General features: G+C 73.0%; 50 protein-coding genes and 4 tRNA genes (2 of these 54 running past the window's edge). 17 read left to right on the top strand and 37 right to left on the bottom strand.

The annotated features are described in order from the left end of the window. From NRO40_RS17860 to NRO40_RS17815, 10 genes are all read right to left on the bottom strand, one after another. Positions 1–22, bottom strand: partial view of a DNA-directed RNA polymerase subunit beta' gene (locus NRO40_RS17860; protein WP_058942709.1) — the beginning only. The gene continues 3,887 nt to the left of window position 1, outside the view; the window shows 22 of its 3,909 coding nt (coding positions 1–22); it begins with the start codon at positions 20–22; its stop codon lies off the left edge, out of view. 92 nt (positions 23–114) lie between these two features. Beyond that, entirely contained in the window at positions 115–3,600 is a 3,486-nt protein-coding gene (gene rpoB, locus NRO40_RS17855; protein WP_058942708.1) for a DNA-directed RNA polymerase subunit beta, read from the bottom strand. 513 nt (positions 3,601–4,113) lie between these two features. Continuing rightward, on the bottom strand, positions 4,114–4,497 hold the full coding sequence (gene rplL / locus NRO40_RS17850) for a 50S ribosomal protein L7/L12 (RefSeq protein ID WP_058942707.1): 384 nt from the start codon (positions 4,495–4,497) through the stop codon (positions 4,114–4,116). Between the two features lie 115 nt (positions 4,498–4,612). Next, positions 4,613–5,143 (bottom strand): 50S ribosomal protein L10, encoded by a 531-nt coding sequence (gene rplJ, locus NRO40_RS17845; RefSeq protein WP_058942706.1) that lies wholly within the window; start codon positions 5,141–5,143, stop codon positions 4,613–4,615. A gap of 566 nt (positions 5,144–5,709) precedes the next feature. Then, a complete protein-coding gene (locus NRO40_RS17840) occupies positions 5,710–6,687 on the bottom strand; it encodes a LolA-like protein (RefSeq protein WP_058942705.1) in 978 nt (325 codons plus the stop codon). Positions 6,688–6,839: 152 nt separating this feature from the next. Further along, a complete protein-coding gene (gene rplA, locus NRO40_RS17835) occupies positions 6,840–7,562 on the bottom strand; it encodes a 50S ribosomal protein L1 (RefSeq protein WP_058942704.1) in 723 nt (240 codons plus the stop codon). Between the two features lie 79 nt (positions 7,563–7,641). Then, positions 7,642–8,076, bottom strand: a complete 435-nt coding sequence (gene rplK, locus NRO40_RS17830) for a 50S ribosomal protein L11 (RefSeq protein ID WP_023587070.1) — start codon at positions 8,074–8,076, stop codon at positions 7,642–7,644. Positions 8,077–8,256: 180 nt separating this feature from the next. Then, a complete protein-coding gene (gene nusG, locus NRO40_RS17825; protein WP_058942703.1) occupies positions 8,257–9,213 on the bottom strand; it encodes a transcription termination/antitermination protein NusG in 957 nt (318 codons plus the stop codon). Positions 9,214–9,289: 76 nt separating this feature from the next. After that, positions 9,290–9,577 carry a preprotein translocase subunit SecE gene (secE, locus tag NRO40_RS17820; RefSeq protein ID WP_058942702.1) on the bottom strand — a complete coding sequence of 96 codons (288 nt, stop codon included), beginning with the start codon at positions 9,575–9,577 and terminating at the stop codon, positions 9,290–9,292. 102 nt (positions 9,578–9,679) lie between these two features. Next, positions 9,680–9,752 (bottom strand) — tRNA-Trp (locus NRO40_RS17815). Positions 9,753–10,204: 452 nt separating this feature from the next. On the opposite strand from NRO40_RS17815, the gene NRO40_RS17810 reads away from it, so the two are divergent. Then, entirely contained in the window at positions 10,205–11,431 is a 1,227-nt protein-coding gene (locus NRO40_RS17810) for a pyridoxal phosphate-dependent aminotransferase (RefSeq protein WP_058942701.1), read from the top strand. 177 nt (positions 11,432–11,608) lie between these two features. Further along, a complete protein-coding gene (locus NRO40_RS17805; protein ID WP_058942700.1) occupies positions 11,609–12,631 on the top strand; it encodes an adenosine deaminase in 1,023 nt (340 codons plus the stop codon). A 238-nt stretch (positions 12,632–12,869) separates the two neighbouring features. Here the strand turns inward: NRO40_RS17805 and NRO40_RS17800 are convergent, their stop codons facing one another. The 6 genes from NRO40_RS17800 to NRO40_RS17775 all read right to left on the bottom strand — a co-directional run bounded on the left by NRO40_RS17800 (position 12,870) and on the right by NRO40_RS17775 (position 15,984). Continuing rightward, positions 12,870–13,925 (bottom strand): UDP-N-acetylmuramate dehydrogenase, encoded by a 1,056-nt coding sequence (locus tag NRO40_RS17800; protein ID WP_058942699.1) that lies wholly within the window; start codon positions 13,923–13,925, stop codon positions 12,870–12,872. 551 nt (positions 13,926–14,476) lie between these two features. Continuing rightward, positions 14,477–14,905, bottom strand: a complete 429-nt coding sequence (locus NRO40_RS17795) for a MaoC family dehydratase (protein ID WP_058942698.1) — start codon at positions 14,903–14,905, stop codon at positions 14,477–14,479. Between the two features lie 8 nt (positions 14,906–14,913). Further along, positions 14,914–15,366: a MaoC family dehydratase N-terminal domain-containing protein gene (locus tag NRO40_RS17790; RefSeq protein WP_058942697.1), complete on the bottom strand. Its 453-nt coding sequence runs from the start codon at positions 15,364–15,366 to the stop codon at positions 14,914–14,916. A gap of 170 nt (positions 15,367–15,536) precedes the next feature. Next, a complete protein-coding gene (gene rpmG / locus NRO40_RS17785) occupies positions 15,537–15,701 on the bottom strand; it encodes a 50S ribosomal protein L33 (protein ID WP_003948671.1) in 165 nt (54 codons plus the stop codon). Positions 15,702–15,790: 89 nt separating this feature from the next. After that, a tRNA-Met gene (locus tag NRO40_RS17780) sits at positions 15,791–15,863 on the bottom strand. Positions 15,864–15,911: 48 nt separating this feature from the next. Beyond that, positions 15,912–15,984, bottom strand: a tRNA-Thr gene (locus NRO40_RS17775). Between the two features lie 692 nt (positions 15,985–16,676). Between NRO40_RS17775 and NRO40_RS17770 the strand changes: the two genes are divergently transcribed. After that, positions 16,677–17,909 (top strand): amidohydrolase family protein, encoded by a 1,233-nt coding sequence (locus NRO40_RS17770; protein WP_058942696.1) that lies wholly within the window; start codon positions 16,677–16,679, stop codon positions 17,907–17,909. A 34-nt stretch (positions 17,910–17,943) separates the two neighbouring features. Next, positions 17,944–18,600, top strand: a complete 657-nt coding sequence (locus NRO40_RS17765; RefSeq protein WP_058942695.1) for an SDR family oxidoreductase — start codon at positions 17,944–17,946, stop codon at positions 18,598–18,600. A 60-nt stretch (positions 18,601–18,660) separates the two neighbouring features. On the opposite strand, the gene NRO40_RS17760 is transcribed toward NRO40_RS17765, so the two are convergent. Continuing rightward, positions 18,661–18,742: transfer RNA gene (locus NRO40_RS17760), tRNA-Tyr, on the bottom strand. 193 nt (positions 18,743–18,935) lie between these two features. On the opposite strand from NRO40_RS17760, the gene NRO40_RS17755 reads away from it, so the two are divergent. The 3 genes from NRO40_RS17755 to NRO40_RS17745 all read left to right on the top strand — a co-directional run bounded on the left by NRO40_RS17755 (position 18,936) and on the right by NRO40_RS17745 (position 20,779). Then, on the top strand, positions 18,936–19,424 hold the full coding sequence (locus NRO40_RS17755; protein WP_058942694.1) for a YajQ family cyclic di-GMP-binding protein: 489 nt from the start codon (positions 18,936–18,938) through the stop codon (positions 19,422–19,424). Positions 19,425–19,571: 147 nt separating this feature from the next. Beyond that, positions 19,572–20,075 (top strand): methylated-DNA--[protein]-cysteine S-methyltransferase, encoded by a 504-nt coding sequence (locus tag NRO40_RS17750; RefSeq protein ID WP_058942693.1) that lies wholly within the window; start codon positions 19,572–19,574, stop codon positions 20,073–20,075. Beyond that, a complete protein-coding gene (locus NRO40_RS17745; RefSeq protein ID WP_058942692.1) occupies positions 20,072–20,779 on the top strand; it encodes an alpha-ketoglutarate-dependent dioxygenase AlkB family protein in 708 nt (235 codons plus the stop codon). The genes NRO40_RS17750 and NRO40_RS17745 overlap by 4 nt, the downstream gene beginning before the upstream one ends. Positions 20,780–20,799: 20 nt before the next feature. Here the strand turns inward: NRO40_RS17745 and NRO40_RS17740 are convergent, their stop codons facing one another. After that, positions 20,800–21,069: a GlsB/YeaQ/YmgE family stress response membrane protein gene (locus NRO40_RS17740; RefSeq protein WP_058942691.1), complete on the bottom strand. Its 270-nt coding sequence runs from the start codon at positions 21,067–21,069 to the stop codon at positions 20,800–20,802. A 279-nt stretch (positions 21,070–21,348) separates the two neighbouring features. Between NRO40_RS17740 and NRO40_RS17735 the strand changes: the two genes are divergently transcribed. Continuing rightward, positions 21,349–22,629 carry an APC family permease gene (locus NRO40_RS17735; protein WP_058942690.1) on the top strand — a complete coding sequence of 427 codons (1,281 nt, stop codon included), beginning with the start codon at positions 21,349–21,351 and terminating at the stop codon, positions 22,627–22,629. Positions 22,630–22,844: 215 nt separating this feature from the next. Here NRO40_RS17735 and NRO40_RS17730 read toward each other — a convergent pair whose 3' ends face one another. The 12 genes from NRO40_RS17730 to NRO40_RS17675 all read right to left on the bottom strand — a co-directional run bounded on the left by NRO40_RS17730 (position 22,845) and on the right by NRO40_RS17675 (position 34,497). Beyond that, a complete protein-coding gene (locus tag NRO40_RS17730) occupies positions 22,845–23,237 on the bottom strand; it encodes a YccF domain-containing protein (RefSeq protein WP_058942689.1) in 393 nt (130 codons plus the stop codon). Beyond that, positions 23,234–24,097: a zinc metalloprotease HtpX gene (gene htpX, locus NRO40_RS17725; RefSeq protein ID WP_058942688.1), complete on the bottom strand. Its 864-nt coding sequence runs from the start codon at positions 24,095–24,097 to the stop codon at positions 23,234–23,236. Before htpX ends, NRO40_RS17730 begins: the two co-directional genes overlap by 4 nt. Before the next feature lie 373 nt (positions 24,098–24,470). After that, the gene (locus NRO40_RS17720) at positions 24,471–26,015 is read right to left on the bottom strand and encodes an NADH-quinone oxidoreductase subunit N (protein ID WP_058942727.1); all 1,545 of its coding nucleotides are present in this window, start codon (positions 26,013–26,015) and stop codon (positions 24,471–24,473) included. Positions 26,016–26,041: 26 nt separating this feature from the next. Further along, complete coding sequence (locus tag NRO40_RS17715) at positions 26,042–27,595, bottom strand: NADH-quinone oxidoreductase subunit M (protein ID WP_058942687.1); 1,554 nt, start codon at positions 27,593–27,595, stop codon at positions 26,042–26,044. Positions 27,596–27,622: 27 nt separating this feature from the next. Next, positions 27,623–29,614 (bottom strand): NADH-quinone oxidoreductase subunit 5 family protein, encoded by a 1,992-nt coding sequence (locus NRO40_RS17710; protein WP_058942686.1) that lies wholly within the window; start codon positions 29,612–29,614, stop codon positions 27,623–27,625. Beyond that, complete coding sequence (gene nuoK / locus NRO40_RS17705) at positions 29,611–29,976, bottom strand: NADH-quinone oxidoreductase subunit NuoK (RefSeq protein WP_058942685.1); 366 nt, start codon at positions 29,974–29,976, stop codon at positions 29,611–29,613. The genes NRO40_RS17710 and nuoK overlap by 4 nt, the downstream gene beginning before the upstream one ends. Continuing rightward, a complete protein-coding gene (locus NRO40_RS17700) occupies positions 29,976–30,557 on the bottom strand; it encodes an NADH-quinone oxidoreductase subunit J family protein (RefSeq protein ID WP_198549358.1) in 582 nt (193 codons plus the stop codon). Before NRO40_RS17700 ends, nuoK begins: the two co-directional genes overlap by 1 nt. Next, positions 30,554–31,222 (bottom strand): NuoI/complex I 23 kDa subunit family protein, encoded by a 669-nt coding sequence (locus NRO40_RS17695; RefSeq protein ID WP_058942684.1) that lies wholly within the window; start codon positions 31,220–31,222, stop codon positions 30,554–30,556. Before NRO40_RS17695 ends, NRO40_RS17700 begins: the two co-directional genes overlap by 4 nt. Continuing rightward, positions 31,222–32,190: a complex I subunit 1/NuoH family protein gene (locus NRO40_RS17690; protein ID WP_058942683.1), complete on the bottom strand. Its 969-nt coding sequence runs from the start codon at positions 32,188–32,190 to the stop codon at positions 31,222–31,224. Before NRO40_RS17690 ends, NRO40_RS17695 begins: the two co-directional genes overlap by 1 nt. Then, positions 32,187–33,470, bottom strand: a complete 1,284-nt coding sequence (locus NRO40_RS17685; RefSeq protein ID WP_257375444.1) for an NADH-quinone oxidoreductase subunit C — start codon at positions 33,468–33,470, stop codon at positions 32,187–32,189. The genes NRO40_RS17690 and NRO40_RS17685 overlap by 4 nt, the downstream gene beginning before the upstream one ends. Then, positions 33,467–34,114: an NADH-quinone oxidoreductase subunit B gene (locus tag NRO40_RS17680; RefSeq protein WP_058944762.1), complete on the bottom strand. Its 648-nt coding sequence runs from the start codon at positions 34,112–34,114 to the stop codon at positions 33,467–33,469. Before NRO40_RS17680 ends, NRO40_RS17685 begins: the two co-directional genes overlap by 4 nt. Next, positions 34,105–34,497 (bottom strand): NADH-quinone oxidoreductase subunit A, encoded by a 393-nt coding sequence (locus NRO40_RS17675; protein WP_058944763.1) that lies wholly within the window; start codon positions 34,495–34,497, stop codon positions 34,105–34,107. Before NRO40_RS17675 ends, NRO40_RS17680 begins: the two co-directional genes overlap by 10 nt. A 181-nt stretch (positions 34,498–34,678) precedes the next feature. Between NRO40_RS17675 and NRO40_RS17670 the strand changes: the two genes are divergently transcribed. The 7 genes from NRO40_RS17670 (at position 34,679) to NRO40_RS17640 (ending at position 45,209) form a co-directional block, all read left to right on the top strand. Beyond that, positions 34,679–35,851, top strand: coding sequence for a sensor histidine kinase (locus NRO40_RS17670; protein ID WP_058944764.1), 1,173 nt, complete (start codon positions 34,679–34,681; stop codon positions 35,849–35,851). A gap of 451 nt (positions 35,852–36,302) precedes the next feature. Then, positions 36,303–37,754 carry a sensor histidine kinase gene (locus tag NRO40_RS17665; protein ID WP_058944765.1) on the top strand — a complete coding sequence of 484 codons (1,452 nt, stop codon included), beginning with the start codon at positions 36,303–36,305 and terminating at the stop codon, positions 37,752–37,754. A gap of 106 nt (positions 37,755–37,860) precedes the next feature. Next, positions 37,861–38,532, top strand: coding sequence for a response regulator transcription factor (locus NRO40_RS17660; protein ID WP_058944766.1), 672 nt, complete (start codon positions 37,861–37,863; stop codon positions 38,530–38,532). A gap of 298 nt (positions 38,533–38,830) precedes the next feature. Beyond that, a complete protein-coding gene (locus NRO40_RS17655) occupies positions 38,831–40,858 on the top strand; it encodes a 2-oxoacid:acceptor oxidoreductase subunit alpha (RefSeq protein WP_058944767.1) in 2,028 nt (675 codons plus the stop codon). After that, the gene (locus tag NRO40_RS17650) at positions 40,848–41,900 is read left to right on the top strand and encodes a 2-oxoacid:ferredoxin oxidoreductase subunit beta (protein WP_058944768.1); all 1,053 of its coding nucleotides are present in this window, start codon (positions 40,848–40,850) and stop codon (positions 41,898–41,900) included. Before NRO40_RS17655 ends, NRO40_RS17650 begins: the two co-directional genes overlap by 11 nt. A 287-nt stretch (positions 41,901–42,187) precedes the next feature. After that, a complete protein-coding gene (gene rarD / locus NRO40_RS17645) occupies positions 42,188–43,177 on the top strand; it encodes an EamA family transporter RarD (RefSeq protein WP_107115232.1) in 990 nt (329 codons plus the stop codon). 694 nt (positions 43,178–43,871) lie between these two features. Further along, positions 43,872–45,209 carry a M28 family peptidase gene (locus NRO40_RS17640; protein ID WP_058944769.1) on the top strand — a complete coding sequence of 446 codons (1,338 nt, stop codon included), beginning with the start codon at positions 43,872–43,874 and terminating at the stop codon, positions 45,207–45,209. 199 nt (positions 45,210–45,408) lie between these two features. On the opposite strand, the gene NRO40_RS17635 is transcribed toward NRO40_RS17640, so the two are convergent. Both NRO40_RS17635 and NRO40_RS17630 read right to left on the bottom strand, forming a co-directional pair. Then, a complete protein-coding gene (locus NRO40_RS17635) occupies positions 45,409–46,704 on the bottom strand; it encodes a LolA family protein (protein ID WP_058944770.1) in 1,296 nt (431 codons plus the stop codon). A 166-nt stretch (positions 46,705–46,870) separates the two neighbouring features. Further along, positions 46,871–47,881, bottom strand: a complete 1,011-nt coding sequence (locus tag NRO40_RS17630; RefSeq protein WP_058944771.1) for a polyprenyl synthetase family protein — start codon at positions 47,879–47,881, stop codon at positions 46,871–46,873. Between the two features lie 416 nt (positions 47,882–48,297). On the opposite strand from NRO40_RS17630, the gene fahA reads away from it, so the two are divergent. After that, positions 48,298–49,533 carry a fumarylacetoacetase gene (gene fahA / locus NRO40_RS17625; protein ID WP_058944772.1) on the top strand — a complete coding sequence of 412 codons (1,236 nt, stop codon included), beginning with the start codon at positions 48,298–48,300 and terminating at the stop codon, positions 49,531–49,533. Positions 49,534–49,792: 259 nt separating this feature from the next. Here the strand turns inward: fahA and NRO40_RS17620 are convergent, their stop codons facing one another. Then, on the bottom strand, positions 49,793–50,608 hold the full coding sequence (locus tag NRO40_RS17620) for a dioxygenase family protein (RefSeq protein ID WP_058944773.1): 816 nt from the start codon (positions 50,606–50,608) through the stop codon (positions 49,793–49,795). 57 nt (positions 50,609–50,665) lie between these two features. Then, a complete protein-coding gene (locus tag NRO40_RS17615; protein ID WP_058944774.1) occupies positions 50,666–51,733 on the bottom strand; it encodes a helix-turn-helix transcriptional regulator in 1,068 nt (355 codons plus the stop codon). Positions 51,734–51,980: 247 nt separating this feature from the next. Between NRO40_RS17615 and NRO40_RS17610 the strand changes: the two genes are divergently transcribed. Next, positions 51,981–52,511 (top strand): hypothetical protein, encoded by a 531-nt coding sequence (locus tag NRO40_RS17610; protein WP_157901935.1) that lies wholly within the window; start codon positions 51,981–51,983, stop codon positions 52,509–52,511. 127 nt (positions 52,512–52,638) lie between these two features. Here NRO40_RS17610 and nuoN read toward each other — a convergent pair whose 3' ends face one another. The 3 genes in view from nuoN to nuoL are tightly spaced (at most 5 nt apart) and all read right to left on the bottom strand, a layout consistent with a single transcriptional unit that may run on beyond the window. After that, entirely contained in the window at positions 52,639–54,291 is a 1,653-nt protein-coding gene (gene nuoN, locus NRO40_RS17605; protein WP_058944776.1) for an NADH-quinone oxidoreductase subunit NuoN, read from the bottom strand. Further along, positions 54,288–55,868: an NADH-quinone oxidoreductase subunit M gene (locus NRO40_RS17600; protein ID WP_257375443.1), complete on the bottom strand. Its 1,581-nt coding sequence runs from the start codon at positions 55,866–55,868 to the stop codon at positions 54,288–54,290. The genes nuoN and NRO40_RS17600 overlap by 4 nt, the downstream gene beginning before the upstream one ends. 5 nt (positions 55,869–55,873) lie before the next feature. Beyond that, positions 55,874–57,080: the 3' portion of an NADH-quinone oxidoreductase subunit L gene (gene nuoL / locus NRO40_RS17595; RefSeq protein WP_058945131.1), read on the bottom strand. The gene runs 737 nt beyond the window's last position; 1,207 of the gene's 1,944 nt are visible here — the last part of the coding sequence; its start codon lies beyond the right edge, outside the window; it ends in the stop codon at positions 55,874–55,876.

Genomic DNA, 57,080 nt, shown 5'->3' with positions numbered 1-57,080 from the left:
CGAAGAAGTTGACGTCGAGCACTATGCGTCAATCCCTCTCAGGGTTGTGTCAATCAATGGTCTGTACGGGTCGCTGGGAGGCCGGCCGGATGGGAGATCCGGCCGGCCGACCCGTCAGACCTCTTCGACGCTGCTCGGCTCGCGCCGGGACAGGTCGATACCGAGTTCCTCCGCAGCGCGGAAGACGTCCTCGTCGGTGTCGCGCATCTCGATGGACATGCCGTCCGAGGACAGCACCTCCACGTTGAGGCACAGGGACTGCATCTCCTTGATGAGCACCTTGAAGGACTCCGGGATGCCGGGCTCGGGGATGTTCTCGCCCTTGACGATGGCCTCGTAGACCTTCACGCGGCCGGTGACGTCGTCGGACTTGATGGTCAGGAGCTCCTGGAGGGCGTACGCGGCGCCGTAAGCCTCCAGCGCCCACACCTCCATCTCACCGAAGCGCTGGCCACCGAACTGAGCCTTACCACCCAGCGGCTGCTGGGTGATCATCGAGTACGGGCCGGTCGACCGGGCGTGAAGCTTGTCGTCGACCAGGTGGTGGAGCTTGAGGATGTACATGTACCCGACCGAGATCGGGTCCGGGAACGGCTCGCCGGAGCGGCCGTCGAACAGGCGCGCCTTGCCGGTCGGCAGCACCATGCGGTCGCCGTCGCGGTTCGGCAGGGTGTTCTCCAGCAGGCCCGCCAGCTCGTCCTCGCGCGCACCGTCGAAGACCGGGGTCGCGACGTTCGTGCGGGGCTCGACCACGTCGGCGCCGATGAGCTGGAGCCGCTTGGCCCAGTCCTCGGCGAGGCCGGAGACGTCCCAACCCTGACTGGCGAGCCAGCCGAGGTGGATCTCCAGGACCTGTCCCGGGTTCATTCGGGACGGGACGCCCAGCGGGTTGAGGATGATGTCGACCGGGGTGCCGTCCTCCAGGAACGGCATGTCCTCGATCGGCAGGATCTTGGAGATGACGCCCTTGTTGCCGTGGCGGCCGGCGAGCTTGTCACCGTCGGTGATCTTGCGCTTCTGCGCGACGTAGACGCGGACCAGCTGGTTCACGCCCGGGGGCAGCTCGTCGCCCTCCTCGCGGTCGAAGACGCGGACGCCGATGATCTTGCCGACCTCGCCGTGCGGCACCTTCAGCGAGGTGTCGCGGACCTCGCGGGCCTTCTCACCGAAGATCGCGCGGAGCAGGCGCTCCTCCGGCGTCAGCTCGGTCTCGCCCTTGGGCGTGACCTTGCCGACCAGGATGTCGCCGGCGACGACCTCGGCACCGATGCGGATGATGCCGCGCTCGTCGAGGTCGGCGAGGACCTCCTCGGAGACGTTCGGGATGTCCCGGGTGATCTCCTCGGGGCCCAGCTTGGTGTCACGGGCGTCGACCTCGTGCTCCTCGATGTGGATCGAGGAGAGGACGTCGTCCTGGACGAGGCGCTGCGACAGGATGATCGCGTCCTCGTAGTTGTGGCCCTCCCACGGCATGAACGCCACGAGGAGGTTCTTGCCGAGCGCCATCTCGCCGTTCTGGGTGGCCGGACCGTCGGCGAGGACCTGGCCCTCGACGACCCGGTCGCCCTCGGCGACGACGACCTTCTGGTTGACCGAGGTGCCCTGGTTGGAGCGGGCGAACTTGGCCAGGCGGTACGTGATGTACGTGCCGTCGTCGTTGGCGACGGTGATGTAGTCCGCGGAGAGCTCCTGGACCACACCGTCCTTCTCCGCCTTGACGACGTCACCGGCGTCGACGGCGGAGCGGTACTCCATGCCGGTGCCGACCAGCGGGGACTCCGACTGGATCAGCGGAACGGCCTGGCGCATCATGTTCGCGCCCATGAGGGCGCGGTTGGCGTCGTCGTGCTCGAGGAACGGGATCATGGCGGTCGCGACCGACACCATCTGGCGCGGCGAGACGTCCATGTAGTCGACGTCCTGCGGGCTGACGTAGTCGACCTCACCGCCGCGGCGGCGCACGAGGACGCGGTTCTCGGCGAACCGGAGGTCGTCGTTGAGCGTCGCGTTGGCCTGCGCGATGACGAAGCGGTCCTCTTCGTCGGCGGTCAGGTAGTCCACCTCGTCGGTGACCTGGCCGTCGACGACCTTGCGGTACGGCGTCTCGACGAAGCCGAACGCGTTGACCCGGCCGTAGGAGGCGAGCGAGCCGATCAGACCGATGTTCGGGCCTTCGGGCGTCTCGATCGGGCACATGCGGCCGTAGTGCGAGGGGTGCACGTCACGGACCTCGAAGCCGGCCCGCTCACGGGAGAGACCACCCGGGCCGAGCGCGGACAGACGACGCTTGTGCGTCAGCCCGGACAGCGGGTTGTTCTGGTCCATGAACTGCGACAGCTGGCTGGTGCCGAAGAACTCCTTGATGGAGGCGACGACCGGCCGGATGTTGATCAGGGTCTGCGGCGTGATGGCCTCGACGTCCTGGGTCGTCATGCGCTCGCGCACGACGCGCTCCATCCGGGCCAGACCCGTGCGGACCTGGTTCTGGATGAGCTCGCCGACGTTGCGCAGACGACGGTTGCCGAAGTGGTCGATGTCGTCGGTCTCGACGACGATCGTGGTGCCGTTGGCACCGACCGTCTCGGTCTCGCCGGCGTGCAGCTGCACCAGGTACTTGATCGTCGCGATGACGTCGTCGACGGTCAGGACGCCGGCGTCGAGCGGCGCGTCGGCCCCGAGCTTCTTGTTCACCTTGTAGCGTCCGACCTTGGCCAGGTCGTAGCGCTTGGGGTTGAAGTAGAGGTTCTCGAGCAGCGTCTGCGCGGCCTCACGCGTCGGGGGCTCGCCCGGGCGCAGCTTGCGGTAGATGTCGAGCAGCGCGTCGTCCTGGCCCTGGGTGTGGTCCTTCTCCAGGGTGGCGCGCATCGACTCGTACTCGCCGAACTCCTGGAGGATCTGCTCGGTGGTCCAGCCGAGCGCCTTGAGGAGGACGGTCACGGACTGCTTGCGCTTGCGGTCGATGCGGACACCGACCATGTCGCGCTTGTCGATCTCCATCTCCAGCCAGGCACCCCGGGACGGGATGATCTTGGCGGAGAAGATGTCCTTGTCGGACGTCTTGTCGATGGAGGAGTCGAAGTAGACACCCGGCGAGCGGACCAGCTGGGACACCACGACACGCTCGGTGCCGTTGATGACGAAGGTGCCCTTGTTCGTCATGAGCGGGAAGTCGCCCATGAAGACCGTCTGGGACTTGATCTCGCCGGTCTCGTTGTTGGTGAACTCGGCCGTGACGAAGAGCGGCGCGGCGTACGTGAAGTCGCGCTCCTTGCACTCGTCGATGGAGTTCTTCGGAGGCTCGAAGCGGTGGTCGCGGAAGGTCAGCGACATCGACCCGGAGAAGTCCTCGATCGGCGAGATCTCCTCGAAGATCTCCTCCAGACCGGACTTGGTGGGGACGTCCTGTCCGTTCTCGAGAGCCGCCTCGACACGAGCCTTCCACGCGGCGTTGCCGAGCAGCCAGTCAAAGCTCTCGGTCTGCAGCGCGAGGAGGTTCGGAACCTCGAGGGGCTCCTTGATCTTTGCAAAGGAGATGCGCAGCGGGGCGGTGCTTGCGCCGTTGTTCGTATTCGCGGTCGAGGCGTTGCGCGAGGCGGCCAAGAGGGGGTCCTTCCGAGGGCTCGGACTCACTACGCGCGTACCGGTCCCCAGCCGAGCAAGGAGACCCGAAATCCCAGGTCAGGGCATTCGGTCATCTGTGCTCTCGCGGGGTATGCCCCTGGTGACGGGCAGGGAGCAGCTAACAGGCAGCGCAAAGGGTCAGTGTAGCCACTTGGCCCACTGATGTCCAGGGCGAGCAATTCGCGACCCTCGTTGTTCTCATCTCCGCGGCACCTCGCGCCCGTCGGCGCACATCGATACTGCCCGTTCGGTCGTCGATCCATGCCTCGGATCCGGATCGTTGTGACGACGCGTCCTGAGAATTGCGCGCGGCGTGCGGTTCGTCAAGGCCCCCGGCTCCGCGGGGCGCACGGCGAAGATCACCATACTCCTCGGGGTGCCCGTCGCACGACAGGCACCACGGCAACGCCGAAGGGCGACCACCCGGATGGGTGATCGCCCTTCGGAACGCCCTCAGCGGGCGTCAGCGCGAGTCAGGAGACCCGCAGGAGGTCACTTGACCTCGACGGCCGCACCGGCGCCCTTGAGGGCCTCGGCGGCCTTGTCGGCCTGCTCCTTGTTGACCTTCTCGAGGACCGGCTTCGGGGTGCCGTCGACGAGGTCCTTGGCCTCCTTCAGGCCCAGGGAGGTCAGCTCACGCACGACCTTGATGACCTGGATCTTCTTGTCACCGGCGCCGGTGAGGATGACGTCGAACTCGTCCTTCTCCTCAGCGGCCTCGGCCGGGGCGCCCGGGGCGCCGGCGGCGGCAACGGCGACCGGGGCGGCGGCGGTGACGTCGAACTTCTCCTCGAACGCCGACACGAACGCGGCGAGCTCGATGAGGGTCATCTCCTCGAACTGCGCGAGCAGGTCTTCCTGAGACAGCTTCGCCATGATGGCGGTCCTTCCACTAATTCGGCTGGTGCCGGGATGTACATGTGTGGCGGGCGTACGTGGGGCCCGCTGTGACCGTCGCCCTGGTCAGGCGGCGATCAATGTGCGAGCCGAGTTACTCGGCACCGCCCTGCTCGGCCTGCTTGGCGCGAAGCGCGTCCACGGTGCGGACGAGCTTCGACGGGAGCGCCTGGAAGAGCGCGGCAGCCTGGGACTGCTTGCCCTTCATGGCACCCGCCAGCTTGGCGAGCAGAACCTCGCGGGACTCGAGGTCCGCAAGCTTCTTGATCTCATCGGCGGACAGCGCCTTACCGTCAAGGACACCGCCCTTGATGATGAGGTTCGGGTTGTCCTTGGCGAAGTCACGAAGACCCTTCGCCGACGTCACCGGGTCACCGGTGATGAAGGCGACCGCCGTCGGACCATTGAACTGGTCGTCCAGCGACGTGATCCCGGCCTCGTTGGCCGCAATCTTGGTCAGCGTGTTCTTCACCACGGCGTACTGGGCGTTCTCACCGAGCGAACGGCGCAGCTGCTTGAGCTGTGCCACGGTGAGACCGCGGTACTCGGTCAGCACGGCGGCGTTGGAGCTGCGGAACTTGTCCGTCAGCTCGGCAACCGCAGCAGACTTGTCGGGCCTCGCCATGAGCCTCGGCCTCCTTCCGGGTGATTCGGACCGCGATGGCTGAAGGAAGGAGACTGGGCAAAACGAAACGCCCCGGCGCAGGCGCACGGGGCGTGACTCGACCGGACGGCTTGCCCGGGAGTACTACCACTGTCACCTGCGCGGGTCGTCCGTAGCTAGCGGATCCTTCGGCGGCTGTGCCCTGGGGGCACGGCTGCGACCAGCGGTCTTTGGCTTCTGTGGAAGAGTACGGGACCGGGCTGCCGTCAAGCAAATCGGCCGGTCGTCAGCGGAACGGGGTGGGGCCGGGGACGCGGTACGGGGCCGGGGATGGGCCGGAGGGCGGGGCCGGGGTGAGGCGGGGTGCCGGCGGCACGCGGGCCCCACGCGGACCGGCTTGGACCGGCTCGGGTTCCGCTCGTACCGCCGGTCGGGCGGCGGCGAGGCCGTGCGGTGAGGCCGCGGGGGGCCCGTACCGCCGTCAGGCCGTGCTCGGACCGCGGTGAGGGCGCGGGGGCCCGTACCGCTGTCAGGCCGTGCTCGGACCGCGGTGAGCCCGCGGTCCGGCCGCCGGCACGCCGCCGCGCTCAGGCCGTGCCGGCTCCGTCGGTGCCCGTGCCGGCCCCGGCGTCCTGCGGGCCCTCGGTGTCGCGGGCGGCGGCGCCGAGCTTCTCCAGGACCTCCATGAAGTCGAAGGTCTCGCCGGCGGGCGGGGCCTGCACGGCGGCGGCGGTGCCGTAGTCGGAGTAGGCCACGGCGATGTCGAAGGTGCCCTGCGGCGTCTCCATGCCGATGTCCATCTTCACCGGGTAGCCGTCACCGTCGACCCACACGTCGGTGTCGTACGCCTTGAGACCGCCCTCCTTCAGCGAGGCGACCAGCTCGGCGCGCTCCTTCGCGGAGAGCACCGCGAGCGACTTGTTGGAGGCGACCATCTCGTCGACGGTGAGCCGTCCCTTGTAGTGCTGGGTCTCGACGCCGTCGACCTTCTCCGGGCCGACGTGCTTCAGGTTCGGCGAGTCCAGCAGCAGGGCGAGCTGCTTGGCCGGGTCCTGGTTGATGTTCTCCAGGCTGCCGGTCATCTGCCGGCGCACCGCGGCGTCGCCGGACAGGTCCGCCATGGCCTTGAGGTCCATCTTGATCCAGCGCTTGCCGCCCAGCTCCGCGGGGGCCTTCTCACCCATGTCCATGTACATGACCTCGTCGGCCATGATCAGACGGGAGGTGCCGGGGCCGCCCTGTGCCTGGTTCAGCGCGCCGCCCTCGACGGTCATGTCCATCACGCCCGGGTCCCACCCCATGACCCCGGACATCGTCATCTCGCCGCCGCCGGCCATGCCCTCGACGCCGGCCGGCATGGTCATCGTCATGCGGATCTTCGCCGACTTCGCCGCGGCGGTCTTCTCGTACGCCGCCTGGATGACCTGGGCGGGCGAGGACCACCGGAGTCCGTCGCGCGGCGCCTCGGCCGCCTTCTTGTCGCCGCCCTGACAGCCCACGGCCCCCGCGAGCACGACCGCGGCCACCGCCGGGACGCCCAGAAGCCTGCGTACGGAGACGTTCATCCCCACCCCCATGTTCGAATTTCCGACCTGCAGAACGCTAACCCATGGGACTGACAGCCGGTGGGGGTGGGGAAAAGGGACCGGCCCCCGCTCCTCCGAAGAGGGGCGGGGGCCGGTGGGGCTTTCCCCGTGAGCCGTCAGGCTCGACCCGGTCAGACGGCGGCCGGGTCCTCCTCGACGAGGAGGTTGCGGGTGCGGTTGGCGTCCAGCGGGATGCCGGGGCCCATCGTGGTGGAGAGGGTCGCCTTCTTGATGTAGCGGCCCTTCGCGGCGGACGGCTTCAGACGGAGGATCTCCTCCAGCGCGGCCGCGTAGTTCTCGACCAGCTTCGTCTCGTCGAAGGAGACCTTGCCGATGATGAAGTGCAGGTTCGAGTGCTTGTCGACGCGGAACTCGATCTTGCCGCCCTTGATCTCGGTGACGGCCTTGGCGACGTCCATCGTGACGGTGCCGGTCTTCGGGTTCGGCATCAGACCACGCGGGCCGAGAACGCGGCCGAGGCGGCCGACCTTGCCCATGAGGTCCGGGGTGGCGACGACGGCGTCGAAGTCCAGACGGCCCTTCGCGACCTCGTCGATCAGTTCGTCGGAGCCGACGATGTCGGCGCCCGCGGCCTCCGCGGCCGCAGCACGGTCACCGGTCGCGAAGACCAGGACCCGGGCGGTCTTACCGGTGCCGTGCGGAAGGTTCACGGTGCCACGGACCATCTGGTCGGCCTTGCGCGGGTCGACGCCCAGGCGGAAGGCGACCTCGACGGTGCCGTCGAACTTGGTGGCGGCGGTGTCCTTGGCGAGACGGACGGCCTCGAGGGGGGCGTAGTTCCGCTCCCGGTCGACCTTGGCGTCCGCGCCGCGGAGAGCCTTGCTGCGCTTCACTTCTTCTCCTGCTTTCAGGTATGGAGTCGTGGTGCGGGCCGGCGCTGGCCCTTCCACAGAGAGGTCAGACGGGAGCTGTTCAGCCCTCGACCGTGATGCCCATGGAACGGGCGGTGCCGGCGATGATCTTCTCCGCGGCGTCCAGGTCGTTCGCGTTCAGGTCGGGCATCTTGGTCGTGGCGATCTCGCGGACCTGGGCGCTCGTGAGCTTGGCGACCTTGGTCTTGTGCGGCTCGCCGGAGCCCTTCTCCACACCAGCGGCCTTGAGGATCATCCGCGACGCCGGGGGCGTCTTCGTGATGAAGGTGAAGGAGCGGTCCTCGTAGACCGTGATCTCCACCGGGATGACCCAGCCACGCTGCGACTCGGTCGCGGCGTTGTAGGCCTTGCAGAACTCCATGATGTTGACGCCGTGCTGACCCAGCGCGGGGCCGACCGGCGGGGCCGGGTTGGCCGCGCCGGCCTGGATCTGGAGCTTGATGAGCCCCGTGACCTTCTTCTTCTTGGGAGGCATAGCTCTCTCCGGGTCCTAGTGAGAGTGTTCGGCCGCCATCCGATGCCGTTCGATGTCGTCCGACATCATCCGGATGGAGGCATACCGCACAACGATAACGGGTATGACCGCCCGGCCAAAAACCGAGCAGGTCAGAGGGCGCGCACGCCACTCTGACCTGCTCGGGAGGACCGACCTGGGTCAGTTCTTCTGGATCTGGTCGAAGCTCAGCTCGACCGGCGTCTCGCGGCCGAAGATCTCGACGAGACCCTTGACCTTCTTCGAGTCGGCGTTGATCTCGTTGATGGTCGCCTGGAGCGTCGCGAACGGACCGTCGGTGACGGTGACGGAGTCGCCGACCTCGAAGTCGAGCACCTGGACCTCGACCTTGCGGGCCGGAGCCGGCTTGCCCTCGGCCTCGGCGGCCTCGCGGGCGGCCTTCTCCTCGGCCTCGGGGGCGAGCATCTTGACGATCTCGTCCAGGGTCAGCGGGTACGGGTCGTAGGCGTTGCCGACGAAGCCGGTGACGCCCGGCGTGTTGCGCACGACGCCCCACGACTCGTTCGTCAGATCCATGCGGACGAGCACGTAGCCGGGCAGCTTGTTCTGCTTGACGTTCTTGCGCTCGCCGTTCTTGATCTGGACGATCTCTTCCTCGGGGACCTCGGCCTGGTAGATGAAGTCCTCGACGTTGAGCGAGACGGCGCGCTGCTCCAGGTTGGCCTTCACGCGCTTCTCGTAGCCCGCGTAGGTGTGGATGACGTACCACTCGCCGGGCAGGCCGCGCAGCTCCTCGCGGAGCGCGGCGACCGCGTCGACGGGAGCGGCCGGCTCGGCCTCGGCCCCGTCGGTCTCGTCGTCGGCGTCCGCCGGCTCGATGGCGTCCTCGTCCTCGACGGCCTCGGCGCCCTCGGCGACCTCGAGGTCGTCGGTGTCCTCGACGGGTCCGGCGTCCTCATCGGCGTCGGTGTCGAGGTCGGCGACGTCCGCCGCGTCCTCGTCCTCGCCGGCCACGACGGCGTCGTCCTCGACGAGGAGGTCGATGTCCTCGGGCGCCTCGCCGACAGCGGCGTCCGCAGCTTCCGCCTGGTCCTCGTCGGCCGCCTCGACGACGTCGAGCTCGTCCTGGGCGGACTCGTTCAGGTTCGGGTCAGACACGGTGGCTGCTTCTTCCTGGATACAGATGGGGTGGAACATGCGAAAAGGGGCGCCGGGTGGGCGCCCTCCGCGGGAATCAGCCGAAGACGTACTTGACTGCTTCCTGGAAGCCGAAGTCGATGGCGGTCACCATACCGATCATGATGACGACGAAGATGATGACGACCGTCGTGTACGTGGTCAGCTGGTTCCGCGTCGGCCAGACGACCTTGCGCAGCTCGGCGACGATCTGACGGTAGAAGAGCGCGAGACGGCCCAGCGGGCCCCTCTTGGCGCGCTTGCCGCCCTTGCGGGTCTTCTTCTTGGACTCCGGCGCTTCGTCCTCAGCATCAGGCATGTCGATGGAGCCTACGGCGTCCGTCACGTATCTCACCTGATTCCGGGTCGGCCGTGCCGCGCCCGGGTGGAGCCGCACGGCGGTGCAATGAAGTACATACCTGCGCACACAACCTGGCGGTGTGTGTAGCAGGGCCGGAGGGACTTGAACCCCCAACCGCTGGTTTTGGAGACCAGTGCTCTACCAATTGAGCTACGACCCTTTGTGGTTCTCCCCCAACCTACCGCATCCGCAGAAGTGCCTCGCGGACCGGCCGGTGAGGGCCAACGAGCAGAGAGTGTACGTGGTCAGCGCCTCCGCGTCGAACAGAAAGCCCCGGCGGGCTCCGCGCCACCTCCCCCGGCCGCCGCCGGGGACCTCCCGCCGGTCTGCGGCCGGAACCCTGCCCGCCCCCGGCCCGGCGCCCGCCGCGCCACCCCGCCACGCCCTTGCGGCGGGGCCCCGGCCGGGCTCCGGCGAGACTCCCGACGGGACCGGACGGGCCTCCGCCGGGGTCCGTCCGCCGGTTCGGACGAACGTTTGCCGGAGCCTTACCGGGCTCCCGGTCGGGCTCCGGCGGGGGCGCTCGCGCCCCGGGGCCACGGGTCGGGCACGGACGTCCGGTGGGTGAAACCCGGGTCCTGGCCCCCCACGGGGTCTGGGAGCATGGGCCGCATGAGCGCTGCAACCTCTCCGACCGAGCGCCGGGTCTCCGCCCGCATCGGCGCGATCTCCGAGTCCGCGACCCTCGCCGTCGACGCCAAGGCCAAGGCCCTGAAGGCCGCCGGGCGCCCGGTGATCGGCTTCGGCGCGGGCGAGCCGGACTTCCCGACGCCCGACTACATCGTCGAGGCGGCCGTGGAGGCCTGCCGGAACCCGAAGTACCACCGCTACACCCCGGCCGGCGGCCTGCCGGAGCTGAAGTCCGCGATCGCCGCCAAGACGCTGCGCGACTCCGGCTACGAGGTCGACGCCTCGCAGGTCCTGGTGACCAACGGCGGCAAGCAGGCGATCTACGAGGCGTTCGCCGCGATCCTCGACCCGGGTGACGAGGTCATCGTCCCGGCCCCGTACTGGACGACCTACCCGGAGTCGATCCGCCTCGCCGGCGGCGTGCCGGTGGAGGTCGTCGCGGACGAGACGACCGGTTACCGCGTCTCCGTGGAGCAGCTGGAGGCCGCCCGCACCGAGCGGACCAAGGTCGTCCTGTTCGTCTCCCCGTCGAACCCGACCGGCGCCGTCTACCCGCGCGAGGACGCCGAGGCGATCGGCCGCTGGGCCGTCGAGCACGGCCTGTGGGTCCTGACCGACGAGATCTACGAGCACCTGGTGTACGGCGACGCCGCCTTCACCTCGCTGCCGGCGCTCGTGCCGGAACTGCGCGACAAGTGCGTCGTCGTCAACGGCGTGGCGAAGACGTACGCGATGACCGGCTGGCGCGTGGGGTGGATCGTCGGCCCGAAGGACGTCGTGAAGGCCGCGACGAACCTCCAGTCGCACGCCACGTCGAACGTCTCCAACGTCGCCCAGGTGGCCGCGCTCGCCGCCGTCTCCGGGAACCTCGACGCGGTGGCGGAGATGCGCGAGGCGTTCGACCGGCGCCGCCGCACCATCGTGCGGATGCTCAACGAGATCGACGGCGTGGTCTGCCCGACCCCGGAGGGCGCGTTCTACGCGTACCCCTCGGTGAAGGGGCTGCTGGGCAAGGACATCCGCGGTCAGCGGCCGCAGACCTCCGTCGAGCTGGCGGCGCTGATCCTGGACGAGGTCGAGGTGGCCGTGGTGCCGGGCGAGGCCTTCGGCACCCCGGGGTACCTGCGGCTCTCGTACGCGCTCGGCGACGAGGACCTGGTCGAGGGCGTGTCGCGGATGCAGAAGCTGCTCGCCGAGGCGCGCGACTGAGCGCTCCACGCGTGCTCGGGGGGCGCTCGGTGAGTGCTCGATGAGCGCCGCCCCCGCGCGCGGGGGCGCCCACGGGCCCCGGCCGGACCACCGGCCGGGGCCCGTTCTTTCGTTCCCGCCGTACCCGTTCGGAGAAAAGGGCTGTTTCGCGGCGCCGCTCTGCGGCAGGATCCCCGGATGGAGCACGTCCGCGATCTGCAACAGCTGCCGAAGGCCCATCTGCACCTGCACTTCACCGGGTCGATGCGGCCCTCCACCCTGCTGGAGCTGGCCGACAAGTACGGCGTCCACCTGCCGGAGGCACTGACCGGCGGCGAGCCGCCCCGGCTGCGGGCCACGGACGAGCGGGGCTGGTTCCGCTTCCAGCGGCTGTACGACATCGCCCGGTCCTGCCTGCGGGAGCCCGAGGACATCCGGCGGCTGGTGCGGGAGGCCGCCGAGGAGGACGTGCGGGACGGGTCGGGCTGGCTGGAGATCCAGGTCGACCCGACGTCGTACGCACCGCGCCTGGGCGGGCTGATCCCCGCGCTGGAGATCATCCTGGACGCCGTGGACGCCGCCTCGCGGGAGACCGGCCTGGGGATGCGGGTGCTGGTCGCGGCGAACCGGATGAAGCACCCGCTGGACGCCCGCACGCTGGCCCGGCTGGCGGTGCGGTACGCGGACCGGGGGGTCGTGGGGTTCGGGCTGTCCAACGACGAGCGGCGCGGGATGGCGCGCGACTTCGACCGGGCGTTCGCCATCGCCCGGGAGGGCGGGCTGCTGGCCGTGCCGCACGGCGGCGAGCTGACGGGCCCGGCGTCCGTACGGGACTGCCTCGACGACCTGAAGGCGTCCCGCATCGGCCACGGCGTGCGCGCCGCGGAGGACCCGCGGCTGCTGCGACGGCTGGCCGAGAAGGGCGTGGCCTGCGAGGTGTGCCCGGCGTCGAACGTCGCCCTCGGCGTGTACGAGAAACCCGAGCAGGTACCGCTGCGGACGCTGTTCGACGCGGGCGTGCCGCTGGCGCTCGGCGCGGACGACCCGCTGCTGTTCGGGGCGCGGCTGGCGGACCAGTACGAGTTCGCCCGTCATCACCACGGCTTCACGGACGCCGAGCTGGCGGAGCTGGCCCGACAGTCGATCCGCGCGTCGGCGGCCCCGGAGGACGTCCGCGCGAAGCTCCTGTCGGGCGTCGACACCTGGCTGACGGAGGGCTGAGGCGAAACCGGACCGGGACCGGGGCGGGCCGGGGGTCAGGGCAGGGGTCAGGAACAGAGCGGGCGTTCGCCGTGCGAGCAGCCGGACAGGGCGGGCCGGGGGGCGGGACGGCGTCGCGCTCCGGCCGGGCGGGATCCGGCCGGGCGGGATCCGGCCGGGGCTGGGGCCTGGGACGGCCTGGGCCCGGCCCCGGACCGGCCAAGGGGCCCAGGACCCAGGACCCAGCGGAAGGTCCGCGTCAGAGGCTGACGCCGACCGTCACCGGCTCGTTGACGAGGGTGACGCCGAACGCGTCACGCACGCCCGCGACGACCTCGCGGGCGAGGGCGAGCAGGTCCTCGGTGGTGGCCTGGCCGCGGTTGGTGAGGGCGAGGGTGTGCTTGGTGGAGATACGGGCGGGCCCCGCGCCGTATCCCTTGGTGAACCCCGCCCGGTCGATCAGCCAGGCGGCGGACGTCTTGGTGCGGCCGTCGCCGGCCGGGTAGGCGGGCGGGGCGACGTCCGGTCCGAGGCGGTCGCGCACGCGGTCCAGGAAGGCGGCGTACGCGGTGTCGTCGAGGATCGGGTTGGTGAAGAACGACCCGGCGGACCACGTGTCGTGGTCGTCGGCGTCGAGGACCATGCCCTTGCCCGCGCGCAGTGCGAGGACGGTCTCGCGGGCGGCGGCGACGGGCACGCGGTCGCCCGGCTCGACGCCGAGGGCACGCGCGGTCTCCGCGTACCGGATCGGGGCGCTCAGCCCCTGCGCGTCCTCCAGCTCGAACCGGACGCGCAGGACGACGAAGCGGTCCGGGTGGGCCTTGAAGCGGCTGTGCCGGTAGGAGAAGTCACAGGCGGCGTTGGAAAGCGTGACGACCTCGTCGGCGCGGCGGTCGTACGCGACGACCTCGGTGAGGGTGGTGGCGACCTCCTGGCCGTACGCCCCGACGTTCTGGATGGGGGTGGCGCCGGCGGAGCCGGGGATGCCGGCCAGGCACTCGACGCCGGCGAGCCCGGCCTCCACGGTGCGGGCGACGGCGTCGGTCCAGACCTCGCCCGCGGCGAGCTCCAGGCGGGTGCCGTCGAGGGTGAGGCCGCGGGTCGCGACGCGCAGGGCGGTGCCGTCGAAGCCCTTGTCACCGATGACCAGGTTGGACCCGCCACCGATGACCAGCAGCGGCGTACCGGACCGGTCGGCTTCGCGCACGGCGGCGACGACGTCGTCGTCGGTGGTGGCCGTGAGCAGCCGCGTGGCGGGGCCGCCGAGCCGGAACGTGGTCAGGGGGGCGAGGGGAGCGTCGTGGAGTTCCTGCACGCGCCCAAGCCTACGGTGCCCCACCCATCGGCCCCGGCCCACGGCCGCCGGGCGTCGCGGAGGGGCGTCGCGGAGGGCGTCCGTCTGCGGCGGGCGGTACGTCTGCGGCGGGCGGTCCGATGCGGCGGGTCCGGCGCCGGGCGGACCCACGGGCAGGGGCGCGTCTGGCGCGCACGGGCGGTACGGAGGGCGGGCGGGCCTGACGCTCGGGGGGTCCTACGGGCGCCGGGGCACGGCTTGGGCCGGGCACCGGGCGTCCGTCCGTACAGGCGGCGGGTCCGGCGTCTGAGCCGTAGGCGGGCGGGGCCTGAGACCGGGCCCCTACGGGCGGCCGGGGCGCGGCTGGTGATGCCGGGCGCCGGGCGAGACGAGGGCCGGGTACTGGAGGGCGAGCGGCAGGCGTGGGGCCGTACGGGACGGCGGGGCGCGTCTCGCGCCGGGGCGGGCCTGACGCCAGGGGCGGCGGGTGGCGGTGGGGCGGGGCGATCGTGCGCTGCGCCCCGCCGTCCCGGCGGCCGGCCCGCGTCAGGCGGGCCGGCCCGGTGGCCGCGTCAGGCGAGCTGGACCACCGCACGGGACATGCCGAGGACCTTCTGACCCGCGCTGGTGGCGGTGAGGTCGACGCGGACCCGGCCGTCGTCCAGCTTCGCGGCGACCTTCGCGCTGACCTCGATCAGGGCGCCCTGCTCGTCGTCGGGCACGATGACCGGCTTGGTGAAGCGGACGCCGTACTCGACGACCGCGGCGGGGTCGCCGACCCAGTCGGTGACGACGCGTACGGCCGAGGCCATCGTGAACATGCCGTGCGCGATGACGTCCGGCAGGCCGACCTCGCGGGCGAACCGCTCGTTCCAGTGGATGGGGTTGAAGTCCCCGGAGGCGCCCGCGTACCGCACCAGTGTGGCGCGGGTCACCGGGAAGCTCTGGGCCGGCAGCTCCGTGCCGACCTCGACCTCGTCGAATGCGATCTTCGCGGTCATGATGTTCCTCACGCCTCCTCTGCGGCGCGCGCCACGAGCTTCGTCCAGGCGGTCACCACGTGCTCACCGGCCTCGTCGTGCACCTCGCCCCGGATGTCGAGGATGTCGTTGCCCGCGAGGGACTTGATCGCCTCGATGGTGGAGGTGACCGACAGGCGGTCCCCGGCCCGTACGGGACGGCTGTACGCGAACTTCTGGTCGCCGTGCACGACCCGGCTGTAGTCGAGCCCCAGCTGCGGGTCGGCGATGACCTGGCCGGCCGCCTTGAACGTGATGGCGAACACGAACGTGGGCGGGGCGATCACCTCGGGGTGTCCGAGCGCCTTCGCGGCCTCCGTGTCGGTGTACACCGGGTTCGCGTCGCCGACGGCCTCGGCGAATTCGCGGATCTTCTCCCGGCCGACCTCGTACGGCGTGGTGGGCGGGTAGCTCCGCCCGACGAAGGACTGGTCGAGCGCCATGGACGCGGTACCTCCTGCGGTCCTGTCTGGGGCCGGCCGTGGTGCCGGCTCGGTGAGGTTGCGGTGGGGTGTGCGGGTGGTGCGATGGTGCTGGGGTGGTGCGGTCGTGCGTGGAGGGAAACGACACGAGGCCGCCCCCGATGGGGACGGCCTCGTGTACGAGCCTGTTCTTAGCGCGTTTCGCGGTGCGCAGTGTGCGCGTTGCAGCGCGGGCAGTGCTTCTTCATCTCAAGACGGTCCGGGTTGTTACGCCGGTTCTTCTTGGTGATGTAGTTCCGCTCCTTGCACTCCACGCAGGCCAGCGTGATCTTCGGGCGGACGTCGGTGGCAGCCACGTGAGTGCTCCTTGACGGACAAATGGACGGATGGAACGCAGAAAAGAGTAGCCGATCGAAGGACCGACCCCACAATCGGCTACTGGGAGTAGCGGTGACCGGACTTGAACCGGTGACACAGCGATTATGAGCCGCTTGCTCTACCGACTGAGCTACACCGCTTTGATGTATGGATCACCTCACCCGAAGGCGAGGTTCTCCCCACACCAGAGCCCCAATACGGAATCGAACCGTAGACCTTCTCCTTACCATGGAGACGCTCTGCCGACTGAGCTATTGGGGCGAGCGATGAAGACATTACACGGTCGGTGGCCGTTCACCCAAATCCGTTTGCCGCCCTCCCGGCTCGGGCCCGAACAGGCCCGTCGCGGTCCGGTTCGTCCGGACGCGCCCGGCCCGTCACGGGGCGGTCACACGCCCCGCGCATCCCCCGCCCCGCTCCACGTGCCGCACCCTCTCCGCCGCATGTCGCGCGCCTTCGCCGGCCGCGGCACCTCTCCGCCGCACCGGACCTCGCTCCCCCGCTCCTCCGCCCTGGACACCCGCCCAGGCGGCACCCGCGCCCGCGGCGACCCGGCCCGTCCGACCCGCCCGGGCGGACCCCACGCACGCACCCGTCTCGACCCGTCCGGGCCACCGGGCCCGTCCGACCTGCCCGACCCACCGGGCCCGTCCGACCTGCCCGCCCCGCCCGGCCCGTCCGACCCATCGGGTCCATCCGACCCGTCCGCCCCACCGGGCCCGTCCGACCTGCCCGGCCCATCCGACCCGCCCGCCCCACGCACGCGACGCCCGCGCGCCCTGCTCACGCTCCGTAGCGACGCCCCGTACGTCACGCGTGTCCCACGCCGGTACGACTATTGCGCTCCTCCTCGAAGGCCGGACGGCGGCACCCTAGGCTCGCCTCACGCTGCGCGACCAGCCCCTCTCCCCACGTGACCACCCGCACCACCTGCCCACTCCCCCAGGAGCCCGATGTCCTCCGACAGCCAGCAGCCGCGGCCGCCCGAGGGCGCCACCACCGACACGACCGCGCTGCTGCTGAGCGGCGCCCGCCTCACCGACGGGCGGACCGTCGACGTACGGCTCAGCAGCGGGCGCATCGAGGCCGTCGGCACGCCCGGCAGCCTCGGCGCGCACGGCGCCCGCGTGGACCTCGTCGGGTACCTCCTGCTGCCGGCCCCCGCCGAACCGCACGCGCACGCCGACACGGCCCTCAGCGGCGATGTCCCCGGCCCCGTCCCGTACGCCGCCGAGGACGTCCGACGACGCGCCACGGAGGCGACGCTGCTCCAGCTGGGGCACGGGGCGACGGCGCTGCGCGCGCACGTCCGGATCGGCGACGTCCAGGGGCTGGCGTCGCTGGAGGCGGCGCTGCAGACGCGGCGCTCGCTGCGGGGACTGGCCGACCTGACGGCGGTCGCCGTGCCCCGGCTGCTGACCGGCGTGGCGGGCGCGGACGGGCTGGCGATGCTGCGGGACGCGGTGAAGATGGGCGCGTCGGTCGTGGGCGGCTGCCCGGACCTGGACCCGGACCCGGCGGGGTACGTGGAGGCGGTGCTGGAGGTGGCCGCGGAGCACGGCTGCCCCGTCGACCTGCACACGGACGGGGACGACCCGGCGCGGCTGGCCCGGCTGGCGGCGATGGCGGGCGGGCTGCGGCCCGGGGTGTCGATCGGGCCGTGCGGCGCCCTGTCGCGCCTGCCCGCCGACGCCCGCGCCCGGGTCGCGGACCAGTTGGCGGCGGCCGGGGTGACGGTGGTGTGCCTGCCGCAGGGCGGCTGCTCGGGCACGGAGGTGCGCGGGGCCGCGCCGGTGCGGTTGCTGCGGTCGGCGGGGGTGCGGATCGCCGCGGGCAGCGGCGCCCTGCGGGACGTGGCGAACCCGGTGGGGCGTGGCGACCCCCTGGAGGCCGCGTACCTGCTGGTGTCGCAGGGCGGGCTGCGCCCGGCGGAGGCGTACGGCGCCGTCAGCGAGGCGGCCCGGGAGGCGATGGGGCTGCCGGCGGTACGGGTGGAGGCCGGGTTCCCCGCGGAGCTGCTGGCGGTGCGCGGGGAACGGCTGGCGGGGGTGCTCTCCCTCGCGTACAGCCGGATCGTCGTGCACCGGGGCCGGGTCGTGGCCCGGACGAGCGCGGTGCGCGAGTACTGCGACTCGGCGGCGGCGCTGGAACTGCCGCGCCAGGCCCGGCCGGACGCACCTCCGTGAGCGTTCCGCGCTCCGGCGCCGTACGGTCGTGAGCATGCGCATCGTCATCGCTGGAGGACACGGTCGGATCGCGCGGCGCCTGGAGCGCCTGCTGGCGGCGGCCGGACACGAGGTCGCGGGCATCATCCGCAAACCGGAGCAGGCCGACGCCCTGCGGGAGGCGGGCGCCGAACCGGTCGTCCTGGACATGGAGTCGGCGTCCCTGGAAATGGTCGCCGCGGTACTGCAGGGCGCCGACGCGGCGGTCTTCGCCGCGGGCGCGGGCCCGGGCAGCGGCGTGGACCGCAAGGAGACCGTGGACCGGGACGCGGCGGTCCTGTTCGCGGACGCGGCGGAACGGGCTGGAGTGCGGCGGCTCGTCGTGGTGTCCAGCATGGGCGCCGACCCGGACCACCGGGGCGACGAGGTCTTCGACGCGTACCTGCGCGCGAAGGGCGCCGCCGACGCGCACGTCCGCGGCAAGACGAGCCTGGACTGGACGATTCTGCGCCCCGGCATGCTCACCGACGACGCGGGCACGGGCCTGGTCCGCCTGGAGGCCTCCACCGGCCGCGGCCCGATCCCCCGCGACGACGTGGCGGCGGCCATCGCCGAACTCCTCGACACCCCGGGCACCGCGGGCCTGACCCTGGAACTGATCAGCGGCTCGACCCCGATCCCGGTCGCCACGAAGGCCGTAGCCGGCAACTGACAGCCACACGAAAAGACCCCCGTCGCTCTGCGTTCCAGCAGAGCGACGGGGGTCGTCGCGTGGCGGCGCCAGGATTCGAACCTGGGTAGGCTAAGCCGACGGATTTACAGTCCGCTCCCATTGGCCACTCGGGCACACCGCCATGGGATGTCGCCTTGGTGCTCCGCCTTTCGGCGTTGCTCCCTGGCAACGACGTAAACGATACCTGATCCCGGGGGGTGGTTCGCCACCGATTTCGATCAGTACGTGGGGCGGGTGGGGGTGGCTAGGCTTGGGGTGGCGGTCGGCGCTGGGCCGCCGCCCTCGCAACCACCCGACGCAAGGAGCCACAGGACATGGCCGACTCCAGTTTCGACATCGTCTCGAAGGTCGAGCGGCAGGAGGTCGACAACGCCCTCAACCAGGCGGCGAAGGAGATCTCCCAGCGCTACGACTTCAAGAACGTCGGCGCGTCGATCTCCTGGTCCGGCGAGAAGATCCTGATGCAGGCGAACTCCGAGGACCGGGTCAAGGCGATCCAGGACGTCTTCGAGACCAAGCTGGTCAAGCGCGGGATCTCGCTGAAGTCGCTGGAGACGGGCGAGCCGCAGCTCTCCGGCAAGGAGTACAAGATCTTCGCGACGATCCAGGAGGGCATCTCGCAGGAGAACGCCAAGAAGGTGGCGAAGATCATCCGCGATGAGGGCCCCAAGGGCGTCAAGGCGCAGGTGCAGGGCGAGGAGCTGCGGGTCAGCTCGAAGAACCGCGACGACCTGCAGGCCGTGATCGCCCTGCTGAAGGGCAAGGACTTCGACTTCGCGCTGCAGTTCGTGAACTACCGCTGACGCGTGCGGTGTTCCGGGCGGGACGGGGGCGGACACGGCCGGTGGCCGGTCCGCCCCCGCCTCGTCACGGGGGTGCCTGATGTCGGATTTCCGCCAGCGGCGGGTGGGCGGCGCGGCACAGACTGGTGGGGGAAGAAGGGACCGACCATGACGGTGTACGCGCGGGTCGAGGGGCCGTTGGGCGCCATGTTGCTGGTGGGCGAGGAGAGCGGGGACGGCGCTGTCGCGCTCGTCTCCCTGTCCCTGCCGGAGCAGAAGGGCGCGGTCGCCGTGCGCGAGGGGTGGCGGCACGCGCCGGGGGCCTTCGTGCCGGTCGCGGCGCAGCTGGAGGAGTACTTCGCGGGACGGCGGCGGGTGTTCGACCTGCCGGTGGCGGCCGGTGGGATCGGCAGCGAGTTCCAGCGGCGCGTCTGGCGGGCGGTGGAGGACATCCCGTACGGCACCACCGCCTCGTACGGGGAGGTCGCGGCGCGGGTGGGGGTCTCGGGTGCCGGAGTACGGGCCGTGGGGACCGCGATCGGGCGCAACCCGCTGCTGGTGGTGCGGCCCTGCCACCGGGTGATCGGGGCGGACGGTTCGATGCGCGGCTACGCGGCGGGGCCGGAGCGCAAGGAGCGCCTCCTCGGCATCGAGGGCGCGCTGGTCCGGTGACGCAGGCGTTGTTCCCGCTGGGCGGCGGCCGCGCCGAGGTGGCGCCGGGGGCGGTGCACGTGCCGGGCTGGCTGTCGGTGGAGCGCCGGCGGGAGTTGGTCGAGGCGTGCCGCGCATGGGCGCGGGGTCCGGTGCCGCTCAGGCACACCGCGCTGCCGGGCGGCGGGGTGATGTCGGTGCAGACCGTGTGCCTGGGCTGGCACTGGCTGCCGTACCGGTACTCACGGACGGCGGACGACGTGAACGGGGCGCCGGTCGCGCCCTTCCCCGGGTGGCTCGGGGACCTCGGGCGGGAGGCGGTGGCCGCTGCCTACGGGGAGGGCGCGGAGGGGGAGGTCGAAGCCGGCGGCGCCGGAACGGACGGCGTGCGGTACGCGCCTGACGCCGCGCTGGTCAACTTCTACGACGGGGACGCCCGCATGGGCATGCACCAGGACCGCGAGGAGCGTTCCTCGGCCCCGGTGGTGTCCCTGAGCATCGGCGACAGCTGCCTGTTCCGGTTCGGGAACACCGAGTCGCGAGGGCGGCCGTACACCGATGTGCTGCTGGAGTCGGGGGACCTGTTCGTCTTCGGCGGGCCGTCACGGTTCGCGTACCACGGGGTGCCGAAGGTGTACCCGGGCACCGGGGATCCGGAGTCGGGGATGAGGGCGGGGCGGTTGAACCTCACCCTGCGGGAGACGGGGCTCCCGGGAGCCGGGTGACCCCGGGGTCGGGGGCGGGGTCAGCGGGGCCTGGAGTGGCCGAACAGGATCCGGTAGGCGATCAGCAGGACGAGGGAGCCACCGATGGCCGCGAGCCAGGTCGCGCCGTCGTAGAAGTCGTTGCTGATCGGCCGGTCCAGGTACCGGGCCGATATCCAGCCGCCGGTGAACGCGCCGGCGATGCCGATGAGGGTCGTGCCGATCAGGCCGCCGGGGTCGCGGCCGGGGAGCAGCACCTTGGCGACGACGCCGGCGAGCAGGCCCAGGACGATCCAGCTGATGACGCTCACGCGTGTTCCTTCCATCGGGGCCGTGTGGGGCTGTGGTGGCCTGGGGCTGTGGTGGCCTGGGGCTGTGGAAGCCGTCGGGCCGGCCGTCGGGCCGTGGTCCCCGTTGCACCGGGGTGGTCGTTGCGGCGTGCTCCCCGTTGGACCGGGGTCGCAGCCGGGGCGTCGTCGCCGTCGGGGCGTGGTCGCCGTTGGGCCGTTCATGCGGTTCGCGTGGTGTGTCTGCCCTGGAGGACGCCCGGGGTGGGTCGGGTGGTTGCGCAGGTCAGTAGGGTGCGGCGCATGGTACGCACTCTGCGACGGTCGCTCGGGCTCTTCGACGCGGTCATGGTCGGTCTGGGCGCGATGCTGGGCGCCGGGATCTTCGCGGCGCTCGGGCCGGCCGCGCGGGCGGCCGGGAGCGGGCTGCTCCTGGGCCTGGCGCTCGCCGCGGCCGTCGCCTACTGCAACGCGATGGCCTCGGCTCGGCTGGCCGCGCGCTATCCGGCGTCGGGCGGCACGTACGTCTACGGGCGGGAGCGGCTTGGTCCTTTCTGGGGGTACCTGGCGGGCTGGGCGTTCGTCGTGGGCAAGACGGCGTCGTGCGCGGCGATGGCGCTGACGGTGGGCGTGTACCTGTGGCCGGGGCAGGCCCACTCCGTGGCGGTGGCGGCGGTCGTGGCGCTGACGGCGGTGAACTACGGCGGGGTGCAGAAGTCGGCGTGGGTGACGCGCTGGATCGTGGCGGTGGTGTTGGCCGTGCTGGCCGCCGTGGTGGTGTCCTCCCTCGGTTCGGAAGCGGCGGACCTCGGCCGGCTGGGGCCGGGGCGCGACGTCTCGGTGGGTGGGGTGGTGCAGGCGGCGGGGCTGCTGTTCTTCGCGTTCGCGGGGTACGCCAGGATCGCGACGCTCGGCGAGGAGGTCCGCGATCCCGGGCGGACGATCCCGCGTGCGGTCCCGGTGGCGTTGGGGATCGTTCTGGTGGTGTACGCGTGTGTGGCCGTGTCCGTCCTCTCCGTGCTGGGTGCGGGTGGGGTGGCCGGGGCATCGGCGCCCCTGGCCGACGCCGTGCGCGCGGCGGGAGCCGACGGGTTGGTGCCGGTGGTGCGGGTGGGCGCGGCGGTGGCGGCGCTGGGCTCGCTGCTGGCGCTGGTCCTCGGGGTGTCCCGTACGGCCTTGGCCATGGCGCGGGACGGGCACCTGCCGCGGGGGCTCGCGGCCGTCCACCCCCGCTTCGGGGTGCCGCACCGCGCCGAGCTCGTGGTGGGCGCGGTCGTCGCGGTGGTGGCGGCGACCGCCGACCTGCGGGAGGCGATCGGCTTCTCGTCCTTCGGCGTGCTCGTCTACTACGCGATCGCCAACGCCTCGGCGTGGACGCTCACGGCGGGGGCGTCCCGGGTGCGCCTGCTCGCCGCGGGGGGCCTCGCGGGGTGCCTGGTGCTGGCCTTCTCCCTGCCGCTCGGCTCGGTGCTGGCGGGTGCGGCCGTGCTGGCGGTGGGAGCGGCGCTGTACGCCGTGCGGGCGGGCGTCGACGGACGGTCCGGGCGGACCGGGCAGCCGGAGCGGCCTGGGCGGGGTCGCTAGCGGCGCGGCGGCCGACCCGGCGTCATATGCGGGCGCGGTGGTGAGGGGTGCGGCGTGGTCCGGAGGCCGCCCGGGTCGACGACCGCGTGTGTCCGGGCGACGTGGGCCGTGACGGCGTGCGTCGACGGGGCGCGTGTCGTGACGGTGCGTAGTCGGTCATGAGTCCATGGTGCAGCACTCGGGCGACAGCCGTCACAGCCTGTGGATAACTCTGGTCAGCGGGCCGTGAACGGCTGGTTGCTGGAGACGATGTCCTTGCCGAGCGGCAGGAGGGAGACCGGGATCAGCTTGAAGTTCGCGATGCCGAGCGGGATGCCGATGATCGTCACGCACAGGGCGATGCCGGTGACGATGTGGCCGAGGGCCAGCCACCAGCCCGCCAGGACGAGCCACAGGACGTTCGCGACGAAGGAGGGCGCGCCCGCGTCCCGCCGGTCGACGACGGTACGGCCGAAGGGCCAGAGGGCGTAGCCGCCGATGCGGAAGGCGGCGACGCCGAACGGTATGCCGATGATCGTGACGCACAGCAGCAGACCGGCCGCGAGGTAGCCGAGGAAGAGCCAGAAGCCGCTGAGCACCAGCCAGATGAGGTTGAGGATCGTCTTCACGGGCGGTGGCCTGCCATCTGCTCGAGCCGGGCGATGCGTTCCGCCATCGGCGGGTGGGTGGAGAACATGCGGGACATGCCCTGTCCGGGCCGGAACGGGTTGGCGATCATCATGTGGCTCGCCGTCTCGATCCGCGGCTCGGGGGGCAGGGGCAGTCGCTGCGTGCCGGCCTCCAGCTTCCGCAGGGCGGCGGCGAGGGCGAGCGGGTCGCCGGTGAGCCGGGCGCCGGACGCGTCCGCCTCGTACTCGCGGGAGCGGCTGACCGCCAGCTGGATGACCGACGCGGCGAGCGGACCCAGGATCATGATCAGCAGCATGCCGAGGAGGCCGGGGCCCTCGTCGTCGTCCGAGCGCCCGATCGGGATGAGCCAGGCGAAGTTCACCAGGAACACGATCACGGAGGCGAGGGCTCCGGCGACCGACGAGATGAGGATGTCCCGGTTGTAGACGTGGCTCAGCTCGTGTCCGATGACGCCGCGCAGTTCACGCTCGTCGAGGAGGCGCAGGATGCCCTCGGTGCAGCAGACGGCGGCGTTGCGGGGGTTGCGGCCCGTCGCGAAGGCGTTGGGGGCCTGGGTCGGGGAGATGTAGAGCCTCGGCATCGGCTGTCGGGCCTGGGTGGAGAGCTCGCGGACCATCCGGTAGAGCTGCGGCGCCTCGAACTCGCTGACCGGGCGGGCCCGCATCGCGCGCAGGGCGAGCTTGTCGCTGTTCCAGTAGGCGTACGCGTTCGTTCCGAGAGCGACCAGGACGGCGACGACCAGGCCCGTGCGCCCGAAGAGGCCGCCGATCACGATGATGATCGCGGACAGTCCTCCGAGGAGTACGGCGGTCCTCAGCCCGTTGTGCCGGCGGTGCACGGTACGCCCTCCAAGTGGTGCGGCAGGGGAACCCTTCGCTGGTGTTGCTCCACTGTCCAGTGGACCCTCCCGTACTGGTCAACGCGAGGCGGGAGTGGCTGGTTCCCTTGCGCGCGCCGGGGCGGGCGCTGCGCCGGACGGGTGACGCGCGGGAGCATGGGCCGGCTTGGGCGGGGCGTGGGCGGTACAGGGCCGGGCGTGGGCCGGCTTGGCGCAGATCGTGGGCCGGTCCAGGGCGGGGCGTGAGGGTCCCGGAGGGCGCGCGCCGGGGCTTGCGGCGGGGGCTCGCGCGCGGGGCGAGTCCCGGTGCGGGAGGGTTGCGTGCGCGCCCGGCCCCGGTCGGGCCGGGGCCGGGCGCGCGGGCGCGGGCGGGTCAGAACAGCGTGGTCGCCGCGAAGCGGAGCACCAGCTGCGGGTAACCCGAGAGCAGCACACCGCCGACGGCGGTCAGCGCCACCACCACGGTGAGGCCGGCGGGCACCCGGTGCCGTACCGGAGCCTCCGCCTCCTCGGTGGGGGCGGCCTCCGGTGCCCGGAACAGGACGGCGGTCCAGCGCAGGTAGTAGTAGAGGGCGATGACGACGTTGACGCCCATCACGACGGCGAGCCAGCCGAGGCCCGCGTCCACCGCGGCGGAGAAGACGACGACCTTGGCGAAGAGGCCGATGACGCCGGGCGGCAGGCCCGCCAGGCACAGCAGGAAGAAGCCCATGGCGAGGGCGGTCACCGGCCGGGTGGCGTACAGGCCCCGGTAGTCGGCGATCCGGTTCGCGGGGTGGGTGCGGGCGACGACGGCGGCGACCGCGAAGGCCCCGAGGTTCACGACGGCGTACACCAGCGCGTACGCGACGGTGGCGCCGACCTGGTCGTCACTGGAGTACGCGGCGGCGGCGATCGGGACCAGGAGGTAGCCCGCCTGTCCCACGGACGACCAGGCGAGGAGGCGGACCGCGCTCCACGCGCGCGTGGGGGCCTGCCGCAGCGCGGCGACGTTGCCGACGGTCATCGTGAGGGCGGCCAGTACGGCGAGCGCCGGACCCCACACGTCGGCGTACGACGGGAAGGCGACGACCGTCACCAGGACGAGGCCGGTGAAGCCGACCGCCTTGCCGACGACGGACAGGTACGCGGCGACCGGCAGGGGGGCGCCCACGTAGGTGTCGGGCACCCAGAAGTGGAAGGGCGCGGCCGCCGTCTTGAAGGCGAAGCCGACCAGGGTGAGGGCGACGCCCGCCTTGGCGAGCGTGCCGAGCTGTGCGGGGACGTCGTCGAGCTGCCCGGCGATCTCCGTCAGGTGGAGGGTGCCGGTCGCGGCGTACACGAAGCTCACGCCGAGGAGGGTGACGGCGGTCGCCGTGACGGAGGAGAGGAAGAACTTCAGCGCCGCCTCCCCGGACATGCGGTCGCCGCGCTTCAGGCCGACGAGCGCGAAGGCCGGGAGCGAGGCCACCTCCAGGGCGACGACGAGGGTGGCCAGGTCCCGCGAGGCGGGCAGCAGGGCCGCGCCGGCCGCGGAGGACAGCAGCAGGAACCAGTACTCGCCCGCCGGGAGCTCGTCCTTGGTGAGCGTGACGGACAGGAGCGCCGTCAGCAGGGCGCCGCCGAGGACGAGGAGCTGGATGGCCAGCGTGAAGTGGTCGGCGGTGTAGCTGCAGGCGTCCGGGGCCCCGGTCAGGCAGAAGGTGGAGCGGTCGCCGGCGCGCAGGGGCACCAGCGTGGCGAGCGCGGCGACGAGGCCGGCGATCGCCGCCCAGGCGAGGACCGGCTTGCGCCGCGGCGGGAGGAACAGGTCGGCGACGAGCACGGCGAGGGCGACGACGGCGACGACGGTCGGCGGCGCGATGGCCACCCAGTCGACGGCCTGGACGACGTCGGCGGCGGGCGCGGCGGCCGGCGCGGCGAGGTCGGTGGCGGTCACGGGCGGGCCGGTCACGGCTGCGGCGGTCACGACTTGCCTCCTGCGAGAAGCTGCTGCACGGCCGGGTCGGTGAGGCCGAGGAGGACCGCGGGCCAGAGGCCGGCGAGGACGGTGAGGGCGGCCAGCGGGGTCCACGCGGCGAACTCGTGGCCCCGGACATCTGCGACGGCTGGCTGGTCGGCGGTGGGCCGGGCACCCATGCAGACGCGGCGCACGACGACGAGGAGGTACGCGGCGGTGAGCAGCGTGCCGAAGCACGCGATGGCCGTGTACGTGAGGAACGCGGGGCGGCTGAGGCCCTCGGCGGGCTGGAACGCGCCGAACATCGCGAGCATCTCGCCCCAGAAGCCGGCCAGCCCGGGGAGTCCGAGGGAGGCGACGGCGGCGAAGGCGAGGAGGCCGCCGAGGCGGGGCGCGCGGCCGTACAGCGCGGCGCCGGTCGCGCCGGCGAGGGTGTCGAGGTCCGCGGTGCCGAAGCGGTCCTTCACGGCGCCGACGAGGAAGAAGAGGAGCCCGGTGATCAGGCCGTGCGCGATGTTGGCGAAGAGCGCGCCGTTGACGCCGGTGGGGGTCATGCTGGCGATGCCGAGGAGCACGAAGCCCATGTGGCCGACGGAGGAGTAGGCGATGAGGCGCTTCAGGTCGCCCCGGGCGCCGCTCCTGGCGAGCGCGAGGCAGGCGAGTGACCCGTAGATGATCCCGGCGACGGCGAAGGCGGCGAGGTACGGGGCGAAGACGTGCATGCCGTCGGGCGCGATCGGCAGGACGATCCGGACGAAACCGTACGTTCCCATCTTGAGGAGGACGCCGGCGAGGAGGACCGAGCCGACGGTGGGCGCGGCGGTGTGCGCGTCCGGCAGCCAGCTGTGCAGCGGCCACATCGGCGTCTTCACCGCGAGCCCCACGCCGATCGCGAGGACGGCGATGACCTGCAGCGACGTGCTCAGCGCGCGGCCGTTGTCAGTGGCGAGTGCCACCATGTCGAACGTGCCCGCCTTCAGTCCGACGAGGAGCAGGCCGAGCAGCATGACGACCGAGCCGAGGAGGGTGAAGAGGATGAACTTCCAGGCGGCCGCCTGTCGGCCCTCGCCGCCCCAGCGGGCGATGAGGAAGTACATCGGGATGAGCACCATCTCGAAGGCGAGGAAGAACAGCAGCAGGTCCAGGACGGCGAAGGTGGCCAGCGTGCCGGCCTCCAGGACGAGCAGCAGCGCGACGAAGGCCTTCGGGGCGGGGCCCGCGGGGGGCTTGGCGTAGCTGTACAGCGCGCAGAGGAAGGTCAGCAGCGCGGTCAGGACCAGGAGGGGGAGGGAGATGCCGTCGACACCGAGGTGGATCCGCACGTCCAGGGCGGGGATCCAGCTGATGTCCGTCGTGGCCTGCATCCTCGACGCGTTGTCGTGGTCGAAGCCGAGTGTCAGGGCGATGGCGGCGGCCAGGACCGCGCCGGTGACGGTCACGCCGTGGCGCAGGACGGCCTGGTCGGGTGACGTCCCCTTGAGTCCGGGCGGGGCCGGCAGGAGCGCCGCGACGGCGCCGAGGAGGGGCGCGGCGACGATGAACGCCAGGAGGAACTGCATCACGGATTCGCTCATATCGATCACGGCTCACGCTCCGGCGGCGACGAGGACGGCGGCGACCGCCAGGACGACGGAACCGGCGAGCAGGACGCTGAGGTAGGTCTGCACGTTGCCGGTCTGGGCGCGGCGCACGGCCGCCCCGAGCAGACCGGTCGTGGCGCCCGCTCCGCGTACGTAGGTGTCGACGACCTCGCGGTCGAGGAAGCGGACCAGCGAGGCCGCCGCCCGGACGGGGCGTACGAACACGGCGGTGTAGAGGGCGTCCAGGTGGAAACCGGTCGCCGCGTGCCGGTGGAGCGGGCCGAGGAGGAGGCGTCCGGGGTCGGCGGGGTCGGGCGCGGAGGCGATCGAGCCGTAGGCCGGGGTGTGGGTGGTGATCGCCTCGGCCTCGGAGACGGCGGGTTCCGCCTCGGGGTGGGCGGCGACGGCGCCGAGCGGGACGTGCGCGGCGCGGGTGGTGACCCGGCGCCAGGCGGCGTACGTGATCAGGCCGCCGGCGAGGGCGGTGCCCGTGCCCAGGACCGCGGTGGTGGTGGTCGGCGTGAGGGCGTGGCCGTCGAACCAGTCGTCGAGGGAGGTGACGGCCAGGCCGAAGGCGAGCGAGGGGACCGCGAGCACCCACAGGACGGCGCTCATGGCGAGCGGCTGACGGCCGTGGTCGGGGGCCTCTTCCCCGCGGCCGCGGAAGGCGAGCAGCCACAGGCGCGTCGCGTAGGCGGCGGTGAGGAGGGCGGTGAGGAGACCGGCCACGAGGACGATCCAGCCCGCCCCGGCGGGGGCGACGTCCCGGTCGCCGAGCGCGGTGTGCTCGGCGGCGACGAGGACGGCCTCCTTGGAGAAGAAGCCCGCGAACGGCGGGATCGCGGCGAGCGCGAGGAGGGCGACCGTCATCGTCCAGTACGCGTCGGGGATGCGGCGGGCGAGGCCGCTCATGCGGGACATGGCGGCCAGCGAGTTGGTGCCGGCGGCGTGGATGACCACGCCCGCGGCGAGGAAGAGGACCGCCTTGAAGGCGCCGTGCGAGAGGAGGTGGAAGACGGCGGCGCCGCGGTCGCCGACGGCCAGGGCGCCCGACATGTAGCCGAGCTGGCCGATGGTCGAGTAGGCGAGGACCCGCTTGATGTCGTCCTGGGCGAGCGCGGCGAGGGCCGAGCCGACCATGGTCAGCGCGGCCATCACGGCGAGGACGGTCAGGGCGGCCGCGGAGGCGGCGAAGACCGGGAGGAGGCGCGCGACGAAGTAGATGCCGGCGGCGACCATCGTCGCGGCGTGGATGAGCGCGGAGACCGGCGTCGGGCCGGCCATCGCGTCCGGGAGCCAGGTGTGCAGCGGGAACTGGGCCGACTTTCCCGCGACACCGGCGAGGAGCAGCAGCGCGACCAGGGTGGGGTGGTCGAGGCCGCCCGCTGCGACGGCCCCGAGGACCCCGGTGATCCGGAACGTCCCGGCGTCGGCGGCGAGGGCGAACAGGCCGAGGAGGAACGGGACGTCGCCGAGCTTCGTGACGAGGAACGCCTTCAGGGAGGCGGCCCGCGCCTCGGGCGTCTCCCAGTAGTGGCCGACGAGGAAGTACGAGCAGACGCCCATGACCTCCCAGCCGACCAGCAGCACCATCAGGTCGCCGGAGTAGACGACGAGCAGCATCGCGGAGGTGAAGAGGGAGACGAGCGCCGCGTACGACGGGTAGCGGGGGTCGTCGCGCAGGTAGGCGGTCGAGTAGATCTGCACGCAGGACGCGACCAGGCCGACGAGGACGGCCGTGAGGGCGGCGAAGCCGTCGATGTGCAGGGCCAGGTCGATGGGGACCGAGCCGGTCGGGGTGAGCTGGGTGGCCGCGTCGACGGCCTTCCCACCGCCCTGGCGCGCGGCGACCAGCACGGCCAGGACGAACGCGGCGACGGTCGGCAGGACGGCCAGGGGCCGTACGAAGCCGGGTGCGGTGCGGCCCAGGAGGAGGCCGGCGGCCGCGCCGAGGAACGGAAGGAGGGGGACGAGGACGGCGAGGGTCGTGGTGGTCACGCGGTGGCCTCAGCCTTCTTGCCGGTCTGCTCGTGGGCGGCCCCGTCGCCGCCCGGGGTCTCGGCGTTGTCGCGGAGCCGGTCGATGTCGGCGGTGCCGCGGCTGCGGTGGACCATCAGCACGATGGCCAGGCCGATGCCGATCTCGGCGGCGGCGATGGCGATGGTGAAGAGGGTCAGCGCCTGTCCCGCGTGGAGGGTGTCGCGCAGCCAGACGTCGAAGGCGACCAGGTTGAGGTTGACGGCGTTGAGCATCAGCTCGACGGACATCAGGACCAGGATGGCGTTGCGCCGGGCGAGGACGCCGTACAGGCCGGTGCAGAAGAGCAGCACGGCGAGGACGGCCGGATAGGCGAGGTGCATCAGCGCTTCCCCTCCGCCCCGGAGTCGCCCTTGCGGGAGAGGACGATCGCGCCGACGAGCGCGGCGAGCAACAGGACGGAGAGCGCCTCGAAGGGCAGCACCCAGTTACGGAAGAGCATCTCCCCGGTGACCCGGGTGCTGCCCTGGACCGGACCGTCGAGGTCGATCCAGGTGGTGCGGAAGGCGTCCACGACCACCCAGACGAGGGCGGCCGCGGCGGCCACCGCCACGGCGAGGGCGGCGGGCCGGTTGCCGGAGTCCGCGTCCGGGGAGCGGCCGATGGGGGCCTTCGTGAGCATGAGACCGAAGAGGAGGAGGACGACGACGGAGCCGACGTAGATCAGCACCTGGACCCAGGCGATGAACTCGGCCGTGAGGAGCAGGTACTCGACGGCGATCCCGCCGAGGGCGACCACCAGCCAGAGCGCGGCGTGGACGAGCTGACGGGTGGTGACCGTGATCACCGCGGCGCCGAGGGTGACGACGCCGACGAGGAGGAACGCGATCTCCGTTCCGGTGGGCGAGAGGAAGCCGTGGCCGGCCGCGAGGGTCATGGCGGCGGGCGCCGTGGCGGGGGTCATGCGGTGCCTCCCTCGCGGGGGGTGCCGGGGGCGCCCGGGACGTCGGGGGCACCCGGGGCGCTCGGGGCGTCGAGGCCGGGGGTGGACGGGGTGGTCGGCGCGCCCGGGGTGGCGGGTGGGGCGGGCTGGGTCGTGGCGGCCTGCTGGGTGGCGAGCTTCTCGGCTGCCTTGCGGGCCGCGACGAGCTCCTTCGGCTCCTCCGCGCCGGCGTCCAGCGCGGGCGGCTCCGGCACGGTCCACATCCACTCGCGGAGCTTGTCCCGCTCGTGGGTGAGGTCGCGGATGTCCGTCTCCGCGTACTCGAACTCCGGCGACCAGAACAGCGCGTCGAAAGGACACACCTCGATGCAGATGCCGCAGTACATGCAGAGCGAGAAGTCGATCGCGAACCGGTCGAGGACGTTGCGGCTGCGCTCCCGTCCGCCGGGCGCGGCGGCCGGCACCGTCTCCTTGTGGGAGTCGATGTAGATGCACCAGTCGGGGCACTCGCGGGCGCACAGCATGCAGACCGTGCAGTTCTCCTCGAACAGACCGATGACGCCGCGGCTGCGCGGCGGGAGTTCGGGCTGGACGTCCGGGTACTGCGCGGTGTGGCTCTTCCTCGTCATCGTCCGGAGGGTGACGGCGAGGCCCTTGGCCAGGCCGGATCCGGGGATCGGGGCCATTACTGGATCACCACCTTGACGACGCCGGTGAGGGCGATCTGGGCGAGCGCGAGCGGCACGAGCGTGGTCCAGGCGAGCCTCTGGAGCTGGTCCTCGCGCAGCCGCGGGTAGCTCACCCGCAGCCAGATGACGACGAAGGCGAGGACGGCCGCCTTCAGCAGCGTCCACACCCAGCCGAGGCCGTCGGCGCCGAACGGGCCGTGCCAGCCCCCGAGGAAGAGGACGGTGGTCAGACCGCACAGGACGACGATGCCCGCGTACTCGGCGAGCAGGAACAGGGCGAAGCGCAGACCCGTGTACTCGGTGTACGCCCCGAAGATGATCTCCGAGTCGGCGACGGGCATGTCGAACGGCGGGCGCTGGAGCTCGGCCAGGCCCGCGACGAAGAAGACCAGCGCGCCCACGATCTGCCACGGCAGCCACCACCACTCGAACGCGTCGAGGATGCCGGGGAGGGAGACCGTCCCCGCCGCCATCGCGACGGAGGCGGCGGCGAGCAGCATGGGCAGTTCGTAGGCGAGGAGCTGCGCGGCGGTACGGAGACCGCCGAGGAGGGAGAACTTGTTGGCGGACGCCCAGCCCGCCATGAGCGAGCCGAGGACGCCGACGCCCATCACGGCGAGGACGAAGAAGACGCCCGCGTCGACGACCACGCCGACCGCGCCCTCATCGGGGCCGATCGGGATGGCGACGAGCACGAGGAGGTACGGGAGGAGCGCGACGGCGGGCGCGAGCTGGAAGACGCGGCGGTCGGCGGCGGCCGGGACCACGTCCTCCTTCTGCGCGAACTTCACGCCGTCGGCGACGAGCTGCGCCCAGCCGTGGAAGCCGCCGGCGTACATGGGGCCGAGGCGGCCCTGCATGTGCGCCATCACCTTGTGCTCCGTCTGGCCGATCACCAGGGGCAGCACCAGGAACACGGCGAAGACGACGACCAGGCGGAGGGCGACGTCGAGTGCGTCGTTCACGCGTCGTCTCCTTCGGGGCGTCGTCGGTCGGGGGCGGGGTCCTGCTCCTGGCCCGGGTCCTGCTCCGGGCCCGGGTCCTGCTCCGGGCCCGGGTCCGAGTCCGGGTCCGGGGCCGGGGCCGGGTCACCGGTCCGGTCCTGGGCCGGGCCCTGCTCCGGGGTCGGTCGTGGCGGGGCGGCGGGGTCGGGGGGCTCGAAGGCGGGGCGCGGGTTGTTCCACGGGGCGTCCGCGCTGCGGGTGCGCGGGGGCGCCGCCGGAGCCTGGTCGGCCGGGCCCTCGCCCTCGGTGGGGCTCCGGCGCTGACTGGCCGAGCCCTCGCCCGCCGTACGGGCGCGGCGCGGCGGCCGGGCGGCGCCACCCGGTGCCGTACCGGGCGGGGCGGCCGGAGGCGTGGCGGGCGCTGCGGGGGCCTCCGGGGCGCCGGCGCCCTCCGCGGGCGGGGTGGCGGGCGCCGGCGCCGCGGTACCGGGCCCGGACGCCGGAACGCCGGGCGCCGCGGTACCGGGCCCCGCCGCGGCGGCACCCTGCGCGCCGCCGGACGGGCTACCGGGCGTGGGGGCGGCCGCGCCCCCCGACGTGCCGGGTGCCGCGGTGCCCTGGCTGCCGGAGCCCTCGCCCGCCGTGCGGGTCCGGCGTACCGGTCGGTCGCCGGCGGCGCGCGCGGCGCGGGCGGGGCGGGCCGGGGCGGGCGGGAGCTGGCCCTTCAGCGGGCCCCACTCGTTGGGGTCGGGCACGCCGGGCGGCAGCATCTGGCGCCGCTTGGGGCCGCCGTGCGCCGCGCCCGCCGCGGGCTCGCCCGGCTCCTTGGCGCCCGGCCACGCCTTGGCGACGCGCGCGGCGAGGACGAAGTCCTTGCGGAGCGGGTGGCCTTCGAAGTTCTCCGGGAGCAGCAGGTGCGCGGGGTTCGGGTGGCCCTCGAAGGTGACGCCGAACATCTCGTGCGTCTCGCGCTCGTGCCAGCCGGCGCCCGCGTACACGCCGACCGCGGTGGGCAGGACGGGCGCGTCGTGCGGGACGGTGGTGCGCAGCATGAGGCGGCGGACGGTGCCGCCCTCCAGGGCGGCGACGTGGGCGCAGACGCGGAAGCCGATGCCGGGCTCGTCGACGGCGCTCAGCCAGTCGAAGTAGGTGCAGCCCAGCGCGTCCCGCGCGGTCTCCAGCGCGGTGGTCCACGCTGCGGCCGGGACGTCGACCGTCAGCAGGTCGTACGCCCGCTCGGCGGTCGCCTCCGCGCCGAAGACGTCGGTGACGGCGTCGGGCAGGGTGTCGTAGGCGTTCACCGGGCACCGCCTGCGGACGCGGGCGGCGGCGGGGTGACCAGGCCGCTGCGGAGGGCGGCGGTGTCGGGCCGCCCGGTGCCGTGCCCGTACCGCTCGCCGAGCGACTCCCGGGCGATCTTCTCCTGGAGCTTCAGGATGCCCTGGAGCAGCGCCTCGGGCCGCGGCGGGCAGCCCGGCACGTACACGTCGACGGGGATGATCTGGTCGACGCCCTTGGTGACGGAGTACGAGTCCCAGTACGGGCCGCCGCAGTTGGAGCAGGCACCGAACGAGATGACGTACTTGGGCTCCGGCATCTGCTCGTACAGCCGCCGCACCGCGGGGGCCATCTTGTCGGTGACCGTCCCGGAGACGATCATCAGGTCGGCCTGGCGGGGGCCGGGCGCGAAGGGGATCACGCCGAGCCGGATGAAGTCGTGGCGGGCCATCGACGCCGCGATGAACTCGATGGCGCAGCAGGCGAGGCCGAAGTTGAAGACCCACAGGCTGTAGCGGCGGCCCCAGTTGAGGACCACCTTCATGGGTTCGGGGGCCAGCCGCGACAGGACGCCGAGCCGCTTCGGCTCGGGCAGGAGCACGGGCTGCGCGGCCGTCGCCTGCGCGGAGGTCACGGGCTCGGGGGTGGCGCCGGGGTTCACGTCCATGTCAGGACGCCCTTCTTGTACGCGTAGAGCAGTCCCACGGCCAGGAAGCCGAGGAAGACGAACATCTCGACCAGCGTGGTGGCGCCGTACCCGGGCTCGGCGAAGACGGTCGCCCACGGGAAGAGGAAGATCGAGTCGACCGCGAAGATCACGTAGAGGAAGGCGTAGACGTAGTAGCGGACCTGGGTGTGGGCCCAGCCCTCCCCCACGGGGTCGACGCCGCACTCGTACGTCATCAGCTTCTCCGGCGTCGGCACGACGGGGCGCAGCAGCCGCCCGGCCGTGAACGCGACGGCCACGAAGAGCACGCCGACGACGGCGAGGAGCCCGACGGCCGAGTAGCTCTGGAAGTAGTCGGCCGCGAGTCCGGTCTGTTCCGGCACGTCCGTCCCTCTCTCTTCCTGCCCCCGCGGGCGCCGATCGGCGATCTGTACGCACGGGAGTCTAGGCCCTGGTACCACCCGGCCCGTCAGCCGTGCCACGGACGGGGTGGGGTTATCCCCACCGGCCCTCACCCACGGCCCCCATGGCGCGGCCGGTGCCGCGCCGGGCAGTCTGGTCGCCATGACCACGCCCAGCGACCACGCCGTCCCGGCCCGTCCCTCCCGCATCGGGTTCGGGACGGCCATGTGGAAGGAGATCGTCCACCTCCTCTCCAACCTGCCAGTGTCCCTCGTGGCGTTCGTCTATGTCACGGTCACGGTGGCGGTCGGGGCCGCGCTCAGTGTGACCGTCGTCGGTCTGCCGCTGCTGGCGTGCGGGCTGGCGGGGATGCGGCTGATGGGGCGCGTGGAGCGGTCGCGGGCCCGGGCGCTGCTCGGGATGCGGATGGAGGAGCCGAGCCGGCTGCCGGTCCCGCCGCGCGGCGGCCTCGCGGCCCGGGTGTGGGCGCTGCTGCGCGACCCGGTGGCGTGGCGGGCGGCGCTGTTCGGGTTCATACGGCTGCCCTGGGGCGTGCTGACGTTCACGGTGACGCTGGTCGCGCTGGTCGCGCTGTGGCCCGCGCTGCCGTACCTGGTGCGGGCCATGGCCAACCTCGACCGGGTGATGGTGCGGGGGCTGCTGGGGCCGTCGGACGAGTTGGAGCGGCGGGTCGCCGAGCTGGAGTCGGACCGGGGCGTGGTCGTGGACACCGCCGCGGCGGACCTGCGGCGCATCGAGCGCGACCTGCACGACGGCGCCCAGGCCCGCCTCGTGGCCCTCGCCATGGGGCTGGGGCTGGCGAAGGAGAAGGCCGGCGAGGACCCGGGGGCCGCCGCCCGCATGGTCGACGAGGCGCACGGCGAGGTGAAGCTCGCCCTGCAGGAGCTGCGCGACCTCGCCCGCGGCATCCACCCGGCGGTCCTCACCGACCGGGGCCTCGACGCCGCGCTCTCCTCCGTCGCCTCCCGCTGCACCGTCCCCGTGACCGTCACGGTCGACCTGCCGGAACGGCCGGCCGAGGCCACCGAGGGCATCGCGTACTTCACGGTGTCGGAGCTGCTGCAGAACGTCTCGAAGCACGCCGGGGCCCGGAGCGCCACCGTGGACGTCTGGCGCACCGAGGAGTACCTCCTCATCCAGGTCACCGACGACGGCCACGGCGGCGCCGACCCGGCCGCCGGCAGTGGCCTCGCGGGACTTTCCGAACGCCTCGGAGCCGTCGACGGGCTGTTCGTCGTCGACTCCCCGCCGGGCGGTCCGACGACCGCTACGGCCGAACTGCCCTGGCGGTCCCGGGCGGCCGTCCGCCCCTGACGCTCCCGCACAGCATCCGCCCCGCGGCGACCGCACGCCCCGGGGCAGCCCTCGCACGCCCGCGCCCAGCGGCTCCGCCACCACACGACCTGCCACCCGCCCACGCCCACCGTTCCCGCGACCGGTCAGGCGCCCGGGACGGGAGGCGGGGCCGGGCGGGTTCGCCCCCGCAGGGGTCGGCGGAGAAGGGCGGGCACCCCGGCCGGGACCCGAGCCCGCCGACCCCGAGGAGGTGAGCCCGCCCGGCCCCGCCGCACCCACCACCCGGAGGCACCCACCCACGGCCACCCGCCCCGCCGCACCGCCCACCCCGCCGCATTGCCCACCCCGCCACACCGCCCACCCCGACGCACCACCCGCCCCGACGCACCACCCGCCCCGACGCACCACCCTCCCCGCCGCCCCGTTCCCCACGCCGACCGACCCCACGCGAGCAGAAACGGATCTCCCCATGGCCATGGCATACCGGCCGGACACCACCGGCCGCCCGCGTCCGCCGCGCGTCCCCGCGTGGCTCGCCGCCCCGCTGTCCCCTCGCACCTGGCGTGAGTTCTGCCACCTGGTGGTGGGTCTGCCGCTCGGCGTCCTGTACTTCGCGCTCTCCGTGACGGCGCTGGCGGTCGGCGCCGGGCTGGTCGTGACGTTCGTCGGCATCCCGGTGCTGGCCGCGGGCCTGGCGCTGTGCCGGGGCTTCGGCGTGGTCGAGCGGGCGCGGGCGCGGGCCCTGCTCGGTACCCGGGTCGCCGCCCCGGAGCCGGTACGGACCCGGACGGAGCCCGGCAGCGGGCCGTTCGCGTGGATGGGGGCGACGCTGAAGAGCGGCGCGTCGTGGCGGCACCTGCTGTACGCGGTGGTGCACATGCCGTGGGCGGTCTTCGCGTTCTCCGTCGCGGTGACCCTGTGGACCACGGCGTGGGCGCTGTTCACGTACCCGCTCTGGCAGTGGCTGCTGCCCCTGTACGCGGGGGTGGACGGCGTGCAGCTGTACGGGGACGGGCGGCACAGCGTCGTCCTGGACACGGCGTACGTCGTGGGGGCGAGCTGCCTCGTCGGCCTGGTCCTCGTCCTGGTGACGCCGTGGGTGATCCGGGCGCTGGCCGGGGTCGACCGGCTGCTCGTGGTCGGGCTGCTCGGCCCCTCGCGGCTGGCCAGCCGTGTCGTGGAGCTGGAGTCGGACCGGGGCGTGGTCGTGGACACCGCCGCGGCGGACCTGCGGCGCATCGAGCGCGACCTGCACGACGGCGCCCAGGCCCGCCTCGCCGCCCTCGCCATGGACCTCGGCCTCGCCAAGGAGAGGGCCGGCGAGGACCCGGAGGCCGCCGCCCGCATGGTCGACGAGGCGCACGGCGAGGTGAAGCTCGCCCTGCGGGAACTGCGCGACCTCGCCCGCGGCATCCACCCCGCCATCCTCACCGACCGGGGCCTCGACGCCGCGCTCTCCTCCGTCGCCTCCCGCTGCACCGTCCCCGTGACCGTGACCGTCGACCTGCCGGAACGGCCCGCCGCGGCCATCGAGGGGATCGCCTACGTCGCCGTCTCCGAGCTGCTGCGGAACGTCTCGCAGCACGCGGGCGCCCGCCGGGCCTCCGTCGAGGTCTGGCACAGCGGCGACCGCCTCCTCGTCCAGGTCACCGACGACGGGCGCGGCGGCGCCGCCCCGACCACCGGAACGACCACCGGCCCGACCGCCGAAACGACCACCGGCCCGACAAAAGCCCCCACCACCGACCCGACATCCGGCCCGACATCCGGCCCGACCGCGAAACCGACCACCGACCCCACCACCGGCAGCGGCCTCGCGCGGCTCGCCGAACGCCTGGGTGCCGTCGACGGGCTCCTCGTCGTCGACTCCCCGCCGGGCGGCCCGACGACGGTCACGGCGGAGCTGCCCTGGCGCAGTTGAACACAGTTGAACGCTCTGTCACCCACATGGCCGAACTTGCTGGGATGCTGGTGGTGACGGTGGACGTCGCCGTACCGGAGCCGATCGAAGTGGGGGCCGCAGGGCTGTGGACGACAGGGTGCGGGTGGTCATCGCCGAGGATTCCGTACTGCTCCGGGAGGGTCTGACCCGGCTGCTGACCGACCGCGGACACGACGTCGTCGCGGGCGTGGGGGACGCGGACGCGCTACTGCGCACGGTGGACGCGCTGGTCGCCGACGGGGCGCCGCCGGACGTGGTCGTCGCGGACGTGCGGATGCCGCCGACCCACACCGACGAGGGCGTCAGGGCGGCCGTGAAGCTGCGCGCGGACCATCCGGGGATCGGCGTGCTGGTGCTGTCCCAGTACGTCGAGGAGCGGTACGCGACGGAGCTGCTGGCCGGCAGCAGCCGGGGCGTGGGGTACCTGCTGAAGGACAGGGTCGCGGACGTCCGCGACTTCGTGGACGCGGTCGTGCGGGTCGCGCGCGGCGGCACCGCGCTCGACCCGGAGGTGGTGGCGCAGCTGCTGGGGCGCAGCCGGCGGCAGGACGTGCTGGCGGCGCTGACGCCGCGGGAGCGGGAGGTCCTCGGTCTGATGGCCGAGGGGCGGACGAACTCGGCGGTCGCGCGTCAGCTGGTGGTGAGCGACGGGGCGGTCGAGAAGCACGTCAGCAACATCTTCCTGAAGCTGGGGCTGTCGCCGAGCGACGGCGACCACCGGCGGGTGCTCGCGGTGCTGACCTACCTGAACACCTGATCCACGCCCCGCCCACAGTGGCCGGGCCGGCAGGCCATCGGCGCTGCCGCCCGCGGAGGGGACCCAAGACCGAAGACCGGGCCGGGAGCGCCGTTCCGGTGGCACACGGGGGGAGACCAAGCATGATGTTCCAGGACAAAGGGGCGTCTCGGAGTGGCGTCCATCATTCGAGCTGTCCAGGGAAGGGAACCCTTACCGACGTAGGGTGGGCCTCGGGACGGCCGGTCGTCCGGCTGTCTTCCGAGCGTTCTCCCGCCGACGGCGGGGAGGCCCCTTGTCTCGAGGGAGGTCCAGTTCAGTGACCAGCCAGGTCAGTAGCCCGGCCGAGCAGACGGGTGAGACGGCGCGGGAGGCCCTGCGGGCCGCCGGAACGACCGACGCGGCGACCACCGCAGCGACCGACGGAGCCACCGAAGGAACGACCGCCGGGGAGCGGCACGGCGCTACGGAGCAGCGGCGCGGCTCGGAGAAGGAGGTCCGCCGTCTGGACCGGGTGATCATCCGTTTCGCGGGTGACTCGGGCGACGGCATGCAGCTCACGGGTGACCGCTTCACGTCGGAGACGGCGTCCTTCGGCAACGACCTGTCGACGCTGCCGAACTTCCCCGCCGAGATCCGCGCCCCCGCCGGGACGCTGCCGGGCGTCTCCTCGTTCCAGCTGCACTTCGCCGACCACGACATCCTCACCCCCGGCGACGCGCCGAACGTGCTGGTCGCGATGAACCCGGCGGCGCTGAAGGCGAACCTCGCGGACGTGCCGCGCGGCGGCGAGATCATCGTCAACACCGACGAGTTCGCCAAGCGCGCCATGGCCAAGGTCGGCTACGAGACGTCGCCGCTGGAGGACGGCACCCTGGACGGTTACCGCGTCCACCCGGTGCCGCTGACGACGCTCACGATCGAGGCGCTGAAGGAGTTCGGCCTGTCCCGCAAGGAGGCCGAGCGGTCGAAGAACATGTTCGCGCTGGGCCTGCTGTCGTGGATGTACCACCGGCCGACCGAGGGCACCGAGCAGTTCCTGCGCCGCAAGTTCGCGGGGAAGCCGGACATCGCCGAGGCGAACGTGACGGCCTTCCGGGCGGGCTGGAACTTCGGCGAGACGACGGAGGACTTCGCCGTCTCCTACGAGGTGGCCCCGGCCACGTCGGCGTTCCCCCCGGGCACGTACCGCAACATCTCCGGGAACCTCGCCCTGTCGTACGGGCTGATCGCCGCCGCCCGCCAGGCGGACCTGCCGCTGTACCTGGGCTCGTACCCGATCACCCCGGCGTCGGACATCCTGCACGAGCTGAGCCGGCACAAGAACTTCGGCGTGCGGACCTTCCAGGCCGAGGACGAGATCGCGGGCATCGGCGCGGCGCTCGGCGCCGCGTTCGGCGGCTCGCTGGCGGTGACGACGACGTCCGGGCCGGGTGTGGCCCTGAAGTCGGAGACGATCGGCCTGGCCGTGTCGCTGGAGCTGCCCCTGCTCATCGTGGACATCCAGCGGGGCGGCCCGTCGACGGGCCTGCCGACCAAGACGGAGCAGGCGGACCTGCTCCAGGCGATGTACGGCCGCAACGGCGAGGCGCCGGTCCCCGTGGTGGCGCCGCGGACGCCGGCGGACTGCTTCGACGCGGCGCTGGAGGCGGCGCGCATCGCGCTGACGTACCGGACGCCGGTGTTCCTGCTGTCGGACGGCTACCTGGCCAACGGCTCCGAGCCGTGGCGCATCCCGGACGTGGCGGATTTGCCGGACCTGGGCGTCTCCTTCGCGACGGGCCCGAACCACACCCTGGAGGACGGTACGGAGGTCTTCTGGCCGTACAAGCGCGACCCGGAGACGCTGGCCCGGCCGTGGGCGGTCCCGGGCACGCCGGGGCTGGAGCACCGCATCGGCGGCATCGAGAAGCAGGACGGCACGGGCAACATCTCGTACGACCCGGCCAACCACGAGTTCATGGTCCGCACCCGCCAGGCCAAGGTGGACGGCATCGCCGTGCCGGACGTGGCGGTCGACGACCCCTCCGGGCGGGCGCGCACGCTGGTGCTGGGCTGGGGCTCGACGTACGGGCCGATCACGGCCGCCGTGCGGCGGCTGCGGAACGCCGGCGAGACGATCGCCCAGGCCCACCTGCGCCACCTCAACCCCTTCCCGGCCAACCTCGGCGAGGTGCTGGGGCGGTACGACAGGGTCGTCGTGCCGGAGATGAACCTGGGGCAGCTCGCCCTGCTGATCCGCGCCAGGTACCTGGTCGACGCACGCAGCCACACGCAGATCAACGGCATGCCGTTCAAGGCCGAGCGGCTCGCCGCGGCGCTGAAGGAGGCCATCGATGCCCAGTGAAGCCCTGACCCTGGTGCCCAAGGCCGAGGGCAAGCAGTCCATGAAGGACTTCAAGTCGGACCAGGAGGTCCGCTGGTGCCCCGGCTGCGGTGACTACGCCATCCTCGCCGCCGTGCAGGGCTTCATGCCCGAGCTGGGGCTGGCGAAGGAGAACATCGTCTTCGTCTCCGGCATCGGCTGCTCGTCCCGCTTCCCGTACTACATGAACACGTACGGCATGCACTCCATCCACGGCCGCGCCCCGGCCATCGCCACGGGTCTGGCCGGCTCGCGGCAGGACCTGTCGGTGTGGGTGGTCACGGGGGACGGCGACGCCCTGTCCATCGGCGGCAACCACCTGATCCACGCGCTGCGCCGGAACGTCAACCTCAAGATCCTGCTGTTCAACAACCGGATCTACGGCCTGACGAAGGGCCAGTACTCGCCGACCTCCGAGGTCGGGAAGATCACGAAGTCGACGCCGATGGGGTCGCTGGACGCGCCCTTCAACCCGGTGTCGCTGGCGCTGGGCGCGGAGGCGTCGTTCGTGGCGCGGACGGTGGACTCGGACCGCAAGCACCTCACGGAGGTGCTGCGGGCGGCGGCGGACCACCCGGGCACGGCGCTGGTGGAGATCTACCAGAACTGCAACATCTTCAACGACGGCGCGTTCGAGGCGCTGAAGGACAAGGACCGGGCGCAGGAGGCGGTGATCCGGCTGGAGCACGGGCAGCCGATCCGCTTCGGCGCGGACGGGGCGAAGGGCGTCGTCCGCGACCCGGCCACCGGTGACCTGCGGGTCGTGGAGGTGACGCCGGAGAACGCGTCGCGGGTGCTGGTCCACGACGCGCACGCGCAGTCGCCCACGACGGCGTTCGCGCTGTCGCGGCTGGCCGACCCGGACACCCTGCACCACACCCCGATCGGCGTCTTCCGCAGCGTGGAGCGGCCGGTGTACGACACGCTCATGGCCGACCAGCTGGACGTGGCCGTCGAGCAGCGGGGCAAGGGCGACCTGGCGACGCTGCTCGCCGGGAACGACACGTGGACGGTGGTCGGCTGAGGCCGGCCGACCCGTCCGTCCCCGCTGGGGCCCGGTCCGGAACCCATGGTTCCCGGACCGGGCCCCAGCGCGTGCGGGGCGGGTCCGGGCGGGGGCAGGTCCGGGCGGGCCCCGGCGCGTGCGGGGGCGGGTCCGGGCGGGGGCCGTCGCCGTGACGGACGCGTCATGACCGTATGGCGAAACGGGCATGACACGACCTCCCGTGCGGCGCTACCGTCGACCGGACAGGGCGGTGCGGGACGGTGGTCGCCGGGACGGCGGACGTCGGGACGGGAAGGGCGGACGCGGTGGCGGCGAGGAGCGGCGGCGGCGAGCAGAGGGCGGGACTCCTCTACGGCATCGGGGCCTACGGCATGTGGGGGTTGTTCCCCCTGTACTGGCCCCTCCTCCAGCCGGCGGGCGCCGTCGAGATACTCGCCCATCGCATGCTGTGGTCCCTGGTGGCGGTGGCCCTGGCGCTGCTCGTCGTGCGCCGCTGGGCCTGGGTGCCCGAGCTGCTGCGGCAGCCGCGCAAGCTGGGGCTGATCGCCGTCGCGGCCGCCGTGATCACCGTGAACTGGGGCCTCTACATCTGGGCGGTCAACGCCGGCCACGTCGTCGAGTCGTCCCTCGGCTACTTCATCAACCCGCTGGTCACCATCGCCATGGGCGTCATCCTGCTCAAGGAGCGGCTGCGTCCGGTGCAGTGGGCGGCCGTGGGCACCGGGTTCGCGGCGGTGGTGGTGCTGGCGGTCGGGTACGGCAGGCCGCCGTGGATCTCGCTGGTGCTGGCCTTCACCTTCGCGACGTACGGCCTGGTGAAGAAGAAGGTCAACCTGGGCGGCCTGGAGTCGCTGGGCGCGGAGACGGCCATGCAGTTCCTGCCCGCCCTCGGGTACCTGCTGTGGCTGGGTTCCCAGGGGCAGGCCGCCTTCGGTTCGGCGGGCGTCGGGCACATGGCGCTGCTGGCGTCGGCCGGTCTCGTCACCGCCGTGCCGCTCGTCTGCTTCGGGGCGGCCGCGATCCGGGTGCCGCTGTCGACGCTCGGGCTGCTCCAGTACCTCGCGCCGGTGTTCCAGTTCCTGGCCGGCGTCCTGTACTTCCGCGAGGCGATGCCGCCGGAGCGGTGGGCCGGGTTCGCGCTGGTGTGGGTGGCGCTGGCCCTGCTCACGTGGGACGCCCTGCGCACGGCGCACCGCACCCGCGCGACGGCCGCCCGCCTCGCGGCCGAGGCCGCCTCCCGCGCCGTGGTCCAGGCCCAGGCGGCCGCCGCGCAGTCCACGCGCCCCACGCTGTAGCCCCTCCCCTCCCCCGGCACGGCGACGGCCGCCGGCGGTGCGGTACCGGCCGTTCCGGCGGGCGGGGCCGGTGGTCGCGCGGCACGGCGGGATCCGGCCGCGGTCCGGCATCCGGACGGCGTCCCGCGCGGACCCGCGGCGGCCCGTGAATCCCCGGGGGACCCGCCGTACCCCGGTGGGGCCCGCGACCGGGCGGACGGCGGCCGCTTCCCCCACGGCCCCCGGCCGCGCCCCGGCACCCTCCCGACCCGCGCGCCCGCACACCCCGTCCGCGCCCCGGCGCACCCCGGACCTGCGGACGGGCGCGCCCGCGCGCCCCGCGTACCGGGCCGCCCCCGCCTCGGCCCCGGCACGGAGTGCGCGCACCCGCCCGGGGCGAGCCCCCGGCGGGCGCGTCCGCGCCGCGCCGGGTGCCTCCCCCGCCGCGCCGACCGACGCGCCACGGTGATCGGCCGCCCGCACTCCCCCCGGGGGCGGCCGCCCGCTCCGTGGCGCCACCGCGTCCGGTATACGGAGCCGGGTGACCGGAAAACACCCTTGACGCGCGGTCGAATTGTCGATGTACATTCAGCGACGCACCGCGCACCAGAGGCACCAGACCGGTACCACCAGCTCCAGCGCCCCGCCGACGCCGCCGTCGCGGGGCGTCTCGCTCGTTCCGTCCCCATCCCCGTACGGAATCCGGAGCCCCCACATGACGCACTCCGTGTCCGGCATACCCAGACGCACCGCCGCGATCGCCGCGCTCGCCCTCGCGGGCCTGCTGGCCACCGCCGCGCCCGCCGCCACCGCCGCGCCCTCGGCACCGGCGGCACCGGCCGCCGCGGCCGCCGCGCCCGACATCCCGCTCGCCAACGTCAAGGCGCACCTGACGCAGCTCCAGTCGATCGCCTCCGCCAACGGCGGCAACCGCGCCCACGGCCGCCCCGGCTACAAGGCGTCCGTCGACCACCTGAAGGCCAAGCTGGACGCCGCCGGGTTCACCACCACCGTGCAGCAGTTCACCACCAGCGGCGCCACCGGCTACAACCTGATCGCCGACTGGCCCGGCGGCGACCCGAACAAAATCCTCATGGCCGGCGCCCACCTCGACTCCGTCTCCTCGGGGCCGGGCATCAACGACAACGGCTCCGGCTCGGCCGCCGTCCTGGAGACCGCGCTCGCCGTCTCCCGCGCCGGCCTCAAGCCCGCCAAGCACCTGCGGTTCGCCTGGTGGGGCGCCGAGGAGCTGGGTCTCGTGGGCTCCAAGTACTACGTCACCAACCTGCCGACGACCGAGCGCGCCAAGGTCTCCGGCTATCTGAACTTCGACATGATCGGCTCGCCGAACCCGGGCTACTTCGTCTACGACGACGACCCGGTCATCGAGAAGACGTTCAAGGACTACTTCGCCGGCATCGGCGTCGCCACGGAGATCGAGACCGAGGGCGACGGCCGCTCCGACCACGCGTCGTTCAAGAACGTCGGCATCCCGGTCGGCGGCCTGTTCACCGGTGCCAGCAGGACCAAGACGAGCGCCCAGGCGCAGAAGTGGGGCGGGACGGCCGGGCAGGCCTTCGACCGCTGCTACCACTCGTCCTGCGACACCACCGCCAACATCAACGACACCGCGCTGGACCGCAACAGCGACGCCCTCGCGCACGCGGTGTGGACGCTGTCGGCGGGCACGACCGAGCCGCCGGCGGGCGACACGTACGAGAACACCGCCGACGTGGCCATCCCGGACAACGGCACGCCCGTCACCTCGTCCGTCACCGTCTCGGGCCGCGCCGGCAACGCCCCGGCCGCCCTCAAGGTCACGGTGGACGTCGTGCACACCTGGCGCGGCGACGTGGTCATCGACCTCCTCGCGCCGGACGGCACGGCGTACCGGCTGAAGAACTCCAGCGGCAACGACTCGGCGGACAACGTCCGCGAGACGTACACGGTCGACGCGTCGAGCGAGCCGGCCAACGGCACCTGGCGGCTGCGCCTCCAGGACGTGGCGCAGTACGACACCGGGTACCTCAACGGCTTCTCGCTGACCTTCTGAGGCGGACGACACCCGAAGGGGCCCACCGCGACCGTGCGGTGGGCCCCTGCCGTACGTGGCGGCCGCCGTACGTGGCCGCCACCGTCGGGTCCGGGCGGCAGCCCTGGGGTCCGGGCGGGCCGCCGTCCCCTCCGAACCGCCGCCGCGACGCCCGGGCCGACGTCACGCCCGGACGGGTGCCGTCACGCCCGGGCCGACGTCACTTCGTGGCGCCGTTCGCCGCCGCGACCAGCGCCTGCTGGGTCACGGCGCCGACGTACACCCGGCCGTCGTCCGTCATCAGGGCGTTGACCAGGCGGGTCTTGAAGACCATGCCGGAGCCGAACGGGCCTGTGACCCGGTCGCCGAGGCCGTCGAGGAACTGCTGCGCCTCGGGCGGCAGTCCGTCCTTCTCCCCGGCGCCGCCCGCGCCGCCCGCGCCGTCCCGCCGCGGCGCGGGCGCCGCCGCGTCCCCGCCCGCACCCGGGCCGGCGAGCTCGACGACGGTGGTCCAACCCTCACCGAGGACGTTCAGCCCCTGGAAGCCGTCCGGGCCCTCCAGCCCTTCCAGCCCCTTCAGGCCCTCCTCGACGGCCTTGCGGTCCTTCTCCTTCAGCCCGGCGGCCGGCCCCTCGGAGCCCGCTCCGGCGGCGTCCGCCTCCGTCACCTTCGTGCCCTTCGGCGGTGCGAACGCGAACACCGACGCGTCCGGCCGCGCGAAGTCGACCTTGGTGAAGCCGGCGTCCAGCGCCGCCTTGCCGCCGTCCCTCGGCGTGAGCGTGAACTTCAGCGGGACGCCGTTGCGCGCGTCGACCGCCACCTTCACGGACCCGATGGTGGAACCGCTCTGGCGGGGCCTGATGACCAGCTGGTACGCGTCCCGCCCGGCGACCCGCGCCGTGCCCTCGACGGTGACGGACGTCGTGGCGTCGACCGCCTCCAGCGCCTGCGAGGCGAGGTCGCCCGGGGTGACGGGCGGCTGCCGGCGCGCGTCGGAGCCGGGGCCGCGCTCGCCACCGCGCCCGGTGTGCGCGGCCGGGGCCTCCTCGTGCACGGCCTCGCCGGCCTTGCTGTCGTACGCCCACACCTCGCCGCCGTTGTGGACGAGGGTGTACTCGTCGGCGCCGTCCTGGACGGTCAGCCGCTGCCGGTCCGGGCCGTCGGCGGCGACCCGCAGGGTGTGGGTGCCGGACGCCAGCTTCATCAGCTGGGCGTCGGCGGACGCGGCCGCCCCCGAGTCGCCGAGCAGGTCGCCGAGGCCCGCGACGGACGGCAGTCCGAGGTCGGTGCTGACCTTCAGCGTGCCGGACATCTGCTGGACGTCCGACGCGGCGATCTTCTCAATGAGCTCCTGGGCGGTGATCTTCGGCAGGTCGGGGTCGCCGGCCGCCGCGAGCGCCGGGACGAGCCCGATCGTCGCCGCCGCCACCCCCGCCACCGCTACCGGGACCGCGTACCGCGTGACCTTCGCGCGCACGGGCCGTGCGGTCCTTGCGTCGCTGTCGTTCGGTGCCATGTGTGCGCTACCTCCGTGGTGTGGTGGTAACCATTCCACCCAACCACCGCCCCGGAGGCGTCAGCCCGCGGCATCAACTTGCCGTACCTCTCAGGGATGACCCACCCCCGAGACACGCACCCGTGCGGGAGAGGGGCGGCGCCGCGCGGCCGGGTCCGGGCCGGTGTCAGCCCGCGCGGTGGACGACCAGGTCGCACAGCTCCACGAGCGCGGACTTGGCGTACCCGTCCGGCAGCGGGGCGAGCATGGCCCGCGCCTCCTGCGCGTACCGCACGGTGTCCCGGCGGGCCAGCTCCAGCGCCGGGTGGGCGCGCAGCCGGCGCAGCACCTCGGCGTGCCGGGCGTCGTCCGTCAGGTCGCCGTCCAGCAGCTCCACCAGCTCCAGGTCCTCGGCGCGGCCGTGCTGCTCCGCGAGCGCGCGCAGGTGGAGGACGGGCAGCGTGGCGATGCCCTCGCGCAGGTCGGTGCCGGGGGTCTTGCCGGACTCGTGGGAGTCGGAGGCGATGTCGAGGACGTCGTCGGCGAGCTGGAAGGCGGTGCCGAGCCGCTCGCCGTACTGCGTGAGGATCTCCACGGTCCGCTCGTCGGCGCCGGCCGTCATGGCGCCGAACCGGCCGGACACGGCGACCAGCGAACCGGTCTTGCCGGCGATGACGTCGAGGTAGTGCTCGACGGGGTCCTGACCCTCGCGCGGGCCCGCGGTCTCCAGGATCTGCCCGGTGACCAGCCGCTCGAAGGCGCCCGCCTGGATCCGCACGGCCTCGGGGCCGAGGTCCGCCAGGATGTGTGAGGCGCGCGCGAAGAGGAAGTCACCCGTGAGGACGGCGACGGAGTTGCCCCAGCGGGTGTTGGCGCTGTCCACCCCGCGCCGGACGAGGGCCTCGTCCATCACGTCGTCGTGGTACAGCGTCGCCAGGTGCGTGAGCTCGACCACCACGGCCGCGGGCACGATTCCGGGCGCGTGCGGGTCGCCGAACTGCGCGGAGAGCATCACGAGCAGCGGGCGGAACCGCTTGCCGCCGGCCCTGACCAGGTGCTGCGCCGCCTCCGTGATGAAGGGGACGTCGCTCTTGGTGGCATCGAGGAGCCCAGCCTCGACCGCCGCAAGCCCGGTCTGGACATCGGCTTCGAGAGCCTGGTCCCGCACGCTCAGCCCGAACGGCCCGACTGCGGTCACGAGGAGGTCTCCTGTCTGCTGACGATCACACGGATTGTCGATGTGTCGCTGGATTCACTCACGTCAGCGTATCCGGTCCCGTTTGGATCGCCGTGGGCACCTTCCCGCCACCCCCGGTATGTTCGCCCTCGGCACATACGACCGGAATGGGCCGGGGGGAGGGGGCCTGTCGTGACCGTCCGCGCCGCCTCCCCGCACGCGCACCGCCCCGCGGATGTTCCGGAGGTTCCCGTTCCGTCACCGGACGGCACCCGGCTCCCCGCGCGGGCGCGCAGGGCGTCCGGTCGACCGGGCCGGGCGAGCGCCGGAACCCGGCCGCCGCGAGGGTGACGAGCCCCTCTGCCACCGCACCTGGGAGAAGCGCGGGCACCGCCGTAACGTGTCCCCCACACACGTGGAAAGCGAGGCAAGCACCGATGCCCGAGCAGCCCGAACAGAGCCCGCTCGACCTGGCCGAAGGCGACCCCTTCGGCCCGCACAACCTCCCGTACGGCGTGTTCTCGACCGCCGGCGAACCCGGCCGCCGCAGGGTGGGCGTACGGATCGGCGGCCATGTGCTGGACGCCGGCGCCGCGGCGCACGCGCTCGGCTCCCCGTACGCGGACCTGCTCGCGCAGCCGACCCTCAACCCGCTGATGGCGGCGGGCCGCAGGGTGTGGCGGGACGTGCGCCGCGCGCTCACCGCCTGGCTGACCTCACCCGCGCACCGCGCGGACGTAGAGCCCCTGCTGCATCCGCTCGACGCGGTGACGCTGCACCTGCCGTTCGAGGTGGCCGACTACGTCGACTTCTACGCGAGCGAGCACCACGCCTCCAACGTGGGCCGCATGTTCCGCCCGGACGGCGAGCCGCTGACGCCGAACTGGAAGCACCTGCCGATCGGTTACCACGGCCGCTCCGGCACGGTCGTCGTCTCCGGCACGGACGTGGTGCGCCCCCGCGGGCAGCGGAAGGCGCCGGCCGACGCCGCGCCCGTCTTCGGCCCGTCCGGCAAGCTGGACATCGAGGCGGAGGTCGGCTTCGTCGTCGGCACCCCCTCCGAGCTGGGCCGGCCGGTCGCGCTCGGCGACTTCCGCGAGCACGTCTTCGGCCTGACGCTGCTGAACGACTGGTCGGCGCGCGACGTCCAGGCGTGGGAGTACGTGCCGCTCGGCCCGTTCCTGGGCAAGTCGTTCGCCACGTCGGTGTCGGCGTGGGTGACGCCGCTGGAGGCCCTCGACGCCGCCCGGGTGGCCCCGCCGGGGCGCGACCTCCCGCTGCTGCCGTACCTGGACGACGCGGCCGAGGAGGAGCAGGGCGGCTTCGACCTGCACCTCACGGTGCGGATCAACGGCGAGGTGGTGGCCGAGCCGCCGTTCTCCACCATGTACTGGACGGCGGCGCAGCAGCTGGCGCACATGACCGTCAACGGCGCCTCGCTGCGCACCGGCGACCTGTACGGCTCGGGCACGGTGAGCGGCCCGGAGCCGCACCAGCGCGGCTCGCTGCTGGAGCTGACGTGGAACGGGCGGGACGCGCTGGAACTGGCCGGCGGCAAGCGGACGTTCCTGGAGGACGGCGACGTCGTCACGCTCACCGCGTGGGCGCCCGGCCCGGACGGCACCAAGGTCGGCCTGGGCGAGGTCACGGGCCGCGTCACACCGGCGGTCTGACACCCGGCCGGATCCGGTCTCCGGCGCCACGGCACCCCGCCGGATCCCGCCCTGCGGCGCCACGGCGCCCCGCCGGGTCAGGTGCTGCGGCACCCCGCCGGACCCGGCCCCGCCGGGCGGTGCGGTACCGGCCGTCCGGCGCCGCGGCACCGGCCGTCCCGGCGGACGCCGGCGGGCCACGCCCCACGGGGCGTGGCCCGGCACCCCGGCTCCGGGTGCCGGGCCGTGCGGCGCATGGCTCAGCCGCACCCCGTGGTGGTCATCCGGCGCGCCAGAGCGCGGGGGCGCCCGGCGGCTCCCACCCCGCCTGCGCGGTGTGGGCCTGGAGGCAGACGTAGCCGCGGCCCCCGTACGTGACCCGGTCGCCCGGCCGGTACGCGGTCCCCGGCGACCAGGTCCCGTCGGGCGGCGGAGTGGTCGGGCCGGGTGTCTGCGGCACGTCGAGCACGAAGTCGAAGGCCGCCTCCTTCGCCCCGGAGCCCGCGTCGCGCACGGTCATCAGCAGTCGCGGGTCGAAGAGCGGGTCGGTGGCGTTGCGGGGCTCGCCCGGGAAGTACAGCTGCGTGGTGAGCACGGGCCGTCCGGGGGCCTGCGCCTTGACGTGGATGTGCCGGGTGCGGCCCGGGTACAGGCCCGGCACGATCGTGGTGAGGCGGAAGGCGCCCTGGGCGTCGGTGAACTGGTGGCCGCGGAAGCGGTACCCCGCGTTGTCGTACGCGCCGTTGACGTCGGCCTGCCAGAAGTCGAGCAGGACGCCGGGGACGGGCCGGCAGCCGCGCCCGAAGACCCAGCCGGTGACGGTGAGGCGGACGCCCGGGGTGCCGGCGTCCACGAGGGACGTGCGCCGGGGCGAGTTCGGCTTGAAGTACGGGCCCTCCATCTGCGGCGGCGTCGGGTCGTCCCCGTCGTCGCAGGTGGGCGTCAGCTCCGGCGCGGCGCCGCCGGGGACGGCGCCGGTGCGGGCCAGCGCCGGCACGCCGACGAGCACGGCGGGGGCGGCGAGGCCCGCCGCGAGGGCGGCGCGCAGCACGGTCTTGCGGGTGGGGTGCCCGTCGCGGGGCTCCTGGTCGTCCATGCCTGCTCCTCGTCCTGGAGGGGGGTCAGGGGAACGGCTCCGAACCTACGCACGCCGTCAGGGGCGCACGATGGACTGGACGCGGCGGTCGTGGTGAATATCGCGGCAGGCCCACGCCCCACGGTCCCGCGCCCCTCCGTCACCGCCCTCCCCTCCCCCGCCACCCGCCGCCCCTCGCCCACCGGACACCCGCGCGTCCCCGCCGCCCGCCGCCCCTCCCCCGCCGCGCACCTCCGCGCCGCGCCGGAAGTCGCCCGGACTGGCGCCGGTCTCCCGGCGGAAGAAGCGGCAGAAGTAGGCGGGGTCGCCGAACCCCACCCGCCCGGCCACCTGCCGGACGGTCAGGTCGGTCCGGGCGAGGAGACGTTTCGCCTCGTGGACGCGGGCCTCGCGGACGAGCTGGCCCGGGGTGCGGCCGGTGGCGGCCTTGACCGCCTCGGCGAGGTGTCCGGCGCTCACGCCGACGGCCGCCGCGCAGGCGCCCACCGACCACAGCGCCGGGTCGCCGCGGCCGATGAGGCGGGTGAACTCCTCCGCGACCGCGCCGGGCCGCCCCGGGAGGCGGCCCGGCGCGACGGGGTGCGCGTCGTACAGCCGCGCCGCGCGCACGACGAGGACGTGCAGCAGGGCGCGGAGCACCGAGGGGTGGCCGTCGGTGCCGCGGCCGTACTCCTCGTGGAGGTCCGCGACGAGCCGGGCCGTCCGGTCAGCGGCCCGCTCGTCCAGGGTGTGCCAGGGCCGCTCGCCCAGGCGGCGCAGGAGCTGCCGGTCGTCGGGGTGGTCGATCAGGAAGTCCTCCGTGAACAGGACCACGGAGCCGTCCACGCCTGTCGCGCCCTCCCAGTGGTGTACCTGGCCGGGGGTGAGGAAGCCCAGGTGGGGCGGGCGCAGCGGCCAGCGGGCGAGGTCGGTGACGTGCGCCCCGCGCCCGGCCGTGACGTGCACGATCTCGTAGAAGGTGTGCCGGTGGGGGAAGGCGGCCCGGGACATCGGCCCGATGGTGTCGAAGGTGCCGATCGCGAACGGCACCGCGTCGGGCATCGGGACCTCCAAGCGGTGCATCGGCAGCGCCCCCCGCCCGCCGGTCCCGCCGTCCTCCCCTGGTAACACCGTGGTGCCGCGCATCGCCGTCGTCCGTCCTCGTCACCCGTCGTCGGCCCGCCACCCCGCGCCGGGCCGTCCCGGGCCGGTGGTCTGGACCAGTTGCGTCCGGTCACCATGCCACCGCGGGCCGGCCGGGGACAGGGGCCTTTCCGTCCGATGGCCCGCCCCCGGGTGCGACCACCGGCGCCGCGTCACATGCTGCCTAGGAGTCCCGCCCGGACCACCGGGCGCTCCGCGCGCTCGCCCGCCGTCCCACGAGGAGCACCGCATGAACCCGAGAGGGCCCATGACCGCCGCCGCCGTCGCCGCCGTCGCCTCCCTGGCACTGCTGGGGGGCCCGGCCCCCGCGACGGCCGCCGACGACGACGCCGCGCACGCCGACCTGATGGCCGCGTACAGCTCGACGCAGAAGTACCACTCGGTCGAACGGGCCGTCGCGGACGGCTACACGCCCCTGCGCGGCTGCATCGCCCGGGAGGGGGAGGGCGCCATGGGCTACCACTACGTCAACGAGGCGCACAACAACCGGACCGACCCCACCAGGCCGGCCGCCCTCATGTACGAGAAGGACGCGGACGGCGTGCTGCGGCTGGTCGGTGTGGAGTGGTTCGTGGAGGACGCCGACCAGGACATGGCGACCGACGACGACCGCCCGGTGATGTTCGGGCAGCCCTTCCTCGGCCCGTCGTCGGGCGTGGAGGCGGGTGTGAAGGTCCACTACGACCTGCACGTGTGGCTGCACAAGCCCAACCCCAAGGGCATGTTCCACGAGTGGAACCCCGAGGTGCGCTGCCCCTAGGGGCCTCTCGCCGGGCGGGGGCCGGACGCGGCGGCGGCCGGGCGGGGCGCGTCACCGCGCGTCCCACCCGGCCGCCGCTCCGCGCGCACGTCCCGTGCGCGCCGGGGACCCGCCCGGAGGCCGTCCGCTACCGGACGAACACCCCCGCCTGGCCGGCGAGGTCCAGGAAGTACTGCGGGGCCACGCCGAGGACGAGCGTCACGGCGACGCCCACGGCGATGGCCGTCATGGTCAGCGGCGACGGCACCGCGACGGTCGGCCCCTCCGGGTGCGGCTCGCTGAAGAACATCAGCACGATGACCCGGACGTAGAAGAACGCGGCGATGGCCGAGGCGATCACACCGACCACCACCAGGGCACCCGCGCCACCCTCAGCGGCCGCCTTGAACACGGCGAACTTGCCGGAGAAGCCGGACGTCAGCGGGATCCCGGCGAAGGCCAGCAGGTACACCGCGAAGACCGCCGCCACCAGGGGCGACCGCCGCCCGAGGCCGGCCCACTTCGACAGGTGCGTCGCCTCGCCGCCCGCGTCCCGCACCAGCGTGACGACCGCGAACGCGCCGATCGTCACGAAGGAGTACGCCGCCAGGTAGAACAACGTGGACGAGATGCCGGAGGGGGTCGCCGCGATGACGCCCGCGAGGATGAACCCCGCGTGGGCGATCGACGAGTAGGCGAGCAGCCGCTTGATGTCGGTCTGGGTGATGGCGACGACGGCGCCGGCGAGCATGGTGACGATGGCGACGCCCCACATGACGGGCCGCCAGTCCCAGCGCAGCCCCGGCAGGACCACGTACAGCAGCCGCAGCATCGCGCCGAACGCGGCGACCTTGGTGGCCGCCGCCATGAAGCCCGTCACCGGCGTCGGGGCGCCCTGGTAGACGTCGGGCGTCCACATGTGGAACGGCACCGCGCCCACCTTGAACAGCAGGCCCATCAGCACCAGCGCGAAGCCGATGAGCAGCAGGACGTCGTTGCTCATCGTCGCGGCGAGCGCCGGGTCGACCGTGCCGACCGCGCCGTCCACGACGTCCGCGATCCGGGCGTACGAGACGGAGCCCGCGTAGCCGTAGAGCAGGGCGATGCCGAAGAGCAGGAACGCGGAGGCGAAGGAGCCGAGCAGGAAGTACTTCACCGCGGCCTCCTGCGACAGCATCCGCTTGCGGCGGGCGACGGCGCAGAGCAGGTACAGCGGCAGCGAGAAGACCTCCAGCGCGATGAAGAGCGTCAGCAGGTCGTTGGCGGCGGGGAAGACGAGCATGCCCGTGACGGCGAACAGCGCCAGCGGGAAGACCTCGGTGGTGGTGAACCCGGCCTTGACCGCGGCCTTCTCGTGGTCGCTTCCCGGGACGGCGGCCGCCTCGGCGGCGAACGAGTCGACGCGGTGGCCGTGCCGGGCCGGGTCGAGGCGCCGCTCGGCGAAGGTGAAGACCGCGACGAGCGAGGTCAGCAGGATCGTCCCCTGGAGGAACAGGGCGGGGCCGTCGACCGCGATGGCGCCCATGGCGGAGATCTGCGCCTTGGTGGTCGCGTGGCCCGTGACGGCGAGGCCGACGACGGCGGCGAACGCGCAGGCGAGCGCCACCGTGCTGAGGAAGAGCTGGACGTGGTAGCGCGCCCGGCGCGGGACGACGGCCTCGACGAGGATGCCGAGGACCGCCGCGCCGACCACGATGAGGACCGGCGCCAGCTGGGAGTACTCGATCTCCGGCGCGGGGATCTTGCCGAGCGGTTCGACCGCCGCCGTCGTCCACAGGGTGTGGAAGTCCGTAGTGCTCACTTGGCCGCCTCCACGTCGGGCCGGGGGTCCTTCTGCTGGACGTCGGACATGGTGTGCCGCACCGCCGGGTTGACGATGTCGGTGAGCGGCTTCGGGTAGACGCCGAGGACGAGCAGCAGCGCGATCAGCGGGGCCACCACGGCCAGCTCGCGCGGCCGCAGGTCGGGCATGGCCCGGACCCCCTCCTTGACCGGCCCCGTCATCGTCCGCTGGTAGAGCACCAGCGTGTAGAGCGCGGCCAGCACGATGCCGGTGGTGGCGACGACGCCCGCGACCGGGTACCGGGCGAACGTGCCGACCAGCACCAGGAACTCGCTGACGAACGGGGCCAGGCCGGGCAGCGACAGCGTGGCGAGCCCGCCGACGAGGAACGTGCCGGCGAGGACCGGCGCGACCTTCTGCACCCCGCCGTAGTCGGCGATGAGCCGCGAGCCGCGGCGCGAGATCAGGAACCCGGCGACCAGCATCAGCGCGGCCGTCGAGATGCCGTGGTTGACCATGTAGAGCGTGGCGCCGCTCTGGCCCTGGCTGGTCATCGCGAAGATGCCCAGGATGATGAAGCCGAAGTGGGAGATCGACGCGTAGGCGATCAGGCGCTTGATGTCGCGCTGGCCGACCGCGAGCAGCGCCCCGTAGACGATGCTGACCAGCGCCAGGGTGATGATCACCGGGGTGGCCCACTTCGACGCCTCGGGGAAGAGGCCGAGGCAGAAGCGGAGCATCGCGAACGTGCCGACCTTGTCGACGACGGCCGTGATGAGCACCGCGACGGGTGCCGTGGCCTCCCCCATCGCGTTCGGCAGCCAGGTGTGCAGCGGCCACAGCGGCGCCTTCACCGCGAAGGCGAGGAAGAAGCCGAGGAAGAGCAGCCGTTCGGTGTCGGTCGCCATGGACAGCTCGCCGCTCGCGCGCGCGGCGGTGATCTCGGTGAGGGAGAAGCTGCCCGCGACGACGTACAGCCCGATCACCGCGGCCAGCATGACCAGTCCGCCGGCGAGGTTGTACAGCAGGAACTTCACCGCCGCGTACGACCGCTGGGCGGCCGCCCGGTCGTCGGTGCCGGCGTGGGCCCGGTCCCCGAAGCCTCCGATGAGGAAGTACATCGGGATGAGCATGGCCTCGAAGAGGATGTAGAAGAGGAAGACGTCGGTGGCCTCGAAGGAGAGGATCACCATCGCCTCGACCATGAGGATCAGCGCGAAGAAGCCCTGGGTGGGGCGCCACCGCTTGGAGCTGGTCTCCAGGGGGTCGGCGTCGTGCCATCCGGCGAGGATGACGAAGGGGATCAGCAGAGCGGTGAGGGCGATCAGGGCGACCCCGATGCCGTCCACGCCCAGCTCGTAGCGGACGCCGAAGTCGCTGATCCAGGCGTGCGACTCGGTGAGCTGGTACCGGGCGCCGCCCGGGTCGAAGCGCACCAGGACGACCACCGCGAGGGCGAGCGTGGCGAGCGAGAAGAGCAGCGCCAGCCATTTGGCCGCCGTGCGGCGGGCGGCCGGGACGGCGGCGGTGACGATCGCGCCGACGGCGGGCAGCACCGCGGTCGCGGTGAGGAGGGGGAATGACGAAGCGGACATCGCGATCACACCGCCCTCATCAACAGGGTCGCGGCGATCAGCACCGCAGCACCTCCGAACATCGAGACCGCGTAGGAGCGGACGAAGCCGTTCTGCAGTAGGCGCATCCGGCCGGAGAGACCGCCCATCGCCGCGGCGGTGCCGTTGACGACACCGTCGACGAGGGTGTGGTCGACGTAGACGAGCGAGCGGGTGAGGTGTTCGCCGCCGCGGACCAGGACCACGTGGTTGAAGTCGTCCTGGAGGAGGTCGCGGCGGGCGGCCCGGGTGAGCAGCGAACCGCGGGGCGCGACCACCGGCACGGGCCTGCGCCCGTACTGGGCGTAGGCGATGCCGACGCCGACGAGCAGCACGACCACGGTCGACGTGGTGATGACGGCGGCGCTGACCGGTGGATGGCCGTGGTCGAAGTCCGTGACCGGCTTCAGCCAGTTCACGAAGGCGCTGTTGAGGGAGAAGAGCCCGCCCGCGAAGACCGACCCGAAGGCGAGCAGGATCATCGGGATCGTCATGGACTTCGGCGACTCGTGCGGGCGGGGCATGCGCCCCGGGGCCGCCTCGGCGCCGGGCTCGACGTCCGCCGAGGCCGGGTCGGGCGCGGGCTGCCAGCGCTTCTCGCCGAAGAAGGTCATGAGCATCACGCGGGTCATGTAGTACGCGGTGATCCCGGCGCCCAGCAGCGTGACGGCGCCCAGGATCCAGCCCTCGGTGCCGCCCTTCGCGAAGGCCGCCTCGATGATCTTGTCCTTGGACCAGAAGCCGGACAGCCCCGGGAAGCCGATGATCGCCAGGTACCCGAGCCCGAAGGTCACGAAGGTGACGGGCATGTACCTGCGCAACCCGCCGTACTTGCGCATGTCGACCTCGTCGTTCATGCCGTGCATGACGGATCCGGCACCGAGGAACAGCCCGGCCTTGAAGAAGCCGTGCGTCACCAGGTGCATGATCGCGAAGGCGTACCCGATCGGCCCGAGGCCGGCGGCGAGGACCATGTACCCGATCTGCGACATCGTCGAGCCGGCGAGGGCCTTCTTGATGTCGTCCTTCGCGCAACCGACGATCGCACCGAACAGGAGCGTCACCGCGCCGACCACGACGACCGCGAGCTGCGCGTCCGGCGCGGCGTTGAAGATCGCCCCGGAACGGGTGATCAGGTAGACGCCGGCGGTCACCATCGTCGCCGCGTGGATCAGCGCCGACACCGGGGTCGGG

It is taken from the genome of Streptomyces changanensis (assembly GCF_024600715.1).
Classification (GTDB): Bacteria; Actinomycetota; Actinomycetes; order Streptomycetales; family Streptomycetaceae; genus Streptomyces; species Streptomyces changanensis.
This window is presented reverse-complemented; position numbering and strand designations above follow the sequence as displayed.

Bases quoted from the DNA above. Each gene is read 5' to 3' on its own strand.
- rplK (WP_023587070.1), bottom strand. From the start codon at position 8,076: ATGCCTCCCAAGAAGAAGAAGGTCACGGGGCTCATCAAGCTCCAGATC.
- NRO40_RS17615 (WP_058944774.1), bottom strand. From the start codon at position 51,733: ATGCGCGGCACCACGGTGTTACCAGGGGAGGACGGCGGGACCGGCGGG.
- NRO40_RS17790 (WP_058942697.1), bottom strand. From the start codon at position 15,366: ATGGCGCTCGACCAGTCCTTCGTCGGGCGGAGCTACCCGCCCACCACG.
- NRO40_RS17670 (WP_058944764.1), top strand. From the start codon at position 34,679: ATGACCACGCCCAGCGACCACGCCGTCCCGGCCCGTCCCTCCCGCATC.
- nuoK (WP_058942685.1), bottom strand. From the start codon at position 29,976: ATGCACCTCGCCTATCCGGCCGTCCTCGCCGTGCTGCTCTTCTGCACC.
- NRO40_RS17700 (WP_198549358.1), bottom strand. From the start codon at position 30,557: ATGACCCCCGCCACGGCGCCCGCCGCCATGACCCTCGCGGCCGGCCAC.
- NRO40_RS17810 (WP_058942701.1), top strand. From the start codon at position 10,205: ATGAGCGCTGCAACCTCTCCGACCGAGCGCCGGGTCTCCGCCCGCATC.
- NRO40_RS17650 (WP_058944768.1), top strand. From the start codon at position 40,848: ATGCCCAGTGAAGCCCTGACCCTGGTGCCCAAGGCCGAGGGCAAGCAG.
- NRO40_RS17635 (WP_058944770.1), bottom strand. From the start codon at position 46,704: ATGGCACCGAACGACAGCGACGCAAGGACCGCACGGCCCGTGCGCGCG.
- NRO40_RS17805 (WP_058942700.1), top strand. From the start codon at position 11,609: ATGGAGCACGTCCGCGATCTGCAACAGCTGCCGAAGGCCCATCTGCAC.
- NRO40_RS17765 (WP_058942695.1), top strand. From the start codon at position 17,944: ATGCGCATCGTCATCGCTGGAGGACACGGTCGGATCGCGCGGCGCCTG.
- NRO40_RS17715 (WP_058942687.1), bottom strand. From the start codon at position 27,595: ATGCAGTTCCTCCTGGCGTTCATCGTCGCCGCGCCCCTCCTCGGCGCC.
- NRO40_RS17680 (WP_058944762.1), bottom strand. From the start codon at position 34,114: ATGGACGTGAACCCCGGCGCCACCCCCGAGCCCGTGACCTCCGCGCAG.
- NRO40_RS17750 (WP_058942693.1), top strand. From the start codon at position 19,572: ATGACGGTGTACGCGCGGGTCGAGGGGCCGTTGGGCGCCATGTTGCTG.
- NRO40_RS17640 (WP_058944769.1), top strand. From the start codon at position 43,872: ATGACGCACTCCGTGTCCGGCATACCCAGACGCACCGCCGCGATCGCC.
- NRO40_RS17770 (WP_058942696.1), top strand. From the start codon at position 16,677: ATGTCCTCCGACAGCCAGCAGCCGCGGCCGCCCGAGGGCGCCACCACC.
- NRO40_RS17620 (WP_058944773.1), bottom strand. From the start codon at position 50,608: ATGGACGACCAGGAGCCCCGCGACGGGCACCCCACCCGCAAGACCGTG.
- NRO40_RS17755 (WP_058942694.1), top strand. From the start codon at position 18,936: ATGGCCGACTCCAGTTTCGACATCGTCTCGAAGGTCGAGCGGCAGGAG.
- rplJ (WP_058942706.1), bottom strand. From the start codon at position 5,143: ATGGCGAGGCCCGACAAGTCTGCTGCGGTTGCCGAGCTGACGGACAAG.
- rplL (WP_058942707.1), bottom strand. From the start codon at position 4,497: ATGGCGAAGCTGTCTCAGGAAGACCTGCTCGCGCAGTTCGAGGAGATG.
- NRO40_RS17665 (WP_058944765.1), top strand. From the start codon at position 36,303: ATGGCCATGGCATACCGGCCGGACACCACCGGCCGCCCGCGTCCGCCG.
- NRO40_RS17735 (WP_058942690.1), top strand. From the start codon at position 21,349: ATGGTACGCACTCTGCGACGGTCGCTCGGGCTCTTCGACGCGGTCATG.
- fahA (WP_058944772.1), top strand. From the start codon at position 48,298: ATGCCCGAGCAGCCCGAACAGAGCCCGCTCGACCTGGCCGAAGGCGAC.
- NRO40_RS17695 (WP_058942684.1), bottom strand. From the start codon at position 31,222: ATGGCCCCGATCCCCGGATCCGGCCTGGCCAAGGGCCTCGCCGTCACC.
- NRO40_RS17600 (WP_257375443.1), bottom strand. From the start codon at position 55,868: ATGTCCGCTTCGTCATTCCCCCTCCTCACCGCGACCGCGGTGCTGCCC.
- NRO40_RS17610 (WP_157901935.1), top strand. From the start codon at position 51,981: ATGAACCCGAGAGGGCCCATGACCGCCGCCGCCGTCGCCGCCGTCGCC.
- NRO40_RS17840 (WP_058942705.1), bottom strand. From the start codon at position 6,687: ATGAACGTCTCCGTACGCAGGCTTCTGGGCGTCCCGGCGGTGGCCGCG.
- NRO40_RS17795 (WP_058942698.1), bottom strand. From the start codon at position 14,905: ATGACCGCGAAGATCGCATTCGACGAGGTCGAGGTCGGCACGGAGCTG.